This window comes from Janthinobacterium sp. 78 (genome assembly GCF_003096775.1).
Taxonomy (GTDB): domain Bacteria; phylum Pseudomonadota; class Gammaproteobacteria; order Burkholderiales; family Burkholderiaceae_D; genus Janthinobacterium; species Janthinobacterium tructae.
In genome coordinates this window covers 6013291-6069903 of record NZ_QENT01000001.1, presented here as the reverse complement: position 1 = coordinate 6069903, position 56613 = coordinate 6013291, and the positions used below count along the sequence as shown (strand labels likewise).

Here is a 56613-nt window from a genome sequence, read left to right as displayed (position 1 = left end):
ATCTTGCTCTTGCGGAACACGATGCGGTGCTCGGGCGTGCTGTCGCCAGGCGTGGCCAGGCGGGCGAACTGGCTGCGCAAGGCTTGCTGGCGCGCACCGTCGAGTTTGCTCGCTTCAAACACGTGGCTGTCGAGGAAATCGAGCACGCCCTGGCCCAGTTGCCGCTCGACGGACTGGGGAATCGCATACGCGACGCCCTTCGCCACCACGGGCAGCAGGTACTGATAGCTGAGCCATAGGGCCAGCACGGTGGCGACCGTGGCCAGCAGGGCGCCGCGCCAGCTTTGCTGCAGCCGCACCACCCAGCCGTCGCGGTGGCCCGTGTCATGCAGCATGGCGTTGAAGGCCGCCTGGTCGGCGATCTCCAGGTAGGCGCCGTCGGGAAAGCTGACCTTGCGCACGGCGTGGCTGCTGCGTTCGGACACGTGCAGCTCGGCCAGCGGGCAGCTGCGTTCGATGTCGCCGGCCAGCACGGCCTGGCCATCGTGCACGCTGAGCGTGACGTGGTACAGGCGCGAGGTCTGGCCGTCGAAATAGCGTGCGGCCAGCGGCGCATTCGCTGTCGGGCTGTCGTTTTGCATCTTACAGCGACAGGTCGAAGTCCAGCAGGTCGACCATGCCTTCGCCCGTGGCCGATACCTGCTCTCCGGTGGCGGCGACAAAGGCGTCCAGGCTGCCGTGCACCAGCATGGACGTCGCTTCCAGGCGGTACTTCAGCCAGCGCACGTGGGCGAATGGCGAAAACAGGCCCAGGGTGACGACGATACCGAGCAGGTTGGTCAGCATGATGAAGGTGGTGCGGCCCCAGGTCAGCTGCGACTGGAACTGGTGCTGCTGCAAGCGCGTATGGTTCCAGATCAGGTTCTGGATCATGGTCAGGAACAGCGGCAGCACGATAAACGCCCACGCATACAGGGCGGCCACGGCGCCGAAGATGCTGCCGGCCTTGGTGACATCGTTGGCATCGCTGGCAAACGTGGCGAAGACGCTGGCAAAGACGACAAAGATCAGCACCAGGAAACCGGCCAGCAGCAGGGCGAAGAACAGCAAATAGGTTTTGTAGAAGCTGCCGACGCTGGCGTCGAAGCTGAAGTTGCTGCTGCCGAAGCGACTCTGCGTGTGCTGGAAGCGCTTCAGGCGCTGGTGCAGGAACGGCGTCATCAGGCCAGCCGTGAAGGTGTTCAGGATGGGTAGCCACAGGAAGTATTTGTAGGCTTCCCTGGCGCTGCCGTCAAAGCCGAAGCGGATGCCGCGGTAGCTGGTGTTGTACAGCTTGAATTGCAGGCTTTTCCAGACCAGCCATGGCAGCACGGCCATCATCAGTACGAGCATGATCAGGCCGACGATGGGCGAGACCTGGAAGGCGATGTTGTAGCCGCCGATCAAAACCACGGCCGCGATGCGGCCTTTCAGGATGGCCACGGCATTGCCATGGTATTCGAAGCTGCTGCCGGCCAGGTGGGTGCTGGAATAGAAATAGCGGTTGCGGCGTACCTTGGCCCAGGCGGAATAAATGCCCAGGGTGACGATGCTCAGCAGCAGGTTGACGATCCAGATACGGAAGTATTCGCTGCCGGTGGCGCTGAAGGTAATGGCTTCGCGCTGGGGCGTGGTGTTGTTTGTGTCGAAATCCACGGAGGGTTTCCTTACTTATTGGAAACAAAACAAGATAAGGCAAGATTGAAAAGTTATCAATTGAAAATGCTGTTTTTAGCAATTTCTTTTGGTGTGCCGCCCCTGCCGCCGCGATTTTCCCGTCCCGGCTATACTGGAACCCACCATCGCCTAACGGGAAACACCATGATCGTCGTCCACCATCTGAACAATTCGCGCTCGCAGCGCGTGCTCTGGCTACTCGAGGAACTGGGCCTGGAATATGAGGTCAAGCGTTACCAGCGCGACCCGAAAACCATGCTGGCGCCCGCTTCGCTGAAAGCCGTCCATCCGCTGGGCAAGTCGCCCGTGATCACCGATGGCGCCCACACCGTCGCCGAATCGGGCGCCATCATCGAGTACCTGATCGAGCGCTACGGCAATGGCCGATTGATACCGGCAGCGGGCACGCCGGAGAAGCTGCGCTGGACTTACTGGCTGCATTTCGCGGAAGGTTCGGCCATGCCGCCGCTGCTGATGAAGCTGGTGTTCGACAAGGTCGAAGCGTCGCCCATGCCGTTTTTCGTCAAGCCGATCGCGCGCGGCATCGCCAGCAAGGTCAAGAACAGCTTCATCCTGCCGAATATCCACAGCCAGCTGGCCTATATGGAAGCGGAACTGGAGAACACCAAATGGTTTGCCGGCAATGAATTCACGGCGGCCGACATCCAGATGAGCTTTCCGCTGGAAGCGGCCGCCATGCGCGGCGGACTCGACGAGCGCCTGCCGAAGCTGACGGCGTTCCTGCAGCGCATCCACGCGCGGCCGGCGTATCAGCGTGCCCTGGAAAGAGGTGGGCCTTATGATTTTTCGAAGTGACTAGATGGCGCCTGGAAGATGGTGTGTAAAGAAAGTAATATTACTTTTTCACATTCTTTTGCTATAAAATATTTTCTTTTTATAACCATCTGACCGCGCTGCGATGCGCTCTTCCCCATGTTCAAAAGAATCACGCTTGTCTCCGCCCTGCTGCTGTTCACGGGATGCGCCATTAAGCAGACAGTCAAGCCGGTAGAGAGCTTTACCAGCAAAGAAGTCTGTATTCTGAATAACCCCGATGTACGCGTCGGTTTTATGGCTGCATACAAGCGCGCGCTGGAAGGCAAGGGCTATGCTGCGCGTCAATTGCCAGCCTCGGCATCGATCATCGAATGCCCGCTGACGTCCACCTACACGGCGAATTGGCGCTGGGATCTGGCGACGTATATGAACTATGCCAATATCAAGGTGTACAACAATGGCAAGGTGGTGGGCGAGGCCGTGTATGACGCGAAGCGCGCCGGCATGAATACGGCCAAGTTTATTGATGCGGATAAGAAAATTGGCGAGTTGGTCAATCAGCTGTTCCCGGGCGGCGCGGGGATCTGAAACTGCTTTCGGTGCGGTCCATACGGTAAAATGCCCGATTCAACCAGTATCCACTTACCGCATGGCCAGACTCCTCGCTATCGACGGCTTGAATATCGTACGCCGCGTCTACGAAGCCAGTCCTGAACCCGATTCCGACCTGAAGGCGGAGATCGCGCTGCGCCACGCGCTGTCGTCATTCCGCACGCTCATCAACGACCACGAGCCGACGCACATCCTGCCGGCCTTCGACTTTGGCGGCCCGACCTGGCGCCACGCCCTGTATGCCGGTTACCGCGAGGGGCGCCAGCCCATGCCGCAGGTGCTGCGCGACGCCTTGCCCGGCTTTTACGCCACCCTGGCCAGCTTCGGCATGCATGTCGTGAGCATTCCCGAAGTGGAGGCCGACGATGTGATCGGCACGGCCGTCATGCGCTGGCTGCACGAGGGGCGCGGCGCGGCCGTCATCGCCACCACCGACAAGGATTTGCATGGCCTGATCGCGCACGGCGCGCTGGTGTGGGACCATTTCAAGGGCATCTGGCACGACCGCGCCTGGGTCGAGAAAAAGTTCGGCGTGCCGCCGGAACTGCTGCCCGACTTGCTGGCGCTGATGGGCGACGTCACCGACAGCATCCCCGGGGTGTCGAAGATCGGCCTGAAAACGGGGGCGAAACTGTTGCGCGGTTACGGCAATATCGACGCCGTGATGGCCGGCGCGGGGATTTTGCCCGGTGCGCTGGGCGAAAGCCTGCGAAAAGAGCGGGAAATACTGTATCTTTCAAGAAAGTTGGTGGAACTCAAGACCGACGTAGTTTTAGGCGTGACCTGGAACAAGCTCGCGTGGGAAAAGTAGAACGCCAGGCAAGAACAATCAAGCAAGGAAAGCAATCATGATGTTAAAAACAGTCCTGATCGATAGCAGCGCCGTGGCGCGCGGTCTGCTGAACTCGGTCCTGATCGATGGCGGCTACGATGTCTGCGGGCAGACGCATACCAGCGCGCTGGGACTGGCGCTGCTGGTCAAGCACCATCCGCATTTCGTCTGCATCGCGCGCGAGCAGGTAGAAGACGGCAGCAATGTGGTGCAAACCATCCGCGCCCAGTATCCGAAAACGCTCATTTTCATGGTCTCGGGCGGCATCGACGCCGCCTCGCTGCAGGCGGCGCACGCCATGGGCGTATCGGGCTTCATCGTGAAACCCTTCATGGCCGACACGGTCCTGAAAACCGTGCGCAATACGGTCATTGCCATGGTGCGCAAGCAGCAGCAGGCGCTTGCCGCCGCTGCGCAAGGCAATACTTAAACGCCGGCCAGGCCCGTCGCGCTGGCGATAATCCCGCCACCGAGGCACACGTCGCCGTCGTACAGCACGGCCGACTGGCCCGGCGTGACGGCCCATTGTGCCTGGTCAAACGCCAGGCTGAAGTGTTCATTTCCCTCCGGCAGCAGCTGGCAAGCCACGTCGGCCTGGCGGTAGCGCGTCTTGGCGGACAGGGCGCCTGCCTGCGGCGCCACGCCCGCGACCCAGCTGGCCTGGTCCGCCGTCAAGGCCGGCGACAGCAGCCACGGATGGTCATGGCCCTGCACCACCCACAGGGTATTGTTGGCGATATCCTTGCGCGCCACATACCAGGCGTCGCTGCTGCCATCGGCATTCTGGTACGACTTCACGCCGCCGATGCCGATGCCCTTGCGCTGGCCCAGCGTATAAAAACTCAGGCCCACGTGTTCGCCCACCGTCTTGCCGTCGGCCGTTTTCATCGGGCCCGGCTTGTACGACAGGTAGCGGTTCAAAAATTCGCGGAACGGGCGCTCGCCGATAAAACAGATGCCCGTCGAATCCTTCTTCTGCGCGTTCGGCAGCGCCAGCTGTTCGGCGATCTGGCGCACTTGCGTCTTCGGGATTTCACCGAGCGGAAACAGGGTTTTCGACAGCTGCGCCTGGTTCAGCCGGTGCAGGAAGTAGCTTTGGTCCTTGCTGGCGTCGACGGCTTTCAGCAGTTCATAGCGTCCAGCGTCCGCCGGCGCCTGGCGCACGCGCGCGTAGTGGCCGGTGGCGATCAGGTCGGCACCCAGGGTCATGGCGTGGTCGAGGAAGGCCTTGAACTTGATTTCAGCGTTGCACAGCACGTCCGGGTTCGGCGTGCGGCCGGCCTGGTATTCGCGCAAAAAATCGGCGAACACGCGGTCCTTGTATTCGGAGGCGAAATTGACGGCTTCGATATCGACGCCGATGACGTCGGCCACGCTGGCCGCGTCGATCCAGTCCTGGCGCGTGGAGCAGTATTCCGAATCGTCGTCATCTTCCCAGTTTTTCATGAACAGGCCGATGACTTCATAGCCTTGTTCCTTCAGCATCCACGCCGCGACCGAGGAATCGACCCCGCCGGACATGCCGATAACGACTTTCTTCTTGCTCATCTTGCTTTCCAGTTACTTTTAAATGATTGCCATGCGCGGGTCTATGCACTATTAAAGACGGACACATGCGTGTGCAGCAGGGCCAGCGGCGCGCGCCGGCCAGCCAGGTATTCGTCCACGCACTGCAGCACCAGAGGACTGCGGTGGCGCTCCTGGCATGCCGCCAGCTCGTCGCGCGTCATCCACAAGGTACGGATGATGCCTTCGTCCAGCGGGCGGTCATGCTCGGCGCCGGCCGTGCCGCAAAAGGTGAAGCGCAAATAGGTCACGTCCTCGCCCGTGCGCAGTGACTGATAGCGCGACATGTACATGCCGACCAGTGCCGTGGGGATGAAATCGTAGGCCGCTTCTTCCAGCGTCTCGCGGATCACCGCCTGTTCCAGCGACTCGAACGGGTCGAGATGACCGGCCGGCTGGTTGAGCTTGATGCCTTCGCTGGTTTCTTCTTCAATCAGTAAAAACAGGCCGTCGCGCTCGACGATGGCGGCAACGGTGACAGAGGGTTTCCAGATTCTCGGCATGATTCCATCCTTGAAAGAGCCGACATTTTATCTTGTTCTGCGCGCGCGGTTTGAACCCGGCCTTCTGTTGCGCGGACATATTGATAAATGACAACGTTTTAGCAAATAGCGGTGGGAGGTACTTACGTCTTTCCCGGGGCGCGCACTAGCATGGGGGCTTAGTCGGCAAGATGGCAGGAAACGCCCGCTAATATAGGCTTTCCCTGTGGTCAAAACAAGCGCGCACGCAGGCTCGACTGTGGTGAGATTGACACACATTTCCACAATATGGTCGCCGCGCCGCATGGTGAAACGAATTCGGGGATGCGGGTGAAATTAGTGTCGTACAACTAGAAGTTGCTGGTTCACAAACGTTTAACGCGCTGCTTTCCGTGTTAGATTCTAGTCAGTTTATCAATTAGCGGAGGCATCATGAGGATAGGCATACCGGCCGAAACACGGCCTGGTGAAACGCGGGTGGCAGCCACGCCCGAGACAGTCAAGAAGCTGGTAGCCAAGCATCAGGTCATCGTGCAGGCGGGAGCGGGCTTGCAAGCGTCGATTCCCGACGCCGCGTATGCCGCCGCCGGCGCGCAGATCGGTACCGCCCAGGAAGCCTATGCTTGCGCCATCGTGCTCAAGGTACGCGCACCGGACGCTAGCGAACGGGCCCTGATGGCCAGCGGCACGGTGCTGATCGGCATGCTCAACCCGTTTGACGCCGACAATATCGCCGCCATGGCCACGGCCGGCCTGTCCGCCTTCGCGCTGGAAGCCGTGCCGCGCATCACGCGCGCGCAGTCGATGGACGTGCTGTCGTCGCAGGCGAATATCGCCGGCTACAAGGCGGTGCTGGTGGCCGCGAATACCTACCAGCGCTTCATGCCGATGCTGATGACGGCAGCCGGCACCGTCAAGGCAGCCCGCGTGCTGATCATGGGCGTGGGCGTGGCGGGCTTGCAGGCGATCGCCACGGCCAAGCGCCTGGGCGCAGTCATCGAAGCGTCCGACGTGCGCCCGCCCGTCAAGGAACAAGTGGAGTCGCTGGGCGCGAAATTCCTCGACGTGCCTTTCCTCACCGAGGAAGAAAAGGAAATCGCCAAGGGCTCGGGCGGCTATGCGCGCGCCATGCCTGCCGACTGGATGCGCCGCCAGGCCGAACTGGTGCATGAACGGGCGAAACTGGCCGACATCATCATCACCACGGCATTGATTCCCGGCCGCGCCGCGCCCGTGCTGATCTCCGAAGAAACGGTGAAAGCCATGAAGCCCGGCTCCGTCATCGTCGACCTGGCCGTCGAGCAGGGCGGCAACTGCCCCCTGTCAGAACTGGGCAAGACGGTCATCAAGCACGGCGTCTACATCGTGGGCGAGCCGAACCTGGCGACCCTGGTGGCGGCCGACGCCTCGGCCCTGTATGCGCGCAACGTGCTGGACTTCTTGAAGCTCATCATCGACAAGGACGATCAATTGCTGATCGACCGCGAGGATGAAATCATCAAGGCCAGCCTGGTTTGCGCGGGCAATGACATCCTCAGAAAATAACGCGGCGCCGGAGAGAACTACATCATGGAAATCAGTCACACCATCACCAATCTGATCATCTTCGTGCTGGCCATTTATGTCGGCTACCACGTCGTCTGGACTGTCACGCCAGCGCTGCACACGCCGCTGATGGCCGTTACCAATGCCATTTCCGCCATCATCATCGTCGGCGCCATGCTGGCGGCCGGCCTGACGCAAGGCCCGCTGGCGCAGGCGGCCGGCACCCTGGCCGTGGCGCTGGCCGCCGTCAACGTGTTTGGCGGCTTCCTCGTCACGCAGCGCATGCTCGAGATGTTCCGCAAAAAAGAACCAAAGGCCAAGCAAGGAGCAAAAGAATGAGTCACGCCATGAGCTTCGTCACCATGAATCTGGTGACGATGATGTACCTGATCGCCTCGGTGTGCTTCATCCAGGCCTTGAAAGGCCTGTCGTCGCCCTCGACGGCGCGCCGCGGCAATGCCTTTGGCATGAGCGGCATGGCCATTGCCGCCGTCACCACCGTGGCGCTGATCCTGAAACTGAAGGAGCAGCAAACGGGCGGCATGGGCCTGACCCTCGTCATCATCGGCATCGTCACGGGCGGCGCCATCGGCGCCTACCTGGCAAAAACCGTGGAAATGACGAAGATGCCGGAACTGGTGGCGGCCATGCATTCGCTGATCGGCCTGGCGGCCGTGTGCATCGCCGTGGCGGCGGTGTCCGAGCCGTGGGCCTTCAACATCGCCCAGCAAGGCCAGGCGCTGCCCATCGGTAACCGCTTCGAGCTGTTCATCGGCACCTTTGTCGGCGCCATCACGTTCTCCGGTTCGGTGATTGCCTTCGGCAAGCTGTCGGGCAAATACAAGTTCCGCCTGTTCCAGGGCGCGCCCGTCAGCTTCAAGGGCCAGCACATGCTCAACCTGGTGCTGGCGCTGGTGATGGTCGGCCTGGGCCTGGCGTTCTGTTTCGCCGACGCGGTGGAGCCGGCCTGGACGCCGTTCGTCATCATGACCCTGATCGCCTTTGCGCTGGGCGTGCTGATCATCATTCCCATCGGTGGTGCCGATATGCCGGTGGTGGTGTCGATGCTCAACAGTTACTCCGGCTGGGCTGCGGCCGGCATCGGTTTTTCGCTGAATAACTCGATGCTGATCATCGCGGGGTCATTGGTCGGTTCTTCCGGCGCGATCCTGTCGTACATCATGTGCAAGGCCATGAACCGCTCGTTCTTCAACGTCATCCTCGGTGGCTTCGGCGGCGCTGCGCCGGCGGCGGGCGTGGCTGGCGCACAGGAACAACGTCCCGTGAAATCGGGTTCGGCCGACGACGCCGCCTTCATCATGAGCAATGCGGAAACCGTCATCATCGTGCCCGGCTACGGCCTGGCCGTGGCGCGCGCGCAGCACTCGCTGAAGGAACTGGTGGAAAAGCTCACGCACAAGGGCATCACCGTCAAGTATGCGATCCACCCCGTGGCAGGGCGCATGCCGGGCCACATGAACGTGCTGCTGGCCGAGGCGGAAGTCCCGTACGACCAGGTCTTCGAGATGGAAGACATCAACGGCGAATTCGGCCAGACGGACGTGGTGCTGGTGCTGGGCGCGAACGACGTCGTCAACCCGGCGGCGAAAGACCCGACATCGCCGATCGCCGGCATGCCGATCCTGGAAGCCTACAAGGCCAAGAGCATCATCGTCAACAAGCGCTCGATGGCTTCCGGCTATGCGGGCCTGGACAATGAACTGTTCTACCAGCCGAACACGATGATGGTGTTTGGCGACGCCAAGAAGGTGATCGAGGATATGCTGAAAGCGATCGAATAAATGCCGCTTGCGGCGACCTGACGGCCCGCCTTGCGCGGGCCGTTTTTATTGGCCGGCCGCTGCCGCGACGACTTTGTTGCGTCCCTGATGCTTGGCCGCGTACAGGGCCTTGTCGGCATCCGATATGGCGGCGTCCAGGCTGGCGCCTTGCACCAGCGACGCCACGCCGATGCTGATGGTGACGTGCAACGGGCTGCCATCCGGCAGCACGGTGACCGCCGCTGCCACGGCCGCGCGGATGCGTTCAGCTACCTGGTAGGCCTGCTGCAGGCTGGCGTCCGGGAAGAGCAGGCCGAATTCCTCGCCACCGAGGCGCGCCGCCACGTCGGTGATGCGTCCCGTGTCGCGCAGCACCTGCGCCACCGTGCGCAGCACGGCGTCGCCCACGGCATGGCCGTAGCGGTCGTTGATCTTTTTAAAGTGGTCGAGGTCGGCCACGCCCACGCTCAGGGCGGCGCCGCTGCGCGCCGCGCGCGCCATCGCCTGTTCTGCCTGCGCTTCATAGGCGCGCCGGTTGGGCAGCGACGTCAGCGCATCGTACAGCGCCTGCTGTTCCAGCTGCGCCAGCAGGCTGGCGTTTTTTGCCGCCAGTTCGCGCCGTTCGCGCACATCGAGCAAAAAGGCGCCGAAATAGCGCATGCCGTCGACCACGCCCAGGTCCAGCGCCTTCATTTCGATGGGGATCATTTGCGCATCGCGGTGGCGAATGGCAAATTCGCGTATCTTGCCCAGCACGCTGGAGCTGCGTGAGCTGCGGATGTAGTTGAGCACGAGGTTGTCATGCTGCGCGCCGACGGCGTCGGGCAGCAGGCCGTTCAGTGTCTGGCCCAGCAATTCTCCGCTGGCATAGCCCGACAGCGCCCGCATGGCGCCATTGATATAGCGGATGCGGCACTGCTCGTCGATGATGATGACGGCGTCGAGGGCATCTTCCAGCAGACGGAAAAAAAGTACTTCGGGAAGAGCTGCAGGCGGTGCTGCGGGCAAAGCATCTGTCATGGAACGGTCGCCGAAAACCAGGTGACAGCCATTGTCGCATCCGCGGGCGGTTTACTCCATGCCGGATATCTCGCCTGTTTCTTTTTCGCCCGTGCCTTGATCACCGAGGCTCAGCGCCGGCCGTACATCATCAGCTGGGCCAGACTTCTGCGCGCCGGGCTGACAACGTCCAGCAAGCCCAGCGCCAGACCCAGCAAGCCTTGCGTGGGGGCGCTGCCCGTGAAGATGCGCGCCATGGTGTCGGTGACGCGCACGGTCAGCCCCCGGTCAGCCTGGCGCAGGCTGGCGTAGCGTTCCAGTCCGGCCGGGCTGCTGTCCTGCGCCAGCACGCGGGCCAGCACGGCGGCGTCGCGCAAGCCCAGGTTCAAGCCTTGCCCCGCCACCGGGTGCAGGGTTTGCGCCGCATTGCCGATGGCGACCGTGCGCGCCGTGCCGCCCGCCTGCGCGTTCAGGCCCAGCGGATAGGCCAGGCGCGCCGTCGTGTGGCTAAAGCGTCCGAGGCGGCTGCCGAAGGCGGCGCCCAGGCGTGCCAGGAAGGCCGTGTCGTCCAGGGCCAGCAATTGTTCGGCGCGCGTCGGCGGCACGCACCATACCAGCGCGTAGCCGTCGTCCTGCGGCAGCAGGGCCAGCGGGCCTTCGTCGGTGAAGCGCTCATACGCGCGGTGGGCGATGGGGCTACTTGTGCGCACATGGGCGATGATGGCGCTTTGGCCATAATCGCGGCTGACGGCGCGCTCCGGCTGCTGGCCGAACAGGCCGCCCTCGGCCTGCACCAGCAGGCTGGCGCGCAAGCTCGATGCGGCGCCCGCCTGGTCGATCTGCACGCTGACGCTGTCGGCGTCTTCCTCAGTGCCCGTCACCAGTGCCGGGCGCAAGCTGGTTACGCCCAGGCGCTCGCATACATCGGCCAGCGCGCTGACGACGGCGCCGTAACGCGCCACATAACCGAGCGCCTCGACGCCATGCTCGCTGCGGTCCATCAGGCTGCGCCCGAACTGGCCGCGGCGCGAAACGTGAATCTGATGAATCGGGGTCGCTGCCACGGGCCAGGCGCCCGCTTCCTCGAGAATCTGGCGGCTGCCGTGCGACAGGGCGATGGTGCGCGGGTCGCGCCTGGCTTGTTCGAGCGATTTGGCGTCGAGCAGGACGATGCCGGCGGCGCGTCTGCCGCGCTGCACCAGCAGGGCGGCCAGCGCCATGCCGACGGGGCCGGCGCCGCAGATGGCGAGATCGAAAGTGGACGGTGTATGCATGCTGCGGCGTTAATCCTGTGACATCAGTTGTTCGATTTCAGCGACGCTCTTGGGCGCCGTGCTGAAGACTTCATGGCCTTGTGGCGTGACCAGCACATCGTCTTCGATGCGGATGCCGGTATGCCAGAACTGCTCCGGCACGCCCGCGCCGGGGCGCACATAGATGCCCGGTTCCACCGTCAGCACCATGCCCGGTGCCAAAGCGCGCCACGGCTTGCCGGGCGCGCCCGTGTCGCGGTAGGCGCCCACGTCGTGCACGTCCATGCCCAGCCAGTGGCTGGTGCCGTGCATGTAGAAGGGCATATACGCCTTGTCGGCGACGACGTCCTGCACGCTGCCACTTTTCTGCCGATCCAGCAAACCCAGGTCCAGCATGCCCTGCGCCAGCACCTGCACGGCCGCCTCGTGGATGGCGCTGTGCGGCAAGCCTGGGCGAACCATGTCCAGCGCTGCCTGCTGCGCGGCCAGCACCAGTTCATACAGCGCTCGCTGCGGGCCGCTGAAGCGGCCGTTGACAGGATACGTGCGCGTGATGTCGGAGGCGTAGCCATCGAGTTCGCAGCCGGCGTCGATCAGCACCAGTTCGCCGTCCTGTAATACCGCGTTGTTGGCGCTGTAATGCAGGATGCAGGCGTTGTCGCCGCTGGCGACGATGGAGGAATACGCGGGGAACTGCGCGCCGCTGCGGCGGAATTCGTACAGCAGCTCCGCTTCCAGCGCGTATTCATGCATGCCGGGCCGCGTGGCGCGCATGGCGCGCACGTGGGCCGCGCTGGAAATGGCGGCTGCGCGGCGCATCAGCTGCTGTTCCTGCGTGTCTTTCAGCAGGCGCATGGCGTCGAGCATGTCATTGATGTCATGCGCCATGGCGGGTGCCGTGACGCCGCTGCGGGCCTTTTGCCGAACGTTGTGCCGCCAGAGCTTGACCTGTGCATCGAGGCTGCCGCCCAGCGCATAGTAAATGGCAGGGGAGTCGGCCAGCAGGCGCGTCATTTCCACGTCGAGTTCCTCGATGGGGAAGGCGCTGTCAAAACCGAAGCTGGCGCGCGCCGCCTCGGGGCCATGCCGGAAACCGTCCCAGATTTCGCGCTCGGTATTCTTGGCGCGGCAAAACAGGATGGCGCGCGCGGGCGCCGTGGCGCTGGCGGCCACCAGCGCCACGGCACTGTCGGGTTCCGTGAAACCGCTGAGGTAGTAAAAATAGCTGTCGTGGCGATACGGATAATCGCAATCGCTGTTGCGCGGCACTTCGGGCGCCGTGGCGAGGATGGCCACGCTACCCGGCAGCATCTGCGCCAGCAGCGCCGCGCGCCGTGCCGCGTAATTGGCCATCATGTTGTGCCGGCCTTGGCCGTGACGCCATTGAGCGCGTCGAGTTGCTGTGGCGTGCCCACATTCGTCCACTCGCCAGGATAGACTTCGCCGCCCACGCGGCCCTGGTCCGCATAGCTGCGCAGCAGGTCGCCCAGCCTGGCGTGGCTGCCCGGCGCGATGCCGTCGAACATCTCGGGACGGTACACGCCGATATTGGCGAAGGTCCACTTGGTGTCGTCCGTATTGTTGATCGCGAACAAGGTCAGGCCGAAGTCGCCCTTGGGATGGAAGTCGGGATTGGGCACCAGGTACGTCCAGGCGATGTCGCGCTGGTCGGCCGGGTACGGCGTGCCCAGCACGTCTTTGTCGGCCAGCACGTCGAGTACTTGCTTGAAGTCAAAGTAGGGGCAATAGATGTCGCCGGAAATGGCGAGAAATGGTTCATCGCCCAGCAAGTGGCGCGCCTGCGCGATGCCACCCGCCGTTTCCAGCGGCGTGCTTTCCGGCGAATACGCGATGCGCGCGCCATACGCGCTGCCGTCGCCCAGGGTTTCCTCGATCAGGTGGCCCAGGTGGGAATGGTTGATGACGATGTCCGTGATGCCGGCGCGCACCAGGTTCAGCACATGCCAGACGATCAGCGGGCGGCCGCGCACTTTCAGCAGCGGTTTGGGACAGGTATCGGTAAGCGGACGCATCCGTTCACCGCGGCCTGCGGCAAAGATCATGGCTTTCATGGATATTCTTTTCTGATTCGGTAAGTCGGCTGCGCGGTCAGGCCGCGCAGCGGGAAAGTGCCTAGAAGGTATAACCGACTTGCGGTGCCTTGTTTTCGAGGGCGTCCAGTAAACGCACCAGCGGCTTGAGTTCCGTGTAGCGGTTGGCCGTCTTGCGCACGTAGTCGAGTACGGTTGGCAGGTCGCCCATGTACAGATCCTTGCCGTCGCGGTAATTCAGGCGCGCGAACAGGCCGAGGATTTTCAGGTGGCGCTGCAGGGCCGTGAATTCGAAATCGCGGTAGAAGGCGTCGATGTCGGGATTGACTGGCAAGCCCAGCTGCTTGGCGCGCTGCCAGTAGCGGATCACCCAGTCGAGCACCAGTTCTTCATCCCACTGGATGTAGGCGTCGCGCAGCAGCGAGGCGATGTCATAGGTGACGGGACCGAAAACGGCGTCCTGGAAATCGAGGATGCCGGGATTCGGAATCGAACCATCGTTGATGTGCATCAAATTGCGCGAATGGTAGTCGCGGTGCATGAATACTTGTTGTTGCGACAAGATATTTGCGGCGATGGCTTCGAAAACCTTGTCCAGCTGGGTTTGTTGCACATCCGTCAAGGTGGCGCCCAGATGCTTGCCGATAAACCATTCCGGGAACAGATTCATTTCGCGCAGGATGAAGGCGCGGTCGAACTCGGGCAAGACGTCCGGCTGGCTGGCCAGCTGGATTTTCATCAACGATTCCAGCGCTTCGGCATACAGCACGCTGGCATTGTCGTGGTTCAATGCGTCGAGGTAGGTGGTCGTGCCCAGGTCGGAGAGCAGCAGGAAGCCGTTGTCCAGGTCTTGCGCGATGATCTCGGGCACGGACACGCCGGCACCCTTCAGCAAGCCGGCCACCTTGACAAAGGCGGGCACGTTTTCGCGCTCGGGCGGTGCATCCATGGCAATCAGTGTACTTCCTGGCAATGTTGTATTGCCTGGCAGCATATCGAGACGGTAGTAGCGGCGGAAGCTGGCATCGCTGGAAGCGGGGCGGGCGGAATCGGGCGCGACGAGGTTAAGCGAGGTCAACCAGGCTTTCAACAGGGTCAGGCGAGCGTCGGCGGAGGCCGGCGCGGTGGAGGAATTGGAAGAGAATGACATTAAGCGGCCTGTGGAATCGGGTTGATGATGCGTATTCCCATATAATAAGGGATTCAAATCAAAAAATCGCCTGTCATGGTGCTTGCCCCTTCCAATTCATGAGCTGGTTTTCGGCCTCCCCCCCTTCGCAGCGCTGGGCTTTCGCCATCAGCGCGCTCGTCGCCGCCACGACGGTGCCTGCCCACGCCCAGAAAGCACCACGTCCGGTGCATGTGGAAGATCCCGACGCGCCCACCGTCATGACGGCGAACAGCATGAATGGCCGCCCCGAAAGGGAGATCAATCTCGATAAAAATGTCGTGATTGAACGCGGAAAAACCACAAAAATGACGGCAGATACAGCTTGTTACAAACAAGTTGAAGATCAGTTCGACGCCGAGGGCCATATCAAGATGTGGCGTTTCGGCGATTACTACACGGGCGATGTCCTGAAGCTGAACATGGAGACCGGCAAGGGTTTCCTGCTCAATCCGACGTACCGCTTCGAAGTGGGCGGCGGCCAGGGCAAGGCCGAGCGCGTCGACTTCATCAACCCCGACGAAGCCACTGTCATCGACGGCACGTACAGTACCTGCGAAGGGCCGAACCCGGACTGGTACCTGAAATCGAGCACCTTGAACCTCGATACGGGCCGCGATGTGGGCACCGGCAGCAAGACCATCATCTATTTCAAGGACGTGCCGATCCTGGGCACGCCGGGCATCTCGTTTTCGTTGTCGGGCGCGCGCCGCTCGGGCTGGCTGGCGCCCACGCCGGGCTTTGCCTCGAAGAACGGTTTCGAGCTGCTGATGCCGTATTACGTGAACATCGCGCCGAACCGCGACCTGACCCTGTTCCCGCGCTACATACAGCGGCGCGGCATCCAGCTCGGTGCGACGGGCCGCTACATGGGCGAGACGGATGCAGGCCTGTACCAGGGCGAAACGTCGTTTGAGTTCTTGCCTAACGACAAGCAGACCAAGACCAACCGCTACATGATCAAGTCCAAGCATGAGCAGGCGCTGGCCAAGGGCTGGAGTTACAGCTGGGATCTGCGCGAGGCGTCCGACAATAATTACCCGAACGATTTTTCGAAAACCGTCGCCACCGCCACCGAGCGCCAGTTGCTGCGCGAATTGCGCACCGATTACCGCACCGAGGACTGGAGCCTGACGGCGCGCGTGCAGAATTATCAGGTGCTGCAGGATCCCGATCCCAGCGTGACCGTGCCGCGCCCGTATGACCGCTTGCCGGCGGTGAACTTCCACGCTGGCAAATACGATGTCTGGGGCGGCTTCGACTGGACTTTCGATGCGGAAGCGACGCGCTTCGCCCACCCGACCGAGGTGCAAGGGTCGCGCCTGGTGGCCGTGCCGCAGGTGAGTTTCCCTATTGTGCGCCCTGGCTACTTCGTCACACCCAAGCTGATGCTCAATGCCAGTGCGTATCAGCTTGATAATGACGTCAGGACCAAGGCGCTGCAGTTCACGACGACATCGTTTACGCGCGCCGTGCCCACCTTCTCGGTCGACAGCGGCCTGGTGTTTGAACGCGACACGAATCTGTTTGGCGCCAAGGGTGGCACGCAAACCCTGGAGCCGCGCCTGTTCTACGTCTACACGCCGTACCGCGACCAGTCGCAGTTTCCGAAATTCGATACGGCCGACGGCACCTTCAACCTGACGCAGATCTTCACGGAAAACCGTTTTGTCGGCAGCGACCGCATCGGCGACGCCAACCAGGTTACGGCCGCCTTGGTATCGCGTTTCCTGCAGTCCGATGGCACGGAACGCATGCGCCTGACCTTCGGCCAGCGTTTCTACTTTGCCGACCAGCGCGTGCAGCTCAATTCGACCACGCCCGTCAACCAGTCGCGTTCGGATATCCTGCTGGCGGCAACGGGCCGCGTGTCCGAGACTTGGACCGCCGACAGCCTGGTGCAGTACAATCCCAGCGACCGCCAGCTGGTCAGCTACAACTACACCTTGCAATATCAGCCTGGTGCCAAGAAAGTATTGAATTTTGGCAGTCGTTTCCAGCGTGGAGATACCGGTTGGCGCAATGTTGAAGTGTCGACGCAATGGCCGTTGACGGACCGCCTGTATGGCGTGGGCCGCATCAGTTATTCCGTGAAGGATCGCAGCATGCTGGAAAGCCTGGTCGGCCTGGAATACAAGGGCGACTGCTGGGTGTTCCGCATGGGCGCGCAACGTTTCGTGACGACGGCCAAGACTGTCTCGACGCCGATCTTCTTCCAGCTGGAATTGACGGGTTTGTCGAATGGCCTGGGTCTGGGCGCGAATGGATTGGAAACGTTTACAAAAACCATCCCCGGTTACCAGACACTGAGCCAGCCACTCCGTTAAGATAGGCTCCGTTGCCGCCGTCGGTGTTCCCGGCGCTGGCACAAACCGGTTTTTTTATTCACCTGAACTCATGAGCGCTCTACACATTATGCGTAATGCCAGTATGCACCAACTCAAAATTGCAACGGTTTTGTTGTGCGCCATTTCCGGCGCCACGACCAGTAGTGTCTGGGCGCAACAGGCTGCGTCAGCGCCTGCGAGCAAGCCCGCTGCCGCTGCCGCTGCCGCTGCGCCAGCACCGGTCAAGGGCTTCACCCCACCGGCCTCGAGCAGTGGCCAGAGCATCGACTCCATCGCCGTCGTCGTCAATGACGATGTGATCACGCGCAATGAAGTGGCGGCCCGCATCAAGAGCGTCGAGCAGCGCATGAAGGCACAGAATATTCCCGTGCCCGATCCCGCCGACCTGCGCCGCCAATTACTGGAGCGCATGATCGTTGAGCGTGCACAAATGCAGCTGGCCAAGGAAATGGGCGTGCGCGTGGATGACCTGACCCTGGACCGTGCGATTGGCCGTATTGCTGAACAGCAAAAGATGACGGTGCAAGAACTGCGCAACCAGATGGAAAAAGAAGGCACGCCGTTTGCGACTTTCCGCGAAGAAATCCGCGATGAAATCATCATGCAGCGCTTGCGCGAGCATGAAGTCGACGCCAAGATCCAGATTTCCGATTCTGAGGTGGATAACTTCCTGGCAGCGGAAAAAGCGGCGGCCAGCGAACAGGTGGAGCTGAACCTGGCGCAGATTCTCGTGCGCATTCCGGAAAACTCCAGCCCTGAACAGATCGCCGCGCGCCGCGCGCGCGCCGAAGAAGTCAGCCGCCAATTGCGCACGGGCGGCGATTTTGCCAAGATGGCCGCCACCTATTCCGACGCCAGCGATGCGCTGAGCGGCGGCGATATCGGCTGGCGCAATAGCGACCGTTTGCCGCCTTTGTTCACGGAACAGTTGCTGAAGTTGAAGCCAGGCCAGATCACGCCCATCATCAAGAGCAATACCGGTTTCCACATCCTGAAGCTGGTGGATCGCCGCAGCGCGGCCGAAGCACAAGCCGTTGCTGCCGTGCAGCAGACGCATGCGCGCCACATCTTGCTGAAAATTACGCCGACCCTGTCGGCTGCCGAAGCCAAGCGCAAATTGTCGGAATTGAAAGAGCGTCTGGATAACAAGGCCGCCAAGTTCGAAGACCTGGCCCGCTTGTTCTCGAACGACGGTTCGGCCGCCAAGGGAGGCGACCTGGGCTGGCTGTATCCAGGCGACACCGTGCCGGAATTTGAAACGGCGATGAATGCGCTGAAACCGGGCGAAGTGAGCGAGCCGATCGAATCGAGCTTTGGCTTCCACCTGATCGAAGTGCTGGAACGCAAGAGCGACGACGTCTCGAAAGAGAAGCAGCGCAGCGCCGCGCGCAACGCCTTGCGCGAACGCAAGCTGGAAGAAGCGACGGAAAACTGGGCGCGCGAAGTACGTGACCGTGCTTACGTCGAATTCCGCGCGGACGACCAGTAATGCTGTCGACTATTTGCGCATGAGTAACTTGCCTGCATCACGCCGCCCGGCCATCGCCATCACCTGTGGCGAACCGGCCGGTGTCGGCCCGGAAATCTCCATACGCGCGGCCTGGGCCATGCGCAATGAAGTCAACTGCATCCTGCTGGGCGACGCTGCCTTCCTGGCGCTGACGGCCAGCCTGATCGATCCGGAGATCCGCCTGGCGGCGCTATCGCTGCAAGCCGTGCGCAACAACGGCCTGCCGCATTTCGGCCCCGGCCGCCTGGCTGTGATCGATATCCCGACTGTCAACAATGTCATTCCTGGCGTACTCGACAAGGAAAACGGGCGCTCCGTGCTGGCGACCCTGGACGCGGCCGTGGAAGGTGTCGCCGCCGGCTGGTTTGGCGCCATGGTCACGGCGCCCTTGCAAAAGAGCACGATCAACGACGCCGGCGTGGCGTTTAGCGGTCACACGGAATACCTGGCAGAAAAAACCAACACAGCGCAAGTGGTGATGATGCTGGCCGGCGAACCCGGCCATGGCGAACCGACCCTGCGCGTGGCGCTGGCCACCACGCATTTGCCATTGAAAGATGTGTCCGCTGCCATCACCCTGGACAGCCTGGCCGTCACCCTCGATATCATTCAGACGGACTTGCAACAGAAATTCGGCATCGCCGCGCCGCGCATCCTGGTGACCGGCCTGAACCCGCATGCGGGCGAGGGCGGTTATCTGGGACGCGAGGAAATCGATGTCATCGCCCCGGCGATTGCCGCGGCGCAAGCGCGCGGCATCGATGCGCGCGGACCATACCCGGCCGACACCCTGTTTCAGCACAAATACCTGATGGATGCCGATTGCGTGCTGGCCATGTACCACGACCAGGGCTTGCCCGTGCTGAAATACGCGACCTTCGGGCGCGGCATCAATATCACGCTGGGCTTGCCGCTGATCCGCACCTCGGTCGACCATGGCACGGCGCTGGACCTGGCCGCGCAAGGGCTGGGGCTGGCCGATTGCCACAGCATGGAGCAGGCCCTGCAAGCGGCGCTCGACATGCTGCGCGCGAGTACCCCGACCAGAGCATAGAGCGTAGGTCGGGTTAGCCAGCACGGCGTAACCCGACGCTGCCTGCTCAACGATCCCGCCGGCCTGTGCCGGCTTTACCGCATTGATAGAAAACACATTATGAAACACGTTGCCCGCAAACGCTTTGGCCAGAACTTCCTGCACGACCGCTTCGTCCTCAACGACATCACGGCCGCCATCGCGCCGCAGGAGGACGATGCCATGGTCGAGATCGGCCCCGGCCTGGGCGCCATGACGGAGCAGTTGCTGCGCCACCTGAAGCACATGCATGTGGTGGAACTGGACCGCGACCTGATCGTGCGCCTGGAGAAGACCTTCAATCCGGCCAAGCTGACGATCCACTCGGGCGACGCGCTGAAATTCGATTTTGCGCAAATTCCCGTGCCGGCCGGCCAGAAGTTGCGCATCGTGGGCAACTTGCCGTACAACATTTCCAGCCCCCTGCTGTTCCACCTGGCGGACTTCGCACCGCTGGTGAAAGACCAGCATTTCATGCTGCAAAAGGAAGTCGTCGAACGCATGGTGGCTGAGCCGGGCAGCAAGGCGTTTGGCCGCCTGTCCGTGATGCTGCAATGGCGCTACGACATGACCTTGATGTTCATCGTGCCGCCGACGGCGTTTGATCCGCCGCCGAAGGTGGAATCGGCCATCGTGCGCATGATCCCCGTGGCCGAGCGCCTGGCGTGCGACCAGGCGACGCTGGAAGCGGTCGTCATGAAGGCCTTCTCGCAACGCCGCAAGGTGATCCGCAACTGCCTGGCCGGCATGTTTACGGAAGAGCAGATCAAGGCGGCCGGCATCGACCCGACCAAGCGCCCGGAAACCGTGGGCCTGGAGCAGTATGTTGCTTTGGCGAATTTGCTGAAGGCACCCGCCTAAGCCCTTGGTTTAACTTAAAACCATTGGTCGACCTGTTGCAGATCCTGCCGTAACGCTGAAAAACAGTCGTCGACATGGTGGTTGCGGCTGATTTCATTGCGCCGCATCAAGGCGATCTTGCGCTTGCACGTAGGCTGGCGCAAGGGCGCCACGTGCAGTTCCTCGTCGTTGAGGAACGTCGTGTACAGGCTGGGCATGATGCCCACGGCGATGCCGGCGCGCACCACGCCATACAGCGACTCGCTGTGGATCATCTGGTACAGGCTCGACGGGCTCAAGCCATGCTGGCGCAGCGCGCTCGAAGCGAATTCCCAGATGCTGCCCTTGGTAAACACGACGATTTCCTGCCCCGCCAATTGCTCCCAGCGCACTTCCTTGAGCGGCGCCAGCGCATGGCGTCCCGCCGTCACCAGCACCAGCTCGTCTTCGAACAGGCCCACGCTTTCCAGCGAGACGGAGCCGGGCACCTCGATGCCCACGCAAAAGTCCAGCTGGCCCGAATGCAGCGCGTGCAGCAAGCCATCGTTGGGCATGTCCGACAGGACGATTTCCACTTCATCGCCATGCCGCTCGCTGTAGCGCGCCACCACCACGGCCGTCATCGCCATGGCCGACGGGATCGCGCCGATGCGGATGCGGTGGCGACCGCTGCCGATGGCGCGCTGGATATCGGCAAAAGTGTTGCTTGCCGTATTCAATAAATGCGTGGCGTAATCGAGCGCCAGCTTGCCTTCGCGCGTCAGTTCCAGCTGGTGGGTTGTGCGGTTAAACAACTTTTTTCCCAGCTGATTTTCCAGCAGCTTGATCGACGCGCTGAGGGCCGGCTGGGTCACGCACAATTCCTGTGCAGCCTTGCTGAAGCTGTTTACCCGGGCCAGGGTGGCAAACGCTTGCAAATGTCGTAAGGAAATCTTCTTGCTCAGTTCATGCATGGGCGTTGCTTATTAGAAAAAGTAATGGATTTATAAAAATAAACAAATTTTCTTATCCCGCAATTTACCATATTCTGGACTGGTCTTTACTTGTCTTGAAAGCAATAATATTCAGGAGAAGCGCCTGGAATGCGGCGCCGGCACGCGCGGCGGCGCGCCAGGCAAGGGACGCATGAATACAATAATTCCAAAAAAACTCAGGGTTTATTCTTTTTAGGGTGGCGGCGATGAACAAATGGATGACGGGAACGATGGTGGTGGGTGGCTTGCTGGCAGCGCAGGGCGCGGCGCAGGCGCAAAGCAGCGTGCAAGTGTATGGCTTGCTGTCGGCCGGTATCGGCTATGTGTCGGATGAGGGTAACGGCAGCCGCACGCATGCGCTGAGCGGCACGAATCAGAATCCCCGCATCGGTTTCCGCGGCCAGGAAGACCTGGGCGACGGCACCAAGGCGATCTTCGTGCTGGAAAACGGTTTTAATGTGATGACGGGCACGGCGTCGCAGAGCGGCCGTTTGTTCGGCCGCCAGTCGTACGTGGGCCTGTCGAGCAACGACAAGGGCACCCTGACCCTGGGGCGCCAGTATGAAGCCGTCAAGGATCTGCTGGGCCCGGTGGTCATCGCCAGTAACGGCGTGCATATCGGCGACAACGACAATGGCTACAACAACCTGCGCGTGCAAAATGCCGTCAAGTATGTCAGCCCGAACATCAGCAACCTGTCGTTCACGGGCTTGTACGGTTTCAGCGAAAACCCGGCAGACTCCAACCGCAACCGCGTCTACAGCATGGGCGCCGGCTACAAGGTCGATGCCTTCAGCTGGGCTGTCGCCTATACCAAGATGGATCACCCGAACAGCCCCGATGCGCCGAATGGCGCCATCGGCAACGACTACGGCAGTTCCCTGTTGATCTTCAATAAAAGCGCCGTCAAGGGCGCCGGCGTGGACAGCCAGGCCATCGCCGGCACGGGAGGCTTTTATAATGTGGGCAGGACCAAGTTTGGCGCGCTGTACACCAACGTGCGCTATCACTACCTGGACCAAAGCAATCTGACCCTGCAAAACGTGGACCTGAACGTAAACCACAAGCTGACGGAAGCGCTGAATCTGGGCGCGTCGTATTTCTTTACCACTGGTAAATATGACGTGATCAACAAGACGCCGAAATGGCATCAGGTCAACTTCCAGGCCGATTACTTCCTGTCCAAGCGCACCGATGTCGCCATCACCTGGAGCTACCAGAAAGCGGCCGGCGACGCGACGTTCGCCCGCGTGTTCGGTTTCGGTGCCTCGGGCGGCAAGACGCAAAGTGTCCTGATCGTCGGCATGCGACATTATTTCTGAGTCTGATTCATCTTTACAGGCGCTGTCCCCCAGCGCCGTCCCCTGAAAGGAAGCATCTTGAAAAAGCACCTCATGTTGGCGTTGAGCCTAGGCTTGCTGGCTAACGCCGCCCACGCGGAAAAACGCGAGCTGGTCATTTCGGCCTATCCGATTGCCCAGCCCTTGTTCATGAAATATGTGTACGAGCCGTTCAAGGCCAAATGCGGGTGCGACATCAAGGTGGAAACGGGGAATAATGCGGACCGCATCGCCAAGCTGGTGGTGCACGCCAAGAATCCGGTGATCGACCTGGTGCTGCTGTCCGATTCCGGCATGCTGGAAGCAGCGCAAAAGGGCGTCATCCAGCCCATGGATTACGCCAAGCTGAGCAATTACAAAGCCCTGTACGACGTGGCGAAAAATCCCATCGGCGGCAACTTCGCCGTCGGCTACACGCTGTATTCGGTAGGCCTGGTGTACCGCAGCGACAAGATCGCCCCGCTGACGTCGTGGAAGGACCTGTGGCGCCCCGAACTGAAAGGCCGCGTGGCCTTCCCCGATGTGAGCACCACGCAGGGCCCGCTGATGCTGCGCATGGCCGATGCGGCCTGGGGCGGCAAGACGGATGACTACGCCACCGGTTTTGCCAAGATCGTCGGCATGAAGGGCAACGTCGTCACGTTCTCGAAAAACAGCGCGCAGCTCGCTGCCCTGTTCGCGCAAGATGAAATCTGGGCCGCGCCCGTGGCGCGCTTCACGTGGTCGCAAATGCTCAAGACGGGCCTGCCCTTGAAATGGAGCATCCCGGCCGAAGGCCAGGCGGCCGGCATGAACGTGATGGGCATCGTTGCCGGCTCCAAGAATGCGGACCTGGCCTACCAGCTGATGGATTTCTGGCTCTCCAAGGAAGTGCAGACGCAGCTGGCGACCAACCTGGTCGACTCGCCCGTCAACAAGGACGTGCGCCTGTCGGTGGCGGCCGCGCAATTCAATACCTATGGCGCCGACCAGATCAATTCGCTGAAATTTGTCAAGCCGGAAACCATCCTCAAGCAGCGCAGCAACTGGATGACGCAGTGGAACAAGGCCATGAGCAAATAGTGGTGACGAGGAGAAAACACCATGTTTGCTGATCCAAAAAAGCGCCTGGGACTGCTGCTGGTCCTGCCGGCGCTGATCTTTATCGTCGTCTGCTTCCTGCTGCCCGTGCTGGCCTTGCTGGTCGACGCCTTCCGTGTCGGCGACGGCATGCAGTGGGGCTTTGACCGCTTCATTGAATTCTTTTCGCAGGAATTCAACCGCACCATCTTCTGGCGCACCCTGCGCATCGCCGCGCTGGTGACGCTGGCGGCCATCCTCCTCGGCTACCCGGCCGCGCAAGCCGTGGCGCGCGTGTCGCCGAAGTGGCGCGGCCTGGTGGTGGGCATGATGATTTTGCCGCTGATGGTCTCGCCGATTGCGCGTACCTATGCCTGGATCGTGCTGCTGGGGCGTAACGGCGCCCTCAACGCGGCGCTGGTCAACATGGGTTTCACGGACGAGCCCCTGCGTTTGCTGTTCAGCGAGTTCGCCGTGTTTGTCGGCTTGCTGCAATTGCTGCTGCCACTGATGCTGATGTCGCTGGCCGGTGCGCTGGAAAACCTGCCGCGCGACGTGGAACCGGCTGCGGCGACTTTGGGCGCGAATCCCTGGCAAGTGTTTTGCAAGGTCACCCTGCCGCTGACGCAGGAAGGCCTGGTGGTCGGCGGCACGCTGGTGTTTACGGGCTGCGTGACGGCTTACGTGACGCCGGCCCTCCTGGGCGGCACCAAGGTGCTGATGCTGGAAACGCTGCTGTACCAGAAGGTCAGCGTGGAGAGCGATTTCGGCGCCGCGAATGTGATCGCCGTCATCCTCGTCTGCATGACCCTGCTGGTCAACGCCGGCCTTAAACGTATTTCCTCGAGCCGGAGCTCCGTATGAAAGAAAGCCTGTTTTCGCGCGCCGTCCTGTGGCTGGTGTTTTTGTTCTTGCTGGGGCCTTTCGCCATCGTCGTGCTGGCCGGCTTTTCCGGTGGCGAAACGCTGGCCTTCCCGCCCGAGTCGTACTCGCTGCGCTGGATCATCGAAGTATGGTCGGCGCCCGAGTTCCGCCGCGCTTTCCAGACCAGCCTGGAAATCGGCCTGATCGCGACCGTCATCGCGCTGTTGCTGGGTATTCCCGTCGCGTATGCGTTTTCGCGCATGCCGCCACCGGGCATCGGCGCCATCCGCCAGATCCTGACGTCGCCGCTGATCATTCCCGCCATCCTCGTCGGCCTGGGCTTGCTGCATCACCTGGTGCTGACCATCAACGCGCCCGTGTATGTGGGCCTGCTGATCGGCCATATCGCGCTGCTGATCCCGTATTCGGTGCGCGTGGTGTACGCCAGCCTGGTCAATCTGCGCGTGGATATCGAGGATGCCGCCATCACCCTGGGCGCGTCGCGCCTGCGCGCCTTCTTCATGATCGTGCTGCCGAACATCCGCAACGCCGTGATCGCCGCCTTCTTCCTCGCCTTCGTCACCTCGTTCAACCAGGTGCCCGTCTCGCTGTTCCTGACGGGGCCGGGCATCAGCACCTTGCCCATCGAGATGCTGGGGCATATGGAAAACAGTTTCGATCCGTCGATCGCTGCCCTGTCGACCTTGCTGGTCTTGTTCACCATGGCCTTCGTGATGGTGACCGAGAAGGTGCTGGGCATTTCTAAATACATGTAAGAGGCAACACACGATGAGTTATCTGGAACTGCACAAGCTGAACCTCGGCTACGCCAAGAACACGACGTCCGTGAAAGACCTGGACTTGCACGTCGAGCAGGGCGAACTGATTTCCCTGCTGGGCCCCAGCGGCTGCGGCAAGACCACCACCATGCGCGCCATCGCCGGCCTGATGCCGCTGCAGTCGGGCCGCATCGTGCTCGACGGCCGCGAAATCGGCAAGCTGGCGCCGAACAAGCGCAATATCGGCATGGTGTTCCAGTCGTACGCGCTGTTTCCGCACCTGAATGTGTACGACAACATCGCCTTCGGTTTGCGCCTGCGCAAGGTCGCGCCGGCCCTGCTGAAAACCAAGGTGGAAGCGGTGATCGCCGCCGTGGGACTGACCGGATTTGAAACCCGCTTGCCGGCGCAGATGTCCGGCGGCCAGCAGCAGCGCGTGGCGCTGGCGCGCGCCATCGTCGTCGAACCGGCCCTGCTGCTGCTCGATGAGCCGCTGTCGAACCTGGACGCCAAGCTGCGCGTGCAGATGCGTGCCGAGCTGCGCCGCATCCAGCGCGAACTGGGCATCACCATGCTGTACGTGACGCATGACCAGGAAGAAGCGCTGGCCCTGTCCGACCGTATCGTCGTCATGAACGGCGGGCGCATCGAGCAGCTGGCCACGCCGGAAGCCGTCTTCAATACGCCGTCGACGCGTTTCGTCGCCAACTTCATGGGCTTTGAAAACCTGTTCGACTACCGCGACGGCGCGCTGCACCACGCGGGCGCCAGCCTGCCGTACACGTCCCTCGTCGCGGCCGGCACCACGGTGCTGGGCTGGCGTCCGGACAAGGTGCGCGTCTGCGCGCCTGACGACGCAGCGGGCCAGTATCCGGGCACCGTGCTGGCGCGGGGCTTCCTGGGCGACACCGTCGAATACCTGCTGCAAACGCCGCTGGGCCAGGTCAAGGGCATTTGCGCGGCCGGTGGCGCCATCTGGCGCGAAGGCACGGCCGTGTCTTTCGTGCTGCCGTCCGACAGCGCCCTGTGGCTGGCTGCCTAAGCTCATTTGGAACCATCATGGACAAACCCTTGAAAAAGATCTGGCTCGATACCGATCCCGGTTTCGACGACTGGCTGACGATGCTGCTCTTGGGCAGCAATCCCGATATCGAGTGGCTGGGCGCGAGCGTGGTGGCGGGCAATGCGCCCGTCGACATCACCTACGACAATGCCTTGCGCATCAAGGCGCATGACGGTTTGACGGTACCGATTTATCGCGGCTGCGAGCAGCCGCTGGCCGGCGTCATCGAGACGGCGCAGCGCATCCTCGGCGACAGCGGCATGCCGACCACGGGAGATACTTTGCCACCGGGCGCGGCCAGTGACGCTGCCGGCCACGCCGTCGACGCGCTGATCGCCGCCGTGCGCAAGCATCCTGGCCAGATCACCATCATGGCGATTGCGCCGATGACGAATATCGCAACCGCGCTGGCCAAAGCGCCCGACATCGCCGAAAAAATCGTCGAAATCATTTTGATGGGCGGCTCGACCGACCAGGGCAACCATACGGCGGCGGCCGAGTTCAATATCTATGCGGACCCGGAAGCGGCTGCCCAGGTGTTCAAGTCCGGCATTGCGCTGCGCATGTTCGGCTTGAACCTGTGCCGCCAGCTGCTGGTGACGAATGCGGAAGTGCGGCAGCTGCGCGCCATCGGCACGCCGCGCGCGCAGCGTCTGGCCGGCTACCTGGAAGCGTATGTGCGCATCCGCAGCGCCGACGGCTCCGTGCCCATGCCCATGTACGACCCGGTGGTGGCCCTGTACCTGGAAGCGCCGCAGCTGTTCCAGTTCCAGAGCGCCCACGTGGCCATCGAATTGACGGGCGAACTGACGCGCGGCATGACGGTGTGCGAATTTCGCGTGCCGCGCCGCGCCGCCATCAACACGCAAGTGGCGATGCTGGCCGATGGCCCGGCTGCCATCGAGCGCCTGATGCGCCGCCTGGCCGCCATTCTCGTCTGACCCACTTCACTACGAAACGAGCTTCATGTCTAATTCACCCCTGAGCATCGAACAGTTTTTACGCGCCATGCCGAAGGTGGAGCTGCATTGCCACCTGTTTGGCACGGTGCGCCAGGCAACTTTCCGCGCGCTGGCCGCCAAGACGGGCAATGTCGTCACGCCCGAGGAAATCGACGCGTTCTATACGCGCGGCGACAAACCGGTGGGCGTGCTGCGCGTGCTGCGCGCGCTCGACGCGCACCTGATCGTTTCGCCGACCGACCTGTATTGCCTCGCGTATGAATACCTGGAAGACGTGCATGGCCACGGCGTGCGCTATGCGGAATTCTTCTGGAATCCGACCGGCACGGTGCGCGTGTCGGGCATCCGCTATGACGCGGCGCAAGACGCCATCGTGGCCGCCATCCGCGACGCGCAGCGCGATTTTGGCGTGATCGGCCGCCTGATTCCCAGCATCGACCGCGAAGCGGCTCCCGCGGAAGCCGTGCAGATGGTGGAATGGATGAAGGCGCACCGCGCGCCGGAAGTCATCGGCATCGGCATCGACTACCGCGAAAACGACCGCCCACCGGAACTCTTCATCGAAGCCTACCGCGCCGCGTGCGAGGCGGGCTTCAAATGCACGGCGCATGCGGGCGAATTCGGCATGCCGTGGATGAATGTGGCGACGGCCATCGAGCAATTGCAGGTGGACCGGGTCGATCATGGCTACACGATTGTCGACAACCCGGAACTGGCGCAGCGCTGCGTGGAGCGTGGCCTGGTGTTTACGGTCGTGCCGACCAATTCGTATTATCTGCGCACGCTGGCGCCCGAGCGCTGGGCGCTCGACCACCCGATCCGCGCCATGGCCAAGCTGGGCCTGAAACTGCATCCGAACACGGATGACCCGACCCTGCACCACGTGACGCCGACGGGCGCCTGGATGATGATGCGTGAATTCGGTTTCGGCCTCGATGACATGCGCGGCTTCATGTTGAATGGCCTCGATGCGGCCTGGATCGATGAGAGTACGCGGCGCGACTGGCGCGTGGAATTTACGCGCGAGTTCGACGCGCTGCGCGCCCGCGTCGCCGACGTCTCTTAAGCTGAAACAGGTGGTGGCAGCAGCAAGGATGGAAACGCCCGCTGCGGACACGCCTGCCGTTCGCATACCTTGCAGCCCGTGCCGATAGGCGTGGCGCTGGAAGGGTCGTGCAAATCGAGCCCCTTCGAATAAATCAGCCGGTGCGCCTGCGAGATGTCGCAGCCCAGCGCCACGGCAAAGGTCTTGCCCGGTGCGCGAAAGCCCGGCGAGGCCGTGCTCACCTGGCGCGCGATCCATAAATACGTGCAGCCGTCGGGCATGCTGGCCACTTGCGTCAGCACTTGCCCCGGATGGCTGAAGGCGTCGTAGACGATCCACAGGGGACAGGTGCCGCCCACCCGTGAAAAGTGAAAATCCGTGGCCGACTGGCGCTTCGAGACATTGCCCGCGCGGTCGACTCTGACAAAGAAAAACGGCAATCCCGCCGCCTCGGGGCGCTGCATGGTGCTCAAACGGTGGCACACGGCTTCGAAACCCACGCCGAACTGGTGCGCCAGGCGCTCGATATCGTAGGCGCGCGTCTCCGCCGCCTGCAAAAAACGCTGGTATGGCATCAGCAGGGCGCCGGCAAAGTAATTCGAGAATGCCAGGCGCGCGCTCGTTTGCGCGGCCGCGCCGGAGAGTCCCGCCGCCAGCACCAGGGCGTCGATCAGCTCGCTGTGTTCGAGCAGGCTGATTTGCGCCGCCATCTGGAAGGCGCGCTGGCCACCCGTCAAGGTATCGGGCAGCCACAGGATGTGTTGCTGGGCGTCAAAGCGGTGTTTGCGCACCATGCCCGCGTCGCCATCGGACAGTTGCACCTGGATGCCGTGGCGCGCCAGCAGCCGGCTTTGCAGCGCGTCGAGCGCGCGCAGCTGCGGATCAAGTTCGCCCGCCACCAGCTCTGCCGCCCGGTCCAGCTCATCGATATAGTTTTGCCGCCGGTTCAGGTATTCGCGCACTTCCTCGTCCGTGGAGGGCGCGGCCGAGCTGGCGCCGCGGCTGCCGTCATCGAGGCGCGCGGCCAGCGTGTCGGCCCGCTCTGCCATCACCCGGTAACGCCGCTGCAGCAGCAGGATGGAACGGGCCAGTTCCGGCATGTTTTCCACCAGCATTTTGAGCTCGGCCATCGAGGTGGGTGGCGCGTCGGGCAATTCGCCGAACACGTCGCGCACGTCGGCCACCAGGCTGGCGCTGTCGTGTTCGGAGAAAATTTGCGGATCGACCCCCAGTACCGTGCCGATGCGCAACAGAATCGGCACCGTCAGCGGGCGCTGGTTGCGTTCCATCTGGTTCAGATAGCTGGGCGAAATGCCCAGGGACTTGGCCAGCGCCACCTGCGTCATGCGCCGTTCTTCGCGCAGCCGCTGCAGGCGCACGCCCATGAAAACCTTTGCCATCGCGTTTCCTCTTCCCCGGTTTGTGGAATCTGCAAATTTACAACATTTGCAGATTAACAGATTCAGCTTTGCATTATCTCGCATTTTCACGCCTTGTTTGCGGCCCGTATTGTGCGAATAATGCAAACAGACCTATCCATAAAACCAGGAGACACCGAGTGACCACGCAAACTACTATTCCGACCGTTCCACTGTTGATCAACGGCGAGTGGGTGGAGTCCAAAACCACCATCTGGCGTGACGTCGTCAACCCCGCCACGCAGGAAGTGCTGGCGCGTGTGCCGTTCGCCACGCCGGACGAAGTCAACGCCGCCATCGCCTCGGCCCAGCGCGCCTTCAAGACCTGGCGCAAGACGCCGATCGGCGCGCGCGCGCGCATTTTCCTCAAATTGCAGCAACTGATCCGCGAAAACATGGCCGACCTGGCCGCCACCCTGACGATGGAACAGGGCAAGACCCTGCTCGACGCGGAAGGCGATGTGTTCCGTGGCCTGGAAGTGGTCGAGCATGCCGCCAATATCGGCACCCTGCAGATGGGCGAATACGCGCAAAACGTGGCCGGTGGCGTCGATACCTACAGCGTGATGCAGCCGCTGGGCGTGTGCGCCGGCATTACTCCGTTCAACTTCCCCGCCATGATCCCCCTGTGGATGTTCCCGATGGCGATTGCCTGCGGCAATACCTTTGTCTTGAAACCATCGGAGCAAGATCCGCTCGTGACGGAAAAACTCGTGCGCCTGGCCTTGCAGGCGGGTATTCCGGCTGGCGTGCTGAACGTGATTCACGGCGGCGAAGACGTGGTCAACGCCCTGTGCGACCACCCGGACATCAAGGCGATTTCGTTCGTGGGATCGAGCAAGGTGGGTACGCATGTGTACCAGCGCGCCAGCCTGAACGGCAAGCGCGCGCAATGCATGATGGGCGCGAAGAACCACGCCGTCGTCTTGCCGGACGCCAATAAAGAACAGACCCTGAACCAGCTGCTGGGCGCGGGTTTCGGCGCGGCCGGCCAGCGCTGCATGGCCGCTTCCGTGGCCGTGCTGGTGGGCGCAGCGCGCGAGTGGCTGCCGGAACTGTCGGCCAAGGCGCAAACCCTGACGGTGGGTGCGGGCAAGGACAATCCGGACCTGGGCCCCGTCATCTCGTGCGCGGCAAAAGAGCGCGTCTTCAGCCTGGTCGCCAAGGGCATCGAACAGGGCGCCGTCTTGACCCTCGATGGCCGCGACGTGAAGGTCGATGGCTATCCGAACGGTAACTTCGTCGGCCCGACGATTCTGTCCGGCGTGAAACCCGGCATGGTCGTGTATGACCAGGAAATCTTTGGCCCGGTCTTGATCGTCGTCGAAGTCGATACTCTCGATGAAGCGATCGCCCTGGTGAATGCGAATCCGAACGGTAACGGCACGGCGCTGTTTACGCAAAGCGGCGCGGCCGCGCGCTACTTCCAGGAAGAAATCGACGTGGGGCAAGTCGGCATCAACGTGCCCATTCCCGTGCCCGTGCCCCTGTTCAGCTTTACGGGCTCGCGCGGCTCCAAGCTGGGCGACCTGGGTCCGTTCGGCAAGCAAGTCGTGCTGTTCTACACGCAGACGCAAACGATTACCCAGCGCTGGTTCACGGACGCGGCCTCGGTGGGCAAGGTCAACACCACCATCAGCCTCAAGTAAGGAGCCGGCATGGACTTTGAACTGAGCGACGAGCAGCGCGAGTTCCAGCAGGCGGCGCGCGCGTTTGCCGAAGGTGAACTGGCGCCGCACGCGGCGCATTGGGATGCGGAATCGATCTTCCCCGTGGAAACCATCGCCAAGGCAGGCGAGATGGGCTTTTGCGGCCTGTACACGCCGCAGCGCTGGGGCGGCCTGGGCCTCTCGCGCCAGGATGCAGCCATCGTGTTCGAGGAGCTGGCCGGCGGCTGTACCTCGACCACGGCTTACATCACGATTCACAACATGGCCACCTGGATGCTGTCGCGCTGGGGCCAGGAAGCCCTGTGCGACGAGTGGGTGCCGGCCCTGGCCGCCGGCCAGAAGCTGGCCAGCTATTGCCTGACGGAACCGCAGTCCGGTTCCGACGCGGCGTCCTTGCGCACCAAGGCCGTCAGGGATGGCGACTTTTATGTGCTGGATGGAACCAAAGCCTTCATTTCCGGCGCGGGCCAGACGGACATGCTGATCGTCATGGCGCGCACGGGCGGCGAAGGCGCGGCCGGCATTTCCGCGTTTGCCGTGCCGGCGAATCTGCCCGGCATCGTATATGGCAAGAAAGAAGAAAAGATGGGCTGGAACAGCCAGCCCACGCGCATCATCAGTTTCGATCAGGTGAAAGTGCCTGTTGGTAACTTGCTGGGCGCGGAAGGCGAAGGCTTTGCCATCGCCATGAAGGGCATCGATGGCGGGCGCATAAACATCGCCGTATGCTCGGTGGGCACGGCGCAGGCGGCCCTCACGCGGGCGCAGGCGTACATGAAGGAGCGCACGCAGTTCGGCCGCGAGCTGGCGCAATTCCAGGCCTTGCAATTCAAGCTGGCCGACATGCTGACGGAACTGGTGGCGGCGCGCCAGATGGTGCGCCTGGCGGCCTGGAAACTGGACCAGGAAAGCCCGGACGCCACCGCATATTGCGCCATGGCCAAACGTTTCGCCACGGATGTGGGTTTTAATGTCGCCAACGATGCGCTGCAATTGCACGGCGGCTACGGCTACATCCGCGAGTACCCGCTTGAGCGCCACGTGCGCGACACGCGCGTGCATCAAATCCTGGAAGGAACGAATGAAATCATGCGCCTGATCGTCGCGCGAGCGATTTTGAAAGACGGCGCCACGGAGACCTTACGATGACTAAAGTGTATACCAACTTGCTGCTGGAACGCCGTGGCCACACGGCCCTGGTAACCCTCGACAACCCGCCCGCCCACACGTGGACCCAGGCCAGCCTGAACGCGCTGACCCAGCTGGTGGCCGACCTGAATGCCGACCCGGACGTGTACGCGCTCGTGATCACGGGCGGCGGCGCGAAGTTCTTCTCGGCGGGTGCCGATCTGAAAGTGTTTGCCGACGGTAACAAGGACACGGCATTCGCCATGGCCGCCGCGTTTGGCGAGGCGTTCGAGGCGCTGTCCGCGTTTCGCGGCGTCAGCATCGCCGCCATCAATGGCTATGCCATGGGCGGCGGGCTCGAATGCGCGCTCGCTTGCGACATCCGCATCGCCGAAGAACATGCGCAGATGGCCTTGCCGGAAGCGTCCGTCGGCCTGCTGCCGTGCGCGGGCGGCACACAGCACTTGCCGTGGCTGGTGGGCGAAGGCTGGGCCAAGCGCATGATTTTGTGCGGCGAAAGAGTCGATGCGGCCAAGGCCCTGGCCATCGGCCTGGTCGAGGAAGTCGTGCCTACCGGCAAGGCTGCCGCCACGGCGCTGGCGCTGGCCGCCAAGGTGGCACGCCAGAGCCCCAGCAGCGTGACGGCGTGCAAGACCCTGATCCAGGGCGCACGCAGCCATCCGCTGGTCAATTCCCTGCCCGACGAACGCACCCTGTTCCTGGGCTTGTTCGATACGCAAGACCAGAAAGAGGGCGTGCAAGCGTTCCTGGAAAAACGTCCGGCGGAGTGGAAGAATGGCTGAAAGTACCCTGATTGAGACCGTCAAGATAGAAGTACGCGACTGTCCCGGCGGCATGAAGCTGGGCGTCATCACCCTCGATGCACCGAAGTCCTTGCACGCGCTGACGCTGGAGATGATCCGCGCCATCGATGGCGCCCTCGTGCGCTGGGCGGACGATGCACAGATCGCCTGCGTGGTGCTGCAGTCGTCGACCGACAAGGCTTTTTGCGCGGGCGGCGATGTGCGCAGCCTGCGTTCGGCAGTTGCCGAGCAGCCTGGTGTCGTGCCGAATCCGCAGGCGCTGGCCTTCTTTGCCGAGGAATACCGGCTCGACCACCGCATCCATACGTATGCAAAGCCGCTGCTGGTGTGGGGCGGCGGCATCGTCATGGGTGGCGGGCTGGGGCTGATGGCGGGCGCCAGCCACAAGGTGGTGACGGAAAGCACGCGCATCGCCATGCCGGAAATTACGATCGGCCTGTTCCCCGATGTGGGCGGCAGCTGGTTCCTGGGCCGCATGCCGGGACGCAGCGGCCTGTTCCTGGGCTTGACGGGCGCACCGATGAACGCGGCCGATGCCCTGTTCACGGGCCTCGGCGACTATTTCCTGCACCAGGAAGAGCGCGCCATGGTGCTCGACTCTCTGGCGCTGGCGCAATGGCAAGCCAGCCCGCAGGCGAATCACCAGCAGCTGGGCCGTTTGCTGCGCGGCTTTTCGGCGCCGGTATCCATGCTGCCTGTCTCGGAAGTGCGCGCCAACTTCGACGCCATCGCCGTGCTGACGCAAGCGCCTACCTTGCCCGAAGTGGTGGCCGCCATTGCCGCCTATGACGGCGACGTGGCCTGGCTGCAAAAGGCGGCCCACTCGCTGGCCAAAGGCGCGCCCACTTCGGCCGCTTTGGTCTGGGCCATGCGTGACCGCACGCGGCACATGAGCCTGGCGCAAGTGTTCCAGCTGGAACTCATCGTTGCCGTGCAATGCTGTGCCCACGCAGACTTTAGCGAAGGCGTGCGCGCCTTGCTGATCGACAAGGACAATACGCCGCAATGGCAGCCGGCCAGCCTGGCCGACGTCGGCGCAACGTATCTCAATGAATATTTCACGGCGCCATGGGATAGCCATCCTTTGCGCGACCTGCAGTAAAAGAACAGGAGATTTTTACCATGCAACATATCGCTTTTATCGGCCTTGGCAACATGGGCGCGCCGATGGCCCGCAACCTGGTGGCCGCCGGCTTCCATGTGTCCGTGTTCGACCTGGCGCCAGCGGCAGTGGCGTCGCTGGTTGAAGCAGGCGCCACGGCGGCCGCATCCGCCAGCGCAGCCGTGCAGACGGCCGACGCCGTCATCACCATGCTGCCAGCCAACAAGCACGTGCAGGAACTGTACCTGGGCGCCGGCGGCGTGCTCGACTCGGCCAAGCCCGGTGCCTTGTTCATCGATTGCAGCACCATCGCGGCTGACGTGGCGCGCCAGGTGGCGCAGGCGGCCAGTGAGCGCGGCTTTGCCATGCTCGATGCGCCGGTCTCGGGCGGCACGGCGGGCGCGGCGGCCGGCACCCTGACCTTCATCGTCGGTGGCAGCGTGGCGGCCTTGCAGCAGGCGCGTCCCTTGCTGGAAAAGATGGGCAAGAACATCTTCCATGCGGGCGAGGCGGGCGCTGGCCAGGTGGCGAAGATTTGCAACAACATGCTGCTGGGTATTCTGATGGCCGGTACGGCCGAGGCGCTGAACCTGGGCGTGGCGCATGGCCTCGATCCGAAAGTGTTGTCCGACATCATGGCCAAGAGTTCTGGCCGCAACTGGACCCTGGAAGTGTACAACCCGTGGCCCGGTGTCATGGACGGCACGCCCGCGTCGCGCAATTACACGGGCGGCTTCGGCACGGCGCTGATGCTGAAAGACCTGGGCCTGGCGCAGCAGTCGGCATTGTCGGCAAACGCGCCCACGCCCTTGGGCGGCCTGGTGCGCCAGCTGTACCAGATGCATGCGCAAGCCGGTTATGCGCAGCAGGATTTCTCCAGCATCGTGCACATGCTGCAGCCTGGTTTGCAAACGCCTGCCGCCTGAGAAATTTTGGGCAAAAAAAAAGCCCGCTGGTAAAAGCGGGCTAAATCCAATTCTTGGAAGAGTTGGAGGAGACAGATGCATTATGCTGCATCGCCACATATAACTCCAATTTATCTTTGTAATATCAATTATATATTTACGTGATATCTCTTCCGGGTAGCCGCATGGCGGCTACCGTTCCCGCACCTCAGGCCGGATTACAGGCGATCTGTACGGTGGTGACGTTGGCGCTGCCCATGGTGCCAGCGCCTGTGCCTGGCTGTACGACGCACAGCAGCCCCTTCGGCTGGGTGGAGACGCCGACGCCATAGGTAGTACCATCGGCGACAGCGCCGACCATGGTAAAGGTCTTGGCATCCTTGGCCACCGTGGTTGTTACATTACCGTTAATCAGCACCAAGCCGTCTACCGTCAGGCCGGAAATCGTGCCGCTCACGCTATACGTATTTTGTGAACAAGAAACAGCGGCGCTGATGTTGACGTAATGGCCAGCCGAACCGGAGCCATTACTGATGCCGCAAGTCATATGGGCCGGTTGTTGCTTGAAGGTGATGTTGTAGTCGGTGCCATAGTCGATGCGCTTTTTAAAGGTAAACGAGGTCTGGCCGGCTGCAATCGGCAGCTCTTCTCCGCCATTGGCCAGGATCAGGCCATTGTTGTTCAAGTTGCTGACGGTGCCGCTGACATCATACGAGGCCTTGCCGCCGCAAGCGGCCAGTCCCAGGGTCAGCAGCAGCGCGGCGAGTGGGCGCAGGCAGGATAACTTCATGTATTTCTCCAAAATTAGGTGACGGATCGCAAGGATTACTGCGGCGTGCAGTCGAGTGTGGCCGCGGTCGTGGGGGCAGAGCCCATCGTGCCGACCGTATCGCTGCCGTCGGCACTGGTGGAACCCTGGAAGCGGCACGTCAGGCCCGTTGGCTGTGGAGGCAGTATGGAAATACTGTATGGGGCGCCGTCAGCGACCTTTTCGAATGTGTAGGAGTCGGCGCCAGCCAGGGGGCTGATGCCGTTGGGGCCCATCACCAGGTGCAAGCCGCCGGCGGTCAGGCCCGTGATCGTGCCGGTCAGCGGGTAGGTATTGGTCACGCAGCTCACCACGGCCGTGCTTGCGGAATAGCTCGTTGCCTTGCCGACACCGTTGGTAATCGTGCACACGGCGCCCTTTGGCTGCTGCGCGATGCTGATGTCGTAGCGGTCATCGGTCTTGACCAGCTTGGTGAATACAAACTGGGACTGGCCTGCAGGAACGGACAAACGTTCGCCATCATTCAGCAGAATCAGGCCATCTTTTGCCAGATTGGAGACTTGGCCACTCAGATACAGGTTGCCGCCGCTGCCGCCGCAAGCTGCCAGTGTGACGGCGCAAGCCGCCGCCAGCATCGAGCGCAGGTACAATTTTTTCATACATTCTCCAAAACGAATCAGGTTGGGTAGCGCAACGCGGACGCTGGCGCCGCATTGGAATGGCGCCTATTTTAGTCTATCTGGCAAGCCGAATGATCTTGCCTTGTATCACCCTGTAACAATTTTTCGCCGGGAAGCGCTGGCCCGGCCCCATTTCACGGAGGCGCAGCCAAGCCGGCGGCGGCGATCGGTGCGACAATAGCTACACTCTGCGCAGCGTGACGCAGCATCCTATTGTGAGTCCCATGTCTCTTGCCCCTGTCAAACCCGCCGTGCCGCCCAAGGCCATCCTGTTCGATCTCGACGATACCTTGTGGCCCATCGCGCCCGTGATTGCCGCTGCCGAAACCCTGCTGCATGACTGGCTGGCCACGCATGCGCCCCGGGTGGCGCAGCAGTTTTCCATCGAGGTGCTGCGCCAGCACCGCCTGGCCATGCTCAATGCGCAACCGCATTTCCATGGCAATTTGATCGAGTTGCGCCGCGCCGGCCTGCTGTCGGCCTTCGAAGCTGCCGGCGAGGATCCCGCCCTGGTCGAGCAGGCCATCGTGCACTTCCTGGCCGCGCGCAACCGTGTCCAGCCGTATGACGACGTCTTGCCTGGCCTGGCCTGGATGCGCCAGCGCATGCTGCTCGGCTCCATCTCGAATGGCAATGCAGACCTTGAAATTATCGGTTTGGCGCAGCATTTCAAGGTATCGATCGCCGCCAGCGAGTTTGGTGTGGCCAAGCCCGACGCCAGCATCTTCCTGGCCGCCTGCGCGGCGCTGGACGTGGCGCCGCATGAAGCCGTGTATGTGGGCGACGACCTGTATTTCGACGTGACGGGAGCGCAGGGGGCGGGCATGCGTGCCGTCTGGATGAACCGCAAGGGCAGCGATGCCCACCTGGCCGCCGGCGTGCAGCCCGACGCCATCTGCGGCAACTTTGACGAGTTGCTGCTGTGGCTGCAGGGGCAACTGGAAGATTGATCGCCGCAGGGCGGGCGAACGTGCATAATAGGTGCTGTTACTGCACGTTCGGCCACTGTTGTTGCCGCTTGATTAACAATGTGTTTGTTTAAAGAATATTTGCTTACCTGAGACACCATGCAACTCGATACACGTGCCCAAACACTGCTGAAAGCCCTGGTCGAGCGATATATCGCCGACGGCCTGCCGGTCGGTTCGCGCGCCTTGTCGAAAATTTCCGGCCTGGACCTGTCGCCGGCCACGATCCGCAACATCATGGCCGATCTGGAAGAGCTCGGTTATGTGTCCAGTCCGCACACCTCGGCCGGACGCATCCCCACGCCGCGCGGCTACCGCATTTTTGTCGACACCTTGCTGACCGTCCGGCATCTGGACGAACACATGGTGGAGTCGCGCATGCGCCTGCAGACGCCGCAGCCGCAAAAAACCATCGCCAACGCGGCGCAGATGCTGTCGTCGCTGTCGCAGTTTGCCGGTGTCGTGCTCAGTCCGCGCCGCGAATCCGTGTTCCAGCAAATCGAATTCCTGCGCCTGTCCGAAAAGCGCATCCTGCTCGTCATCGTTGCCCCCGGCGGCGACGTGCAGAACCGTTTATTGCTGACGGAGGCTGATTACACGCCGGCGCAACTGGTGCAATCGGCCAACTATATCAACCAGAATTATGGCGGCCTGTCATTCGACGCCGTGCGCGTACGCCTGCAGGGCGAACTGCGCCAGTTGCGCGACGACATGGGCAGCCTGATGCAGGCGGCCGTGGAAGCGGGCAGCGAAGCGATGGCCGACCATAGCGACGACATGGTGATTTCCGGCGAACGCAACTTGCTCAGCGTGAGCGATCTGTCATCGAATATGCATTCGCTGCGCCAGATGTTCGACATGTTCGAGCAAAAAACGGGCTTGATGCAGTTGCTCGACGTGTCGAGCAAGGCGACGGGCGTGCAGATTTTCATCGGCGGCGAATCGAACCTGGTGCCGATGGATGAGATGAGCGTGGTGACGGCGCCGTATGAAGTCAACGGCAAGATCGTGGGAACGTTGGGGGTGATCGGACCGACGCGCATGGCCTACGAGCGCGTCATTCCGATCGTCGACATCACGGCTAAATTACTGTCGAGCGCACTCAGCCATCATTAATCGTACTGCCAGCCGCCCCGTGGGAGCGGCAAGCGTGGGTCAGGCGGTTTTATGCGGGCAAGCCGTCTTGATGCAGTTACCGTAGATGGCCAAAGCGTGTTCGGCGATCTTGAAGCCGCGCTCTTCAGCCACTTTTTGCTGGCGGATTTCGATCTCTTCGTCGAAGAATTCTTCGACCCGGCCACAGTCGAGGCACACCAGATGGTCGTGGTGGGAACCTTCGTTGAGTTCGAAAATCGCCTTGCCGGTTTCAAAATGGTTGCGGTTCAGCAAGCCTGCCTGTTCAAACTGGGTCAGGACACGGTAGACAGTTGCCAAACCGACATCCATATTGTCGGCCAGCAGAATTTTATAGACGTCTTCTGCTGTCAGGTGGCGTACCGGGCTACTCTGGAAGATATCGAGTATCTTCAGGCGTGGCAAGGTGGCTTTCAGGCCGCTTGCCTTGAGATCACTAGGATTGTTACTCATGTTTGTTGCTCGTATGTGGGTCAGGTGCTTTATCATATAGCGTTTTGTCGGGGAGTGCCAAAATATGCATTTTTTGGCAGGCCGGTCACTCCTGGCGTTTTGTTCATCCAATTGAGGTCATTTATGCGCGTAACACCGGCTGTATTGCCATCTCTCTGGCACCGTATTTCATTTCGAGCACCAGTCGTGGCAGGCATGGTCTGTGTCGCGCTGGCCATGTCCGGCTGCGCCAGCCGTGGCATCCTTGGCGAAAAGCCGGCAGCCAGCCAAAAAGAAGGCAAGGAAGTGGTTCCTGAACAGGGCGCACAAACGACTACCATTACGCCGTTGCAAAAATTCATGTGGTTTTTCTCGCCGTATCGTCCTGATATTCAACAAGGCAACTTTGTCTCCGAAGAGATGCTGGCCCAGTTGAAAGTGGGCATGACGCGCGATCAGGTACGTTTCGTCCTCGGCACCTCGTTGCTGACCGACATTTTCCATGCCGACCGTTGGGATTATCCATTCCGCCTGGCCCGGGGCAGTGGCGAAACCACGAGCAGCCGCGTGGTTGTGTTCTTTGATAAAGAAGGCAAGGTGGCACGTTTCGAAGGCGGCAACTTGCCGACCGAGAAAGAATACATCGACCGCATCGCCGGTCCGTCGCCGTTCGCCAAGCTCGCCAAGGCCGATGTGCCTGCCACCGCCGTGCCGTCGCCCGTGGCGCCGAGCGCCGTGCCCGTGCCGGCCGATGCCGCTCCTGCCATTCCTGTGAGCAAGCCTGACGTTGCACCTGCAACGGCGCCTGCCGCCGAGCCTGCACCTGCTGCCGAACCCACCAAATAAGTTGTTGTAAGAGAATAAAATGACTGAACTGAAAATCGCCATCGCTGGCGCCAGTGGCCGCATGGGCCATATCCTGATCGAAGCCGTCAGCAACGCCCCCGACGCCGTGCTGGCCGGTGCGCTCGACCGCGCTGGTTCACCGTCCGTCGGCCAGGACGCCGCCGCTTTCCTGGGCAAGCCGGCTGGCGTGCTGATCGAGTCCGACCTGGCCACCGGCCTGGCCGGCGCCGATTACCTGATCGACTTCACGCGTCCCGAAGGCACTTTGCAGCATCTGGCGTATTGCGCCGAGCATGGCATCAAGATGATCATCGGCACCACCGGTTTCGATGACGCGGGCAAGGCGGCCATTGCCGCCGCCGCTGAAAAGACGGCCATCATGTTCGCGCCGAACATGAGCGTGGGCGTGAATGTCACCATGAAGTTGCTGGAACTGGCGGCGAAAAGCCTGTCCGAAGGCTACGACATTGAAATCATCGAAGCGCATCACCGCCACAAGGTCGACGCGCCATCGGGCACCGCCCTGCAAATGGGTGAAGTGGTGGCCGGCGCCCTGGGCCGCGACTTGAAAGAATGCGCCGTGTACGGCCGCGAAGGCGTGACGGGCGAACGCGATCCGTCGACCATCGGCTTTGCCACCATCCGCGGCGGCGATATCGTCGGCGACCATACGGTGCTGTTTGCCGGTATCGGCGAGCGCATCGAGATCAGCCACAAGTCGAGCAGCCGCGTCACCTACGCCCACGGCGCGCTGCGCGCCGCGCGTTTCCTGGCCGACAAGCCGACCGGCCTGTTCGACATGCAGGATGTGCTGTCGCTGAAGAACTGAGGAAGATCATGGCCACTGCCATCCTGAATGGAAAAGACATCACCGACGAAGCGAGCTTTCACGCCCAATGCGTGCCAGCCTTCGGTTTCCCCGCGTTTTACGGCAACAGCATGGATGCCTGGGTCGATTGCCTCAGCTATCTGCGTGACGACGAAAACATGACGCAGTTCCGTTTGAAACCGAACGAAGTGCTGGACATCGTCGTGCAAGACGCGGAGGCAATGAAGGCGCAAGTGCCGGACTTGCTGGAAGAAATCACCTTCTGTATCGCTGGCATCAATGAACGCTATGAAGACTATGGCGAAAAGCCGGCGTTGAAGCTGGTACTCAAGTGAATAGAATCGTAGGTCGGATTAGGCCCTGCGGGCCGTAATCCGACAACATTGTTGGCTGTGCAAGTCGGATTACGCGCAAGCGCTAATCCGACCTACGTCCAGACGACCAACATTTACACCACCTTGCGCTCGCGCAAGCCGTCAATCTCCGCACTGTCCAATTCCAGCCACTGCTGCAGCACCTCCTGCGTATGCTGCCCCAGCAGCGGCGGCGGCAAACGGTATTGCACGGGCGAGGCCGACAGGCGCACGGGATTGGCCACCAGCGCAACAGTCCCCGCCGTCGGATGCGGCATCTCCACTTTCAAGCCACGCGCGACCACTTGCGGGTCGGCAAAGACCTGGTCGATGCGGTTGACGGGACCGCACGGCACGGCTTGCGCCTCGAAGGCGCTGATCCACTCGGCCGTCGTGCGCATGACCGTGGTCTGGCGCATCAAGGGAATCAGGATCGCCCGGTGCGCCACGCGCTGCGGATTGGTGGCGAAGCGTTCATCCTGTGCCCACTCGGGGTGGCCGGTGACGGCGCAAAAGCGCGAGAATTGCCCATCGTTGCCGATCGCCAAAATCATGTCGCCATCGGCCGTCGGGAAGTCTTGATACGGCACGATGTTCGGATGCGCATTGCCCATGCGCTGCGGCACTTTTCCCCCACATAAGTAATTGGCCGCCTGGTTGCCCAGCGCCGCCACTTGCACGTCGAGCAAGGCCAGGTCGATATGCTGGCCCAGGCCCGAGCGCTCGCGTTCGGCCAGCGCCGCCTGCACGGCGATGGTGGCATATAAACCCGTCAGGATGTCCGTCTGCGCCACGCCCACTTTTTGCGGCCCGGCGCCCGGCTGGCCATCGGGCACGCCCGTGATGCTCATCAGGCCGCCCATGCCCTGGATCAGGAAGTCATAGCCGGCGCGCGCCGCATATGGCCCATCCTGGCCGAAGCCCGTGATCGAGCAGTACACGAGGCGCGGATTGAGTGCCAGCAAGCTGGCCGCATCCAAACCATATTGCTTCAAGCCATCGAGCTTGAAATTTTCCAGCAGCACGTCCGCTTCAGCCGCCAGCTGGCGCACCAGCGCCTGGCCTTCAGGGGCGGCCAGGTCGATGCACAAGGAGCGCTTGTTGCGGTTGGCGCACTGGAAATAGGCCGCCTCGGCGGTGTCGCGGCCATCCTCGTCTTTCAGGTACGGCGGACCCCAGGAGCGCGTGTCGTCGCCGCGGCCCGGCTGTTCGACCTTGACCACGTCGGCGCCGAGGTCAGCCAGCATTTGCCCGGCCCACGGGCCGGCCAGCACGCGCGACAGGTCCAGCACGCGCAAACCGGTCAGCGGTGCGGGCCGCAGGGTGGAAGCCAAGGTGTCCATCAGTTGTTGAAGGCGGCGATGCCGGTGATGGCGCGGCCGATGATCAGCGCGTGCACATCGTGCGTGCCTTCATAGGTGTTGACCACTTCCAGGTTGACCAGGTGGCGGATCACGCCGAACTCGTCGGAAATACCGTTGCCGCCCATCATGTCGCGCGCCACGCGGGCGATATCGAGCGCCTTGCCGCAGCTGTTGCGTTTCATGATCGACGTGATTTCCACGGCGGGCGAACCCTCATCCTTCATGCGGCCCAGGCGCAAACAGCCTTGCAAGCCCATGGTGATTTCCGTCAGCATATCGGCCAGTTTCTTTTGCACCAGCTGGTTCGCTGCCAGTGGACGGCCGAATTGCTGGCGGTCCATCGTGTACTGGCGTGCCTTCAGATAGCAGTCTTCCGCCGCGCCCAGCGCGCCCCAGGCGATGCCGTAGCGGGCGCTGTTCAGGCAAGTAAATGGACCCTTCAAGCCGCGCACGTCGGGGAAGGCGTTTTCTTCCGGGCAAAACACTTCATCCATGACGATTTCACCGGTGATGCTGGTGCGCAAGCCGACCTTGCCGTGGATTTCCGGCGCCGACAAGCCTTTCCAGCCTTTTTCCAGCACGAAGCCGCGGATCGCGCCTTCATCATCCTTGGCCCAGACGACGAACACGTCGGCAATCGGGCTGTTGGTGATCCACATCTTCGCGCCGGACAGGCTGTAGCCGCCCGGCACCTTGCGCGCACGCGTGACCATGCTGCCCGGATCGGAGCCGTGGTTCGGTTCCGTCAGGCCGAAGCAGCCGATGAATTCGCCCGTCGCCAGTTTCGGCAGGTATTTCTGTTTCGTTTCTTCGTTGCCGAAGGCATGGATCGGCACCATCACCAGCGACGATTGCACGCTCATCATCGAGCGGTAGCCGGAATCGACACGCTCGACTTCGCGCGCGGCCAGGCCGTAGCAGACGTAGTTCAGGCCGGCGCCGCCGTATTCTTCGGGGATGGTCGTGCCCAGCAAGCCCAGCTCGCCCATTTCGCGGAAGATGGCTGCGTCCGTGCGGCCATGGCGGAACGATTCGAGCACGCGCGGCACCAGGCTGCCCTGGCAATAGTCGCGGGCAGCTTCCAGCACGGCGCGTTCGTCGCCCGTCAGTTGTTCTTCCAGCAGCAGGGGGGAATTCCAGTCGAATACAGTTTTGCTCATCACAGGCCTCGCAGGTGAGCGCCGGTGATCGGCGCAAGATTGAATATGGCTCATGGTAGGTTCTTGCCTAGCCTTGCGCAAACGATTTTTTTGCACCCAGACATGCGTGTTGCGCATATCTTGCGGCATACTAGGGGTCTTTCACCGGCCCGATACCCCCATGTCACGCAAAATCCCGATGCTGCAGGCGCTCAATTGTTTCGAGGCGGCCGCGCGGCACCAGAGCTACACGCACGCGGCGCGCGAACTGTCGCTGACGCAAAGCGCCGTGTCGCGGCAGATTTCATCACTGGAAAGTTTTCTTGGTGTGCAACTGTTTCAGCGCACGCGCCATGGCGTGTTGCTGACCAGCGCCGGCGCCGCGTATGCGCGCCAGATCGCGGCCCGCCTCGATGGCCTGGAGCGCGACACGCTCGACACCATGGCGCGCCAGGGCGGCGGCGGGGCATTGCAGCTCGCTTCCGTGCCCACATTTGCCACGCGCTGGCTGATGCCGCGCCTGGGCTCGCTGGCAGGGCGGCACCCCGACATCGTCGTGCATATCGACGCGTATACAAAACCGTTCATGTTTGCCGATACGGAATACGACGGCGCGCTGTACGCGGGTACGCCCGAGCAGCTGGCGCGCTGGCCCGGCACGCGCGCCACCTTGCTCATGCACGAAGAAATCGTGCCCGTCGCCAGCCCGCGCCTGCTGGCGGCGCGCAGCGACTGGCAGCCGCACGATGTATTGGAACTGACCTTGTTGCAGCAAAGTACGCGTCCGGGCGCCTGGCGCCAGTGGTTTGACGCCATGCAGGTCGAAGGAGAGGGGCGCGATGGGGCACACTATGGCGCCCGCTACGAACTGTTTTCCATGCTGGCCATGGCGGCCGTGCAGGGGCAAGGCGTGGTCTTGCTGCCGCGTATGCTGGTCGAAGCGGAACTGGCGCGTGGCGAACTGCGCATCGTTTGCGAGCGCCCACTGCGCGGCCAGCGCGCGTATTACCTGATCACGCCCGAAACGGCGCATGAAAAAACAGCCTTGCAGCAGTTCCGCGTCTGGCTGCAAGGTGAAGCCGCTTAGACGACTTTGCCGGTCTCGAAATGGGGATTGTCGATCAGGCCGATCTGGTTGCCGAACGGGTCGAGCAATTCCACCGTGCGAATGCCGTCGCCCACATCCGTGATCGGATGGTGCAAGGTGCCGCCCAGCGCAACGATGCGCTCGACTTCTTGCTCGATGCCGTCCACGCCCCAGTACGTCACGCTGCCTTGCGTGCCTGGCTCGCCGCCTGGCATCAGCCCAAGTTCGAAGCCGCCGATGGCAAAACCCACATAAAACGGCTGGTCGAAATACGGCGCCGCGTTAAATACCTGGCTGTACCAGGCTTTGGCCTGGTCCAGGTCGGGGACGGGATAGGTGACGGTGCGTAAGCCCTTGATCATGTTCTGCTCCTGGTGAATGAAGAATAACGCCATCATGCCACCGGCGCGTGCGGGGCGATTGGAAAAATGGAAGGTGCTCAGGCGCGCCGGCCCGTCAGCCACGCCTCGGGCGAACTGTGGGCGAAATCCTGGAAGTCGTGGATCAGGTGCGACTGGTCGAAATAGCCAAATTGCAAGGCCACTTGCGCCCAGTCCGGCTGCCCCGCCAGGCCTTGCATGCCGGCGCTGGCGGCGCGGAAACGGCAGATGCGGGCAAACAATTTCGGGCTGATGCCGACGTGCTGGCGAAATTGCAGCGCCAGGTGCTGGCGCGACACGCCCAGTTGCGCGGCCAGTCCGTCCACGCGCACCTGGCCGCATGCGCGTTCGATGGCCGCGATGGCATGTGCGGCCGCACCGGCCTGGCGCCGTGGCGGCGCGGTGCGCAGGCGCAGCAGCAGATAATCTTGCAAAACAGAAACTCTTTGTGCATTCGACAAGGGATCGCTCCACAGCGCGTCACCGAGGCGTGCCGCCAGCTCGCGGCCCCACAGTTGCTGCAGTCCCGTGCGGCCATCGCTCAGTTCGCACAAGGGCAGCTGGAAGAAGCGCGCCGCCGCGCCCGGCTTGAAGCGGGCCGCCACCGTCTGCACGAGACCCAGGCTGGCGACGGCAATCGGCGCCGTCATCATGCCCACGGCAAAGCTGGCATCTTGCTGGTCCTGGCACAGGATGTCGATGCAATTGTCGGGCAAGACCTGGTGCGTGACGGGTGTGGCGCCCGTCTGCACGCGGCAGGTCCAGACGCAGTCGAGCCAGGGCCGCAGGGCGGGAATGGGTAGATATTCCTGGTAGACGATCATGGCCGGCTTTGATGCAAAGAACAAGATTGCCCATATATTACACAGCATAATTGTGCGCCGGCCAAAAAATGCCGGCCCGGGCCGCCAGCGCGCCGCGCTATCGGGCGGCGACAACCAGTATAATGCTCGGTTCATATCCACTATTGGCCGCACATCATGCAAGATAAATATAGTCCCGCCGACGTCGAACAAGCCGCCCAATCGCACTGGAAGGCGATCGACGCCTACAAAGCCGTCGAACACGACCCGCGTTTCCCTAAAGGCAAGTATTTTGCCTGCTCGATGCTGCCTTACCCTTCGGGCAAGCTGCACATGGGTCACGTGCGCAACTATACGATCAATGATGTGATGTACCGCTACCTGCGCATGAACGGCTACAACGTGCTCATGCCGATGGGCTGGGATGCGTTCGGCATGCCGGCGGAAAACGCGGCCATGGCCAACAACGTGCCGCCCGCGCAATGGACGTATTCGAACATCGCCCACATGAAGCAGCAGATGGAATCGATGGGCCTGGCCATCGACTGGTCGCGCGAAATGACCGCCTGCAAGCCCGAATACTACAAATGGAACCAGTGGATGTTCCTGAAGATGCTGGAAAAAGGCATCATCTACAAAAAGACCGGCACCGTGAACTGGGACCCGATCGACCAGACCGTGCTGGCCAACGAGCAAGTCGTCGATGGCAAGGGCTGGCGTTCCGGCGCGCTAATCGAAAAGCGCGAAATCCCCATGTACTACGCGCGCATCACCGACTACGCGGAAGAATTGCTGGCGTATGTCGATGACAAGCTGCCGGGCTGGCCCGAGCGTGTGCGCACCATGCAGACCAACTGGATCGGCAAGTCGACGGGCGTGCGCTTTGCCTTCCCGCACACCATTGCGGATGCCGAAGGCAGCCTGATTGGCGACGGCAAGCTGTATGTCTTCACCACCCGCCCCGACACCGTCATGGGCGTGACCTTCTGCGCCGTGGCCGCCGAGCACCCGCTGGCCCTCCACGCCGCGCAAAGCAATCCCGCACTGGCCGCCTTCAACGCCGAATGTAAACTCGGTTCCGTGATCGAAGCGGACATGGCAACGATGGAGAAGAAGGGCATGCCGACCGGCCTGTTCGTCACCCATCCGTTGACGGGCGCGCAAGTGGAAGTATGGGTCGGCAATTACGTGCTGATGACCTACGGCGATGGCGCCGTGATGGGCGTGCCGGCGCATGACGAACGCGATTTCGGCTTCGCCAAGAAATACAATCTGCCGATCAAGCAAGTGATCGAAGTCAAGGGTCAGGAATTTTCGATGGACGCCTGGCAGGAATCGTATGGCAGCAAGGACGGCGTCTGTGTCGCCTCCGGCAAATACGATGGCCTGCATTTCGCTTCCGCCGTCGATGCGGTGGCCGCCGACCTGGCAGAACTTGGCCTGGGCGAAAAGAAAACCACCTTCCGCCTGCGCGACTGGGGCATTTCGCGCCAGCGCTACTGGGGCACGCCGATCCCGATGATCCATTGCCTTGACTGCGGTGTGGTGCCGGTACCGGAAAAAGATCTGCCGGTGGTGCTGCCGGAAGACTGCGTGCCGGACGGCACGGGCAATCCGCTGAACAAGTACGAAGCCTTCCTGCAGTGCGACTGCCCGCAGTGCGGCAAGCCGGCGCGCCGCGAGACGGACACCATGGATACCTTCGTCGATTCGTCGTGGTATTACATGCGCTATACCTCGCCAGGCTCGAACGACGCCATGGTCGACGCGCGCAACGATTACTGGATGCCGATGGACCAGTACATCGGCGGCATCGAACACGCCGTCATGCACTTGCTGTACGCGCGCTTCTGGACCAAGATCATGCGCGACTTCGGCCTGGTCAAGTTCGACGAGCCGTTCGTCAATCTGCTGACGCAAGGCATGGTGCTCAACGAAACGTACTTCCGCAAGGACGCGGTGGGCAAGACCACCTGGTTCAACCCGGACGACGTGCGCCTGTCGCTCGATGACAAGGGCCGTCCGCAAAGCGCCGTCCTGGTGGCCGATGGCCAGCCGGTGGAAATCGGCGGCACGGAAAAAATGTCGAAGTCGAAGAACAACGGCATCGACCCGCAAGCGCAGATCGAGCAGTACGGCGCCGACACGGCCCGTCTGTTTACCATGTTCGCCTCGCCGCCGGAACAGACGCTGGAATGGTCGGGCAGCGGTGTCGAAGGCGCGAACCGCTTCCTGCGCCGCGTGTGGAACTTCGGCTACGCCCAGTCGGCCACGATTCAAGCCGCACTGGCTGGCGGCGCCGCACCGGCCACCGGCGACGCGCAGAAAAACCTGCGCCGCGAATTGCACAAGCTGCTGCAGCAAGCCGATTACGACTTGAAGCGCATCCAGTACAACACCGTGGTGTCGGCCTGCATGAAGATGCTCAATACGCTGGAATCGGCCAAGCTGGACGATAGCGCGCAGTCGAAGGCCCTGATCGCCGAAGGCTTCTCCATCTTCCTGCGTCTGTTGAACCCTGTCGCGCCGCACATCACCCACGTGCTGTGGCAGGAACTGGGCTACGCCGGCGTGCACGGCGACCTGCTGAACGTCGCCTGGCCGCAAGTTGACCCGGCCGCATTGGAACAGTCCGAGATCGAGATGATGATCCAGGTGAACGGCAAGCTGCGCGGCTCGATCACGGTGTCCAAGGATGCGGACAAGGCCAGCATCGAAGCGGCCGCGCTGGCGTGCGAAAGTGTGCAAAAGTACGTCGAAACCACGCCGAAGAAGATCATCGTCGTGCCAGGCAAGTTAATCAGCATCGTGGTGTAATCATGACGACTTCCTCTCAAGTATCGCTGTTGGGCCGCCGTGCCGCGCTGGCGTTGGGGCTGACTGTTTTGCTGTCGGCCTGCGGCTTTCATTTGCGCGGTTCGAACGGCAGTTTCATGCTGCCGTTCGCGACGATGTACATCGGCTTGCCCGATACATCGCCGCTGGCGATCGGCCTGAAGCGCTATATCCGCGCCATCGGCAGCACGGAGGTGGTGGGCACCAAGGATGGCGCCGACGCCGTCCTTGAAGTGCTCAGCGACCCGGAGAGGAATCGTACCAAGACCATTTTGTCGCTGAACAAAAATGGCCGCGTACAAGAGTATCAACTTGGTTATTCGATCAATTTCCGCGTGCTGGACAAGGCCGGCAACCAGTTGCTGGCACCGACGACCATCAGCCTGGTGCGTCCGATTACCTTCGACGAGTCGCAGGTACTGGCCAAGGAAACCGAGGAGGCGGCGCTGTACCGCGACATGCGCAACGACCTGGTGCAGCAGATCATGCGCCGCCTGGCCGCCATCAAGCCGGTGCTGCCGGCCATGTCGGTGGCGCCCGTGACACCGGTCGCGCCGGCAGCCCCGCAGCAGTAACGGGGACGCCATGCAATTGCGGATAGACGCGCTCGACGGGCATGTGGCCAAGCCGCTGGCGCAGCTGTATGTGATCACCAGCGACGAACACTTGCTGGCGCTGGAAGCGGCCGACAAGATCCGCCGCGCGGCGCGCGCGCAAGGGTTTTCCGAACGCGACGTACTGACGGTGGAGCGCAGCTTCAAGTGGGGCGAACTGCTGGCGGCGAACCAGGAGCTGTCGCTGTTCGGCGATAAAAAGCTGATCGAGCTGCGCATCCCCACCGGCAAACCGGGCAAGGATGGCGGGGCGGCGCTGCAAAGCTATGCAAAAAACCTCAGCCCCGATAACCTGACCCTGATCACCTTGCCCAAGCTGGACTGGGCCACGCAGAAGGCGGCCTGGGTCGCCAGCCTGCAGCAGGCGGCCGTGTATATCGAGATTCCGAATGTGGAACGGGCGCAGTTGCCGGCCTGGATATCCCAGCGCTTGGCCGCGCAGGGCCAGAGCGCGGAGCGCGCCAGCATCGACTTCATCGCCGAACGGGTGGAGGGCAATTTGCTGGCGGCGCACCAGGAGATCCAGAAACTGGGTTTGCTGCACGCGGCGGGCAAGCTGACGTATGAGCAAGTGCAGGACGCGGTGCTGAACGTGGCCCGCTACGATGTCTTCAAGCTGTCCGAAGCCATGCTGGCCGGCGATCCGGCGCGCCTGGTGCGCATGCTCGAAGGCTTGAAAGGCGAGGGCGAGGCGCTGCCGCTGGTGTTATGGGCCGTCTCCGAGGAAATCCGCACGCTGTTAAAATTGAAGGCCGGCATGGCGCAAGGGCGTCCATTGGGCGCGCTGCTGAAGGAATACCGCATCTGGGGTCCGCGCGAGCGGATGATGGAACCGGCCCTGCGGCGCATTTCGCTGCCCGTGCTGGAAGCGGCGCTGCAGCAGGCGGCGCAGGTGGACAAGATGATCAAGGGCTTGCGCGCCAAGGGCTACGCGGGCGATGCCTGGGATGCCATGCTGCAACTGGGCCTGAAGATCGCCAAGGGTTAACTTTTATGGATACGAGCATGGACATCACAGAATATATGCAGGACGTGGGCACGCGCGCGCGCGCCGCTTCGCGCGCCATGGCGCGTGCCGACAGCGCCACGCGCAACCGCGCCTTGACCCTGATCGCCGCCGCCATCGTGCGCGACGCGGACCTGCTGCGCGCGGCCAACCAGCGCGACCTCGATGCGGCTGCTGCCGCCGGCCTGGCCCCGGCCATGCTGGACCGTCTGACCCTGTCCGACGCCGCCATCGCCACCATGGTCGAAGGCTTGACGCAAATCGTCGCGCTGGCCGATCCGATCGGCGAAATCTCGAACATGAAGTTCCGCCCGACGGGCATCCAGGTGGGGCAGATGCGCGTGCCGCTGGGCGTCATCGGCATCATCTATGAAGCGCGTCCGAACGTGACGGTGGACGCGGCCGGCCTGTGCATCAAGAGCGGCAACGCGACGATTCTGCGCGGCGGCTCGGAAGCGATTCATTGCAACCGCGCGCTGGCCAAGCTGGTGGCCGAGGGCTTGCTGGGAGCAGGCCTGCCGGCCGATGCCGTGCAAGTGATCGATACCACCGACCGCGCCGCCGTCGGCGCCCTCATCACCATGCCGCAATTCGTCGACGTCATCGTGCCGCGCGGCGGCAAGGGCCTGATCGCGCGCCTGATGGCCGAGGCCACCGTGCCGATGATCAAGCACCTCGATGGCATCTGCCATGTGTACATCGACGCCAAGGCCGATATCAAAAAGGCGATCGATATCGGCTTCAACGCGAAGTGCCACCGCTACGGCACCTGCAACACCATGGAAACCCTGCTGGTGTCGCGCGCCATTGCCCCTACCGTGCTGCCGCAGCTGGCCGAACTGTACCTGACCAAGCAGGTCGAACTGCGTGCCGATCCGGAAAGCCATGCGATCCTGGCCGCCGCCGCTTATCCGCACCTGGTGCCCGCCACCGAGGAAGACTGGTCCACCGAGTACCTGGCGGCGATTCTGTCGATCAGGGTCGTCGACGGCATCGATGAAGCGATGGACCACATCAACCGGTATTCGTCCAAGCACACGGAGTCCATCATTACGGAAGACTACAGCGATGCGCTGCGCTTCCTGCGCGAAGTCGATTCCGCCTCGGTGATGGTGAACGCGTCGACGCGTTTTGCCGATGGCTTCGAGTATGGCCTGGGCGCCGAGATCGGTATCTCGAACGACAAGCTGCACGCGCGTGGCCCGGTGGGACTGGAAGGCCTGACATCGCTCAAGTACGTGGTCTTTGGCCACGGCGAAGTCCGTAAATAGTCTCTTCGCGGGTTGCCCACAAGGCGGCCCGCGCTCGCATTTTTCTCCACCTCTGACACTGGGAACCCCATGCTCTTTCTCTGGACCAAAGCCTTCCACATCATCTTCGTCATGTCCTGGTTTGCCGGCCTGTTTTATTTGCCGCGTATTTTCGTGAACCTGGCGATGGAGACGGAAACGGTGGCCACCGAGCGACTGTTGCTGATGGCGCGCAAGCTGTACCGCTTCATGTCCCTGCTGGCGCTGCCGGCGATGGTGCTGGGACTGGCGTTGATGTGGATGCTGTACGGTGGGGGCGAAGGCCGCATGAAGATGCCGGGCTGGATGCATGCCAAGCTGACGTTCGTGGTGCTGCTGCTCGGCTACCACCACGCCTGCGGTGCCATCCTGCGCAAGTTTGAAAAAGGTCTTAACAAGCGCAGCCACACCTGGTTCCGCTGGTTTAATGAAGTGCCGGTGGTGATGCTGCTGGTCGTCGTGGTGCTGGTCGTGGTCAAGCCTTTCTAAGGGAATCGAGATGAGTGCAAGCCAGAACAAAGTCGTGCAGTATTTCTTCGCGCCTCACTCGCCATGGACCTACCTGGGTCACGCGCGCCTGATGGCCATCGCCGCCAAGACGGGCGCTCAGATCGACGTGCGTCCCTTCGACCTGGGCAAGGTTTTCAGCGTGTCGGGCGGCCTGCCGCTGGCCAAGCGCGCACCGCAGCGCCAGGCGTATCGCCTGGCCGAACTGGCGCGCTGGTCGGCCTTTTTGCAAGTGCCATTGACCTTGCAGCCAAAGTTCTTCCCCGTCTCGCCGGAAGCGTCGGCCAAGCTGATCATCGCCACGCGCCTGGCGCACGGCGTGGAAGCATCGCTGAACCTGGCGCACGCCATCATGCGCGGCCTGTGGGCCGAAGAGCGCAATATCGGCGATGAAGAGACACTGGTGCAGATCGCCGTCGATGCGGGCTTCGAAGGCCGCCAGTTGCTGAAAACGTCGGAGACGGCCAGCGTGCAAGCCGAATACGATGCCAACACGGAAGCGGCGACTGCCGCCAGCGTCTTCGGCTCGCCGTGGTACATCGTCGATGGCGAAGGTTACTGGGGTCAGGACAGGCTCGATTTTGTCGAGCGGGCGCTGGAGACGTTGTAGGTCGGATTAGCGCTGCGCGCGTAATCCGACAAGCGCAGTCGGCGGCGGTGCATGTCGGCTTACGCCCTGGCGGGCTAATCCGACCTGCGCCGACCTGCGCAAGATATTGGATGTAGGTCGGATTAGCGCTGTGCGCGTAATCCGACAAGTTTTGAAATTTTTAGTTAATTGTTTTTCAACGGATAAAAGGTACACCATGGCTTCATATTTTTGCCCATGCCCGCGCGGCATGGAAGCGGCGCTGGCCGAGGAACTGGGCGAGATTGCCCAGGATAGTTCGACCATGAAGGTCCACAATCAGGTGCCGGGCGGCGTACATTGCTCGGGCGACCTGCTCGATTCCTACCGCATCAACCTGCATTCGCGTATTGCTTCGCGCGTGCTGATGCGCATGGCCCATTCCGGCTACAAGACGGAAAACGATATTTATGACCTGACCCTGGCGCAATCCTGGGAAGACTGGTTCGGCGTGCACCACACGATCCGCGTCGACGTCACGGCCGTGAAGTCGCCGCTGCGCAGCCTGGAATTTACTACGCTGAAAATCAAGGATGCGATCTGCGACCGCTTCCGCGACCAGTTCAACGAGCGCCCATCGGTCAACACCAAGACACCGGACATGCGCATCGTCGGCTTCCTCGACGCGCACACGTTTACCGTGTATCTCGACACCTCGGGCGAAGCCCTGTTCAAGCGCGGCTGGCGCGAAGAGACGGGCGACGCGCCGCTGCGCGAAAACCTGGCCGCCGGCCTGCTGCGCGTGTCGGGCTGGAAGCCGGGCATGGTGCTGTTCGACCCGATGTGCGGTTCCGGCACCATCCTGGCCGAAGCGGCGCAGATGCTGCAGGGGATTCCACCGGGCGCCACGCGCCAGTTCGCCTTTGAAAACTTCCACGACTTCGATCCGGCGCCGTGGAATGCCATGAAAAACGCCATCAAGGTCAATCCGCTGCCAGCCGAACCGACCATTTTCGGCAGCGACATTTCGGGCGACATGGTGGCCATGACGCGCCATAACCTGCGTTGCGCCGGCGTGCGTTTCGACGTGCCCTTGAAACAGATCGAGGCGCAGGAAGTCAAGCCGCCAAGCGACGTGCCGGGCATCATGCTGACCAACCCGCCGTACGGCGAGCGTATCGGCGTGCGCGGCGACAGCACCATCCCGGAAGATGAATTGTCGACCTCCTTCTATTCGGCCATGGGCACGACCCTGAAGCAGCGTTTCGCCGGCTGGACGGTATTCCTCTTCACGGCCGACCTGGGCTTGCCCAAACTGCTGCGGTTGAAGGAAGCGCGCAAGACGCCATTCTTCAACGGCGCGCTGGAATGCCGTTTGTTCCGCTTCGATATGGTCGCCGGTTACAACCGCCGCGAAGAAGCCAAGCCAAAAAACATCTGATTAAACCTACTGCGCGTTGCCACTTGCGGCTTGCGATGCTCACCGTACTTTCGTACGGTTGCGCTTCTCGGCCACAATTGGCGGCCGCTCGCTACGGTTTTCTCAGATGTTTTACGCACTAAAAAATGCAGTATCACGCGCGCGGACCGGAATCGGTCCGCGCGCCACTTTGGAACCGCCATGTTTCCCATCCCTCCGGCGAGTGTGCCGCCCGACCCGGTCACGCCCGTTCCGCCTCCCACCCCGAGCCACATGGCGCCGCTGAGCCGCGGTGCGCTGGCCATGCTGCTGGCGGGCCTGTCAATGCTGGGGCCTTTGTCGATCGACACCTATCTGCCCGCCTTTGGCGCGATCCAGGGTTCGCTGCAGGCGTCGCCGCTGGAAGTGCAGCAGTCGCTGACGTTCTACATGCTGGCCTTTGCCGGCATGGTGCTGTGGCATGGCGCGATCTCGGACACCTTTGGCCGGCGCAACGTGGTGCTGGTATCGCTGCTGATGTTTGCCATCGGCTCGCTCGGCTGCGCTTCGGCGCACACGGTGCATTATTTATGGTTTTTCCGCATCCTGCAGGGCGTCTCGGCTGGCGCCGGCGTGGTGATCAGCCGCGCCATCATCCGCGACCTGTATGCCGATGCGGCGGCGGCGCGTTTGCTGTCGCTGGTGACGATGATCTTTTCCATCGCCCCGGCCGTGGCGCCCATCCTCGGTGGCTGGATCGTCATCTGGTTCGACTGGCGCTCGATTTTCCTGTTCCTTGCCTTTTACACGGTGGTGCTGCTGGCGTTCTGCTACTGGCGCCTGCCTGAAACCCTGCCTTTGGCCAAACGCCAGCCCTTCAATCCCCGTTTCCTGGCATCGAGCTATGGCCAGATCCTGCGCTCGCCCCTGTTCCACATCAAGGCCGGCATCGTCGCCCTCAATTTCGCGGGCCTGTTCCTGTTCATCACGGCCGCGCCGGAAATGCTGCCCAAGCAGCTGGGCCTGGGGCCATCGCAATTCGCCTGGCTGTTCATTCCTTGCGTGAGCGGGATTTTCATGGGTGCCCTGGCGGCCAACCGCATCGCCGGCAAGGTCACGTTCGCGCGCCAGATCGGCATCGGCTTTGCCTTCCTGCTGTGCGCTGCCAGCGTCAATGTCGTGTACCACCTGTTCCTGCCGCCATCACTGCCCTGGTCGGTGCTGCCGCTGTTCTTCTACACCTTCGGCATGTCGCTGGTGGGGCCGGGCGCGACCCTGCTGGCGCTGGACCTGTTCCCGCATATCCGCGGCACTGTCGCCTCGTGCCAGTCGTTCGCCAGCACCTTGCTCGGTGCCGTGGTGGCCGGCGTGATCTCGCCGCTGCTGTCCGGTTCCGTGCTGTGGCTGGCCTCGGGCCAGCTGGCATTTACAGCCCTGGCGCTGGCGCTGTGGCTGATCTCGCGGCGCTTCCGCCAGCGTTTGCTGGGTTCCTTCAAGGCATAAGTTTCCACGACAGAACGCTGGGTTTATTTCAACTTAATTTTCTATATTGCAATTAATACAGGATGCTATGATAAGATGACTTTTTCCCCGGCATCCTCTCAGGCAGTTTGTTTTTGGGTTACAGGAGTGGAGGATTGCTCTGGACGTGGCCGCGCTTCGCTGCTGAGCGCTCATCCTTTTCGAACCGGCAATGCCTGATACGATGCAAGAATCTGATCAAGATATTCGCAATCGCCTGCTGATTGCCCGCCTGCCGGCCATGCCGCAGATCCTCATCAAACTGATCGCCCACCTGCAGGCCGACGATGCCGGCATGCCGGAGCTGGCCGCCCTGATCGCCAAGGATGCGGGCATGAGCAGCAAGATCCTCGGCGTGGCCAACAGCTCGGCCTACCATCGCCAGGGCAAGGTCGTCAGCCTGGAACAGTCGCTCGTGTCGCTGGGCACGGACATGATCAAGACCCTGGTCATCAGTGAATCCGT

General features: G+C 62.2%; 56 protein-coding genes (2 of these 56 cut by a window edge). 38 read left to right on the top strand and 18 right to left on the bottom strand.

Going from position 1 to position 56613, the window contains the following annotated elements:
- Together C8C92_RS26725 and C8C92_RS26720 are read right to left on the bottom strand one after the other, a co-directional pair.
- Positions 1–581: the 5' portion of a M48 family metallopeptidase gene (locus tag C8C92_RS26725; protein ID WP_099761892.1), read on the bottom strand. It extends 430 nt beyond the left edge of the window; the window shows 581 of its 1011 coding nt (coding positions 1–581); it begins with the start codon at positions 579–581; the stop codon falls past the left edge of the window.
- 1 nt (position 582) lies between these two features.
- The gene (locus tag C8C92_RS26720) at positions 583–1635 is read right to left on the bottom strand and encodes a YjgN family protein (protein ID WP_116745750.1); all 1053 of its coding nucleotides are present in this window, start codon (positions 1633–1635) and stop codon (positions 583–585) included.
- Between the two features lie 165 nt (positions 1636–1800).
- Here C8C92_RS26720 and C8C92_RS26715 point away from each other — a divergent pair, with 165 nt between their 5' ends.
- The 4 genes from C8C92_RS26715 to C8C92_RS26700 all read left to right on the top strand — a co-directional run bounded on the left by C8C92_RS26715 (position 1801) and on the right by C8C92_RS26700 (position 4307).
- A complete protein-coding gene (locus tag C8C92_RS26715) occupies positions 1801–2472 on the top strand; it encodes a glutathione S-transferase (RefSeq protein ID WP_099761893.1) in 672 nt (223 codons plus the stop codon).
- A gap of 117 nt (positions 2473–2589) precedes the next feature.
- Entirely contained in the window at positions 2590–3021 is a 432-nt protein-coding gene (locus tag C8C92_RS26710) for an Sbal_3080 family lipoprotein (RefSeq protein WP_099761894.1), read from the top strand.
- 61 nt (positions 3022–3082) lie between these two features.
- Complete coding sequence (locus C8C92_RS26705) at positions 3083–3856, top strand: 5'-3' exonuclease (RefSeq protein WP_116745749.1); 774 nt, start codon at positions 3083–3085, stop codon at positions 3854–3856.
- A gap of 40 nt (positions 3857–3896) precedes the next feature.
- Positions 3897–4307, top strand: a complete 411-nt coding sequence (locus C8C92_RS26700) for a response regulator (protein ID WP_099764381.1) — start codon at positions 3897–3899, stop codon at positions 4305–4307.
- Here C8C92_RS26700 and mnmA read toward each other — a convergent pair.
- Positions 4304–5425, bottom strand: a complete 1122-nt coding sequence (mnmA, locus tag C8C92_RS26695) for a tRNA 2-thiouridine(34) synthase MnmA (protein WP_116745748.1) — start codon at positions 5423–5425, stop codon at positions 4304–4306. The genes C8C92_RS26700 and mnmA overlap by 4 nt on opposite strands.
- 41 nt (positions 5426–5466) lie before the next feature.
- Positions 5467–5946, bottom strand: a complete 480-nt coding sequence (locus C8C92_RS26690; protein WP_096238110.1) for an NUDIX hydrolase — start codon at positions 5944–5946, stop codon at positions 5467–5469.
- A gap of 411 nt (positions 5947–6357) precedes the next feature.
- On the opposite strand from C8C92_RS26690, the gene C8C92_RS26685 reads away from it, so the two are divergent.
- Genes C8C92_RS26685 through C8C92_RS26675 form a run of 3 tightly spaced genes read left to right on the top strand, consistent with a single transcriptional unit; the run spans position 6358 to position 9272 of the window.
- Positions 6358–7470 carry a Re/Si-specific NAD(P)(+) transhydrogenase subunit alpha gene (locus C8C92_RS26685; RefSeq protein WP_116745747.1) on the top strand — a complete coding sequence of 371 codons (1113 nt, stop codon included), beginning with the start codon at positions 6358–6360 and terminating at the stop codon, positions 7468–7470.
- A gap of 24 nt (positions 7471–7494) precedes the next feature.
- A complete protein-coding gene (locus C8C92_RS26680) occupies positions 7495–7809 on the top strand; it encodes an NAD(P) transhydrogenase subunit alpha (RefSeq protein WP_035822749.1) in 315 nt (104 codons plus the stop codon).
- Positions 7810–7817: 8 nt separating this feature from the next.
- Positions 7818–9272, top strand: a complete 1455-nt coding sequence (locus tag C8C92_RS26675) for an NAD(P)(+) transhydrogenase (Re/Si-specific) subunit beta (RefSeq protein ID WP_099761898.1) — start codon at positions 7818–7820, stop codon at positions 9270–9272.
- A 45-nt stretch (positions 9273–9317) separates the two neighbouring features.
- On the opposite strand, the gene C8C92_RS26670 is transcribed toward C8C92_RS26675, so the two are convergent.
- The 5 genes from C8C92_RS26670 to C8C92_RS26650 form a co-directional block, all read right to left on the bottom strand.
- Positions 9318–10271 carry a sensor domain-containing diguanylate cyclase gene (locus C8C92_RS26670; RefSeq protein ID WP_099761899.1) on the bottom strand — a complete coding sequence of 318 codons (954 nt, stop codon included), beginning with the start codon at positions 10269–10271 and terminating at the stop codon, positions 9318–9320.
- Between the two features lie 110 nt (positions 10272–10381).
- Positions 10382–11524 carry a UbiH/UbiF/VisC/COQ6 family ubiquinone biosynthesis hydroxylase gene (locus C8C92_RS26665; RefSeq protein WP_116745746.1) on the bottom strand — a complete coding sequence of 381 codons (1143 nt, stop codon included), beginning with the start codon at positions 11522–11524 and terminating at the stop codon, positions 10382–10384.
- A 9-nt stretch (positions 11525–11533) separates the two neighbouring features.
- The gene (gene pepP, locus C8C92_RS26660) at positions 11534–12856 is read right to left on the bottom strand and encodes a Xaa-Pro aminopeptidase (RefSeq protein WP_165829621.1); all 1323 of its coding nucleotides are present in this window, start codon (positions 12854–12856) and stop codon (positions 11534–11536) included.
- A complete protein-coding gene (gene murU / locus C8C92_RS26655) occupies positions 12856–13575 on the bottom strand; it encodes an N-acetylmuramate alpha-1-phosphate uridylyltransferase MurU (protein WP_116745744.1) in 720 nt (239 codons plus the stop codon). The genes pepP and murU overlap by 1 nt, the downstream gene beginning before the upstream one ends.
- A 61-nt stretch (positions 13576–13636) precedes the next feature.
- Positions 13637–14704, bottom strand: coding sequence for a phosphotransferase (locus tag C8C92_RS26650; RefSeq protein ID WP_099761903.1), 1068 nt, complete (start codon positions 14702–14704; stop codon positions 13637–13639).
- Between the two features lie 98 nt (positions 14705–14802).
- Between C8C92_RS26650 and C8C92_RS26645 the strand changes: the two genes are divergently transcribed.
- From C8C92_RS26645 to rsmA, 4 genes are all read left to right on the top strand, one after another.
- Entirely contained in the window at positions 14803–17049 is a 2247-nt protein-coding gene (locus C8C92_RS26645) for an LPS-assembly protein LptD (protein WP_099761904.1), read from the top strand.
- Between the two features lie 103 nt (positions 17050–17152).
- Positions 17153–18559, top strand: coding sequence for a peptidylprolyl isomerase (locus C8C92_RS26640; RefSeq protein WP_243420376.1), 1407 nt, complete (start codon positions 17153–17155; stop codon positions 18557–18559).
- 28 nt (positions 18560–18587) lie between these two features.
- Positions 18588–19634, top strand: a complete 1047-nt coding sequence (gene pdxA / locus C8C92_RS26635) for a 4-hydroxythreonine-4-phosphate dehydrogenase PdxA (RefSeq protein WP_243420375.1) — start codon at positions 18588–18590, stop codon at positions 19632–19634.
- A gap of 99 nt (positions 19635–19733) precedes the next feature.
- Complete coding sequence (gene rsmA / locus C8C92_RS26630; RefSeq protein WP_096238100.1) at positions 19734–20513, top strand: 16S rRNA (adenine(1518)-N(6)/adenine(1519)-N(6))-dimethyltransferase RsmA; 780 nt, start codon at positions 19734–19736, stop codon at positions 20511–20513.
- 14 nt (positions 20514–20527) lie between these two features.
- On the opposite strand, the gene C8C92_RS26625 is transcribed toward rsmA, so the two are convergent.
- Positions 20528–21445: a LysR family transcriptional regulator gene (locus C8C92_RS26625; protein ID WP_099761907.1), complete on the bottom strand. Its 918-nt coding sequence runs from the start codon at positions 21443–21445 to the stop codon at positions 20528–20530.
- 227 nt (positions 21446–21672) lie between these two features.
- On the opposite strand from C8C92_RS26625, the gene C8C92_RS26620 reads away from it, so the two are divergent.
- From C8C92_RS26620 to C8C92_RS26590, 7 genes are read left to right on the top strand one after another with little or no spacing between them, the layout of a single operon-like run.
- On the top strand, positions 21673–22788 hold the full coding sequence (locus C8C92_RS26620) for a porin (protein ID WP_243420374.1): 1116 nt from the start codon (positions 21673–21675) through the stop codon (positions 22786–22788).
- A 57-nt stretch (positions 22789–22845) separates the two neighbouring features.
- Complete coding sequence (locus C8C92_RS26615; protein WP_243420373.1) at positions 22846–23868, top strand: ABC transporter substrate-binding protein; 1023 nt, start codon at positions 22846–22848, stop codon at positions 23866–23868.
- Between the two features lie 21 nt (positions 23869–23889).
- Positions 23890–24729, top strand: coding sequence for an ABC transporter permease (locus C8C92_RS26610; RefSeq protein WP_099761910.1), 840 nt, complete (start codon positions 23890–23892; stop codon positions 24727–24729).
- Entirely contained in the window at positions 24726–25505 is a 780-nt protein-coding gene (locus C8C92_RS26605) for an ABC transporter permease (protein WP_034778814.1), read from the top strand. Before C8C92_RS26610 ends, C8C92_RS26605 begins: the two co-directional genes overlap by 4 nt.
- Before the next feature lie 13 nt (positions 25506–25518).
- Positions 25519–26550, top strand: coding sequence for an ABC transporter ATP-binding protein (locus tag C8C92_RS26600; RefSeq protein ID WP_116745739.1), 1032 nt, complete (start codon positions 25519–25521; stop codon positions 26548–26550).
- 17 nt (positions 26551–26567) lie between these two features.
- A complete protein-coding gene (locus C8C92_RS26595; RefSeq protein WP_243420372.1) occupies positions 26568–27512 on the top strand; it encodes a nucleoside hydrolase in 945 nt (314 codons plus the stop codon).
- A 25-nt stretch (positions 27513–27537) separates the two neighbouring features.
- Entirely contained in the window at positions 27538–28599 is a 1062-nt protein-coding gene (locus C8C92_RS26590; protein ID WP_116745738.1) for an adenosine deaminase, read from the top strand.
- On the opposite strand, the gene C8C92_RS26585 is transcribed toward C8C92_RS26590, so the two are convergent.
- Positions 28596–29978, bottom strand: coding sequence for a short-chain fatty acyl-CoA regulator family protein (locus tag C8C92_RS26585; RefSeq protein WP_116745737.1), 1383 nt, complete (start codon positions 29976–29978; stop codon positions 28596–28598). The genes C8C92_RS26590 and C8C92_RS26585 overlap by 4 nt on opposite strands.
- Positions 29979–30136: 158 nt before the next feature.
- Here C8C92_RS26585 and C8C92_RS26580 point away from each other — a divergent pair, with 158 nt between their 5' ends.
- Genes C8C92_RS26580 through mmsB form a run of 5 tightly spaced genes read left to right on the top strand, consistent with a single transcriptional unit; the run spans position 30137 to position 35646 of the window.
- Complete coding sequence (locus C8C92_RS26580; protein WP_116745736.1) at positions 30137–31645, top strand: CoA-acylating methylmalonate-semialdehyde dehydrogenase; 1509 nt, start codon at positions 30137–30139, stop codon at positions 31643–31645.
- Positions 31646–31654: 9 nt separating this feature from the next.
- Positions 31655–32815, top strand: a complete 1161-nt coding sequence (locus C8C92_RS26575; RefSeq protein ID WP_071075240.1) for an acyl-CoA dehydrogenase family protein — start codon at positions 31655–31657, stop codon at positions 32813–32815.
- Positions 32812–33597 (top strand): enoyl-CoA hydratase, encoded by a 786-nt coding sequence (locus tag C8C92_RS26570; protein ID WP_116745735.1) that lies wholly within the window; start codon positions 32812–32814, stop codon positions 33595–33597. The genes C8C92_RS26575 and C8C92_RS26570 overlap by 4 nt, the downstream gene beginning before the upstream one ends.
- Positions 33590–34720, top strand: coding sequence for an enoyl-CoA hydratase/isomerase family protein (locus C8C92_RS26565; RefSeq protein ID WP_116745734.1), 1131 nt, complete (start codon positions 33590–33592; stop codon positions 34718–34720). Before C8C92_RS26570 ends, C8C92_RS26565 begins: the two co-directional genes overlap by 8 nt.
- A gap of 20 nt (positions 34721–34740) precedes the next feature.
- Positions 34741–35646, top strand: a complete 906-nt coding sequence (mmsB, locus tag C8C92_RS26560) for a 3-hydroxyisobutyrate dehydrogenase (RefSeq protein WP_099761918.1) — start codon at positions 34741–34743, stop codon at positions 35644–35646.
- Between the two features lie 187 nt (positions 35647–35833).
- On the opposite strand, the gene C8C92_RS26555 is transcribed toward mmsB, so the two are convergent.
- Both C8C92_RS26555 and C8C92_RS26550 read right to left on the bottom strand, forming a co-directional pair.
- On the bottom strand, positions 35834–36415 hold the full coding sequence (locus C8C92_RS26555) for a hypothetical protein (RefSeq protein ID WP_099761919.1): 582 nt from the start codon (positions 36413–36415) through the stop codon (positions 35834–35836).
- Positions 36416–36450: 35 nt separating this feature from the next.
- The gene (locus C8C92_RS26550) at positions 36451–37053 is read right to left on the bottom strand and encodes a hypothetical protein (protein ID WP_116745733.1); all 603 of its coding nucleotides are present in this window, start codon (positions 37051–37053) and stop codon (positions 36451–36453) included.
- 245 nt (positions 37054–37298) lie between these two features.
- Between C8C92_RS26550 and C8C92_RS26545 the strand changes: the two genes are divergently transcribed.
- On the top strand, positions 37299–38024 hold the full coding sequence (locus C8C92_RS26545; protein ID WP_165829555.1) for an HAD family hydrolase: 726 nt from the start codon (positions 37299–37301) through the stop codon (positions 38022–38024).
- 117 nt (positions 38025–38141) lie between these two features.
- Positions 38142–39158, top strand: a complete 1017-nt coding sequence (gene hrcA, locus C8C92_RS26540; RefSeq protein ID WP_035822689.1) for a heat-inducible transcriptional repressor HrcA — start codon at positions 38142–38144, stop codon at positions 39156–39158.
- Between the two features lie 39 nt (positions 39159–39197).
- Here the strand turns inward: hrcA and fur are convergent, their stop codons facing one another.
- Positions 39198–39629: a ferric iron uptake transcriptional regulator gene (gene fur, locus C8C92_RS26535; protein WP_099761922.1), complete on the bottom strand. Its 432-nt coding sequence runs from the start codon at positions 39627–39629 to the stop codon at positions 39198–39200.
- A 123-nt stretch (positions 39630–39752) separates the two neighbouring features.
- On the opposite strand from fur, the gene C8C92_RS26530 reads away from it, so the two are divergent.
- The 3 genes from C8C92_RS26530 to C8C92_RS26520 are packed head-to-tail and all read left to right on the top strand — an operon-like array spanning position 39753 to position 41618.
- Positions 39753–40454 carry an outer membrane protein assembly factor BamE gene (locus C8C92_RS26530; protein WP_243420371.1) on the top strand — a complete coding sequence of 234 codons (702 nt, stop codon included), beginning with the start codon at positions 39753–39755 and terminating at the stop codon, positions 40452–40454.
- 19 nt (positions 40455–40473) lie between these two features.
- Positions 40474–41283 (top strand): 4-hydroxy-tetrahydrodipicolinate reductase, encoded by an 810-nt coding sequence (dapB, locus tag C8C92_RS26525; RefSeq protein WP_092711959.1) that lies wholly within the window; start codon positions 40474–40476, stop codon positions 41281–41283.
- Between the two features lie 8 nt (positions 41284–41291).
- Complete coding sequence (locus C8C92_RS26520; RefSeq protein ID WP_099761924.1) at positions 41292–41618, top strand: barstar family protein; 327 nt, start codon at positions 41292–41294, stop codon at positions 41616–41618.
- Positions 41619–41731: 113 nt separating this feature from the next.
- Here the strand turns inward: C8C92_RS26520 and C8C92_RS26515 are convergent, their stop codons facing one another.
- Together C8C92_RS26515 and C8C92_RS26510 are read right to left on the bottom strand one after the other, a co-directional pair.
- A complete protein-coding gene (locus C8C92_RS26515) occupies positions 41732–42979 on the bottom strand; it encodes a CaiB/BaiF CoA-transferase family protein (RefSeq protein WP_116745731.1) in 1248 nt (415 codons plus the stop codon).
- Complete coding sequence (locus C8C92_RS26510) at positions 42979–44160, bottom strand: acyl-CoA dehydrogenase (RefSeq protein ID WP_096238083.1); 1182 nt, start codon at positions 44158–44160, stop codon at positions 42979–42981. Before C8C92_RS26510 ends, C8C92_RS26515 begins: the two co-directional genes overlap by 1 nt.
- A gap of 160 nt (positions 44161–44320) precedes the next feature.
- Here C8C92_RS26510 and C8C92_RS26505 point away from each other — a divergent pair, with 160 nt between their 5' ends.
- The gene (locus tag C8C92_RS26505) at positions 44321–45226 is read left to right on the top strand and encodes a LysR substrate-binding domain-containing protein (RefSeq protein ID WP_165829554.1); all 906 of its coding nucleotides are present in this window, start codon (positions 44321–44323) and stop codon (positions 45224–45226) included.
- Here the strand turns inward: C8C92_RS26505 and C8C92_RS26500 are convergent.
- Together C8C92_RS26500 and C8C92_RS26495 are read right to left on the bottom strand one after the other, a co-directional pair.
- On the bottom strand, positions 45223–45588 hold the full coding sequence (locus C8C92_RS26500) for a VOC family protein (protein ID WP_096238702.1): 366 nt from the start codon (positions 45586–45588) through the stop codon (positions 45223–45225). The two genes, C8C92_RS26505 and C8C92_RS26500, sit on opposite strands and share 4 nt — an antisense overlap.
- Positions 45589–45665: 77 nt before the next feature.
- A complete protein-coding gene (locus C8C92_RS26495) occupies positions 45666–46454 on the bottom strand; it encodes a helix-turn-helix domain-containing protein (RefSeq protein ID WP_243420370.1) in 789 nt (262 codons plus the stop codon).
- A 132-nt stretch (positions 46455–46586) separates the two neighbouring features.
- Here C8C92_RS26495 and leuS point away from each other — a divergent pair, with 132 nt between their 5' ends.
- The 9 genes from leuS to C8C92_RS26450 form a co-directional block, all read left to right on the top strand.
- Complete coding sequence (gene leuS, locus C8C92_RS26490; RefSeq protein WP_116745729.1) at positions 46587–49226, top strand: leucine--tRNA ligase; 2640 nt, start codon at positions 46587–46589, stop codon at positions 49224–49226.
- Between the two features lie 2 nt (positions 49227–49228).
- The gene (gene lptE / locus C8C92_RS26485; protein WP_099761928.1) at positions 49229–49819 is read left to right on the top strand and encodes an LPS assembly lipoprotein LptE; all 591 of its coding nucleotides are present in this window, start codon (positions 49229–49231) and stop codon (positions 49817–49819) included.
- Positions 49820–49829: 10 nt separating this feature from the next.
- Entirely contained in the window at positions 49830–50846 is a 1017-nt protein-coding gene (holA, locus tag C8C92_RS26480; protein WP_099761929.1) for a DNA polymerase III subunit delta, read from the top strand.
- Between the two features lie 17 nt (positions 50847–50863).
- Complete coding sequence (locus tag C8C92_RS26475) at positions 50864–52135, top strand: glutamate-5-semialdehyde dehydrogenase (protein ID WP_116745728.1); 1272 nt, start codon at positions 50864–50866, stop codon at positions 52133–52135.
- A 69-nt stretch (positions 52136–52204) separates the two neighbouring features.
- Complete coding sequence (locus C8C92_RS26470; protein ID WP_099761930.1) at positions 52205–52642, top strand: CopD family protein; 438 nt, start codon at positions 52205–52207, stop codon at positions 52640–52642.
- Between the two features lie 10 nt (positions 52643–52652).
- A complete protein-coding gene (locus tag C8C92_RS26465) occupies positions 52653–53270 on the top strand; it encodes a 2-hydroxychromene-2-carboxylate isomerase (protein ID WP_099761931.1) in 618 nt (205 codons plus the stop codon).
- A 229-nt stretch (positions 53271–53499) separates the two neighbouring features.
- Positions 53500–54669 (top strand): class I SAM-dependent RNA methyltransferase, encoded by a 1170-nt coding sequence (locus tag C8C92_RS26460; RefSeq protein WP_116745727.1) that lies wholly within the window; start codon positions 53500–53502, stop codon positions 54667–54669.
- A gap of 180 nt (positions 54670–54849) precedes the next feature.
- Entirely contained in the window at positions 54850–56130 is a 1281-nt protein-coding gene (locus tag C8C92_RS26455; RefSeq protein WP_207781053.1) for a multidrug effflux MFS transporter, read from the top strand.
- 202 nt (positions 56131–56332) lie between these two features.
- Positions 56333–56613: the 5' portion of an HDOD domain-containing protein gene (locus C8C92_RS26450; protein ID WP_243420369.1), read on the top strand. 1873 nt of this gene lie beyond the right edge of the window; only the first 281 of its 2154 coding nucleotides appear in the window; the start codon lies at positions 56333–56335; the stop codon falls past the right edge of the window.

Coding starts and splice junctions, on each gene's coding strand:
- C8C92_RS26715 (WP_099761893.1), top strand. CDS start 1,801: ATGATCGTCGTCCACCATCTGAACAATTCGCGCTCGCAGCGCGTGCTC.
- C8C92_RS26710 (WP_099761894.1), top strand. CDS start 2,590: ATGTTCAAAAGAATCACGCTTGTCTCCGCCCTGCTGCTGTTCACGGGA.
- C8C92_RS26705 (WP_116745749.1), top strand. CDS start 3,083: ATGGCCAGACTCCTCGCTATCGACGGCTTGAATATCGTACGCCGCGTC.
- C8C92_RS26700 (WP_099764381.1), top strand. CDS start 3,897: ATGTTAAAAACAGTCCTGATCGATAGCAGCGCCGTGGCGCGCGGTCTG.
- mnmA (WP_116745748.1), bottom strand. CDS start 5,425: ATGAGCAAGAAGAAAGTCGTTATCGGCATGTCCGGCGGGGTCGATTCC.
- C8C92_RS26690 (WP_096238110.1), bottom strand. CDS start 5,946: ATGCCGAGAATCTGGAAACCCTCTGTCACCGTTGCCGCCATCGTCGAG.
- C8C92_RS26685 (WP_116745747.1), top strand. CDS start 6,358: ATGAGGATAGGCATACCGGCCGAAACACGGCCTGGTGAAACGCGGGTG.
- C8C92_RS26680 (WP_035822749.1), top strand. CDS start 7,495: ATGGAAATCAGTCACACCATCACCAATCTGATCATCTTCGTGCTGGCC.
- C8C92_RS26675 (WP_099761898.1), top strand. CDS start 7,818: ATGAGCTTCGTCACCATGAATCTGGTGACGATGATGTACCTGATCGCC.
- C8C92_RS26670 (WP_099761899.1), bottom strand. CDS start 10,271: ATGACAGATGCTTTGCCCGCAGCACCGCCTGCAGCTCTTCCCGAAGTA.
- C8C92_RS26665 (WP_116745746.1), bottom strand. CDS start 11,524: ATGCATACACCGTCCACTTTCGATCTCGCCATCTGCGGCGCCGGCCCC.
- pepP (WP_165829621.1), bottom strand. CDS start 12,856: ATGGCCAATTACGCGGCACGGCGCGCGGCGCTGCTGGCGCAGATGCTG.
- murU (WP_116745744.1), bottom strand. CDS start 13,575: ATGAAAGCCATGATCTTTGCCGCAGGCCGCGGTGAACGGATGCGTCCG.
- C8C92_RS26650 (WP_099761903.1), bottom strand. CDS start 14,704: ATGTCATTCTCTTCCAATTCCTCCACCGCGCCGGCCTCCGCCGACGCT.
- C8C92_RS26645 (WP_099761904.1), top strand. CDS start 14,803: ATGAGCTGGTTTTCGGCCTCCCCCCCTTCGCAGCGCTGGGCTTTCGCC.
- C8C92_RS26640 (WP_243420376.1), top strand. CDS start 17,153: ATGCACCAACTCAAAATTGCAACGGTTTTGTTGTGCGCCATTTCCGGC.
- rsmA (WP_096238100.1), top strand. CDS start 19,734: ATGAAACACGTTGCCCGCAAACGCTTTGGCCAGAACTTCCTGCACGAC.
- C8C92_RS26625 (WP_099761907.1), bottom strand. CDS start 21,445: ATGCATGAACTGAGCAAGAAGATTTCCTTACGACATTTGCAAGCGTTT.
- C8C92_RS26620 (WP_243420374.1), top strand. CDS start 21,673: ATGAACAAATGGATGACGGGAACGATGGTGGTGGGTGGCTTGCTGGCA.
- C8C92_RS26610 (WP_099761910.1), top strand. CDS start 23,890: ATGTTTGCTGATCCAAAAAAGCGCCTGGGACTGCTGCTGGTCCTGCCG.
- C8C92_RS26605 (WP_034778814.1), top strand. CDS start 24,726: ATGAAAGAAAGCCTGTTTTCGCGCGCCGTCCTGTGGCTGGTGTTTTTG.
- C8C92_RS26600 (WP_116745739.1), top strand. CDS start 25,519: ATGAGTTATCTGGAACTGCACAAGCTGAACCTCGGCTACGCCAAGAAC.
- C8C92_RS26595 (WP_243420372.1), top strand. CDS start 26,568: ATGGACAAACCCTTGAAAAAGATCTGGCTCGATACCGATCCCGGTTTC.
- C8C92_RS26590 (WP_116745738.1), top strand. CDS start 27,538: ATGTCTAATTCACCCCTGAGCATCGAACAGTTTTTACGCGCCATGCCG.
- C8C92_RS26585 (WP_116745737.1), bottom strand. CDS start 29,978: ATGGCAAAGGTTTTCATGGGCGTGCGCCTGCAGCGGCTGCGCGAAGAA.
- C8C92_RS26575 (WP_071075240.1), top strand. CDS start 31,655: ATGGACTTTGAACTGAGCGACGAGCAGCGCGAGTTCCAGCAGGCGGCG.
- C8C92_RS26570 (WP_116745735.1), top strand. CDS start 32,812: ATGACTAAAGTGTATACCAACTTGCTGCTGGAACGCCGTGGCCACACG.
- C8C92_RS26565 (WP_116745734.1), top strand. CDS start 33,590: ATGGCTGAAAGTACCCTGATTGAGACCGTCAAGATAGAAGTACGCGAC.
- mmsB (WP_099761918.1), top strand. CDS start 34,741: ATGCAACATATCGCTTTTATCGGCCTTGGCAACATGGGCGCGCCGATG.
- C8C92_RS26555 (WP_099761919.1), bottom strand. CDS start 36,415: ATGAAGTTATCCTGCCTGCGCCCACTCGCCGCGCTGCTGCTGACCCTG.
- C8C92_RS26550 (WP_116745733.1), bottom strand. CDS start 37,053: ATGAAAAAATTGTACCTGCGCTCGATGCTGGCGGCGGCTTGCGCCGTC.
- C8C92_RS26545 (WP_165829555.1), top strand. CDS start 37,299: ATGTCTCTTGCCCCTGTCAAACCCGCCGTGCCGCCCAAGGCCATCCTG.
- hrcA (WP_035822689.1), top strand. CDS start 38,142: ATGCAACTCGATACACGTGCCCAAACACTGCTGAAAGCCCTGGTCGAG.
- fur (WP_099761922.1), bottom strand. CDS start 39,629: ATGAGTAACAATCCTAGTGATCTCAAGGCAAGCGGCCTGAAAGCCACC.
- C8C92_RS26530 (WP_243420371.1), top strand. CDS start 39,753: ATGCGCGTAACACCGGCTGTATTGCCATCTCTCTGGCACCGTATTTCA.
- dapB (WP_092711959.1), top strand. CDS start 40,474: ATGACTGAACTGAAAATCGCCATCGCTGGCGCCAGTGGCCGCATGGGC.
- C8C92_RS26520 (WP_099761924.1), top strand. CDS start 41,292: ATGGCCACTGCCATCCTGAATGGAAAAGACATCACCGACGAAGCGAGC.
- C8C92_RS26515 (WP_116745731.1), bottom strand. CDS start 42,979: ATGGACACCTTGGCTTCCACCCTGCGGCCCGCACCGCTGACCGGTTTG.
- C8C92_RS26510 (WP_096238083.1), bottom strand. CDS start 44,160: ATGAGCAAAACTGTATTCGACTGGAATTCCCCCCTGCTGCTGGAAGAA.
- C8C92_RS26505 (WP_165829554.1), top strand. CDS start 44,321: ATGTCACGCAAAATCCCGATGCTGCAGGCGCTCAATTGTTTCGAGGCG.
- C8C92_RS26500 (WP_096238702.1), bottom strand. CDS start 45,588: ATGATCAAGGGCTTACGCACCGTCACCTATCCCGTCCCCGACCTGGAC.
- leuS (WP_116745729.1), top strand. CDS start 46,587: ATGCAAGATAAATATAGTCCCGCCGACGTCGAACAAGCCGCCCAATCG.
- lptE (WP_099761928.1), top strand. CDS start 49,229: ATGACGACTTCCTCTCAAGTATCGCTGTTGGGCCGCCGTGCCGCGCTG.
- holA (WP_099761929.1), top strand. CDS start 49,830: ATGCAATTGCGGATAGACGCGCTCGACGGGCATGTGGCCAAGCCGCTG.
- C8C92_RS26475 (WP_116745728.1), top strand. CDS start 50,864: ATGGACATCACAGAATATATGCAGGACGTGGGCACGCGCGCGCGCGCC.
- C8C92_RS26470 (WP_099761930.1), top strand. CDS start 52,205: ATGCTCTTTCTCTGGACCAAAGCCTTCCACATCATCTTCGTCATGTCC.
- C8C92_RS26465 (WP_099761931.1), top strand. CDS start 52,653: ATGAGTGCAAGCCAGAACAAAGTCGTGCAGTATTTCTTCGCGCCTCAC.
- C8C92_RS26460 (WP_116745727.1), top strand. CDS start 53,500: ATGGAAGCGGCGCTGGCCGAGGAACTGGGCGAGATTGCCCAGGATAGT.
- C8C92_RS26455 (WP_207781053.1), top strand. CDS start 54,850: ATGTTTCCCATCCCTCCGGCGAGTGTGCCGCCCGACCCGGTCACGCCC.